Genomic DNA, 44,047 nt, shown 5'->3' with positions numbered 1-44,047 from the left:
GGCAGGTTGTTCACGAGTGAGTCGGTGACTGAGGGTCACCCGGACAAGATTTGTGACGCGATTAGCGACACGATTTTGGATGCGATGTTGGCGCAGGACCCGCGGTCGCGGGTTGCGGTGGAGTCGTTGGTGACGACTGGCCAGGTGCATGTGGCTGGTGAGGTGACCACGGCGGCGAACATCGATACGACGGCGTTGGTGCGTCAGGCTGTGTTGGATATCGGGTATGACTCGTCGGAGAAGGGCTTTGATGGCGCTTCGTGTGGGGTGAGTGTCTCGATTGGTGCGCAGTCGCCGGATATTGCGCAGGGTGTGGACACGGCGTATGAGTCGCGTCTGGAGAACGCTCTGGATGATTTGGACAAGCAGGGTGCTGGTGATCAGGGGTTGATGTTCGGGTATGCCTGCTCGGACACGCCGGAGTTGATGCCGTTGCCGATTGCGTTGGCGCACAGGTTGTCGTTGCGGCTCTCGCAGGTGCGCAAGAACGGCACGGTGCCGTATCTGCGTGCGGATGGTAAGACGCAGGTGACGATCGAGTACGACAAGGACAAGCCGGTTCGGTTGGACACGGTGGTGCTGTCGTCGCAGCATGCTGAGGGGATCGATCTGGACAAGCAGCTGGCTGCGGATGTGCAGAAGCATGTGATTGATCCGGAGATCGAGGATCTGGGTCTGCAGGCGGAGAATCCGAACATTTTGATCAATCCGACGGGCCGGTTCGTGGTCGGTGGTCCGATGGGTGATGCGGGTCTGACGGGTCGGAAGATCATTGTCGACACGTATGGCGGGATGGCGCGTCATGGTGGTGGCGCGTTCTCGGGTAAGGACCCGTCGAAGGTGGACCGGTCGGCTGCGTATGCGACGCGGTGGGTGGCCAAGAACGTGGTGGCTGCTGGGTTGGCTGATCGGGCCGAGGTGCAGGTCGCGTATGCGATCGGTAAGGCGGCTCCGGTGGGGTTGTTCGTGGAGACGTTCGGGACGGAGAAGATCGCGCCGGAGAAGATCCAGGCGGCGATCAATGAGGTGTTCGATCTGCGTCCGGCCGCGATCATCCGTGATCTGGATCTGCTGCGGCCGATCTACGCGCAGACCGCGGCGTATGGTCACTTCGGCCGTCCGGATGCGAACCTGCCGTGGGAGAACACCAACCGCGCGGCGGCGTTGAAGGACGCGGCCAAGGCCTGACGGTGAATCCGGCGCCGGAGGAGGCCGGCAGCAGCCAGTAGCCTCCTCCGGCGCCGTTTCCACGCGCGCCACGCAAGCTTTCATACACCCAAAAGGGAGTGGACCCCGTTATGCGCATCGCCGTCATCGGCTCGATCGCGACCGACCATCTGATGTCGTTCTCCGGGAAGATCAAGGACCAGCTGGTCGCCGACTCGCTCGAGAACGTCTCGCTGTCGTTCCTCGTCGAGCACCTCGACGTCCGTCGTGGCGGAGTCGCCGGGAACATCTCGCTCGGACTGGGTCGCCTGGGCCTGAACCCGGTCCTGGTCGGGGCCGTCGGGCAGGACTTCGGCGAGTACCGGTCCTTCCTGGAGCAGCACGGTGTCGACACCAAGTCCGTGCATGTCTCCGAGACCCAGCACACCTCGCGGTTCCTGTGCACAACCGACGAGGAGGAGAACCAGATCGCCTCGTTCTACGCGGGTGCGATGAGCGAGATGCGCGACGTCGACCTGAAGGCCGTCACCGATCGCGCCGGCGCCCTGGACATGGCCCTCATCGGCGCCAACGACCCCGAGGCGATGCTGCGGCACACCGAGCAGTGCCGCCAGCAGGGCATCCCGTTCGCCGCCGACATCTCGCAGCAGCTCGCCATCATGTCGGGTGACGACGTGCGCAAGCTCGTCGACGGTGCGACCTACCTGTTCACCAACGAGTACGAGGCCACGCTGCTGCTGAAGAACACCGGCTGGAGCGAGGCCGAGGTGCTCGACCGTGTGGGCAGCTGGGTCACCACGCTCGGCGGTGACGGCGTGCGCATCTCGGGCAAGAGCCACGAGACGATCGAGATCCCGTCGGTCCCCGACGTCAAGGTCGCCGAGCCGACGGGCGTCGGCGACGCGTTCCGAGCCGGGTTCCTGTGGGCGCTGAGCGTCAGCATGACGATGGAGCGCGCGGCCCAGGTGGGCTGTGTGTTCGCGAGCATCGTGCTCGAGGCCGTGGGGCCGCAGGAGTACGCGCTCGACCGTTCCGAGTTCTCGAACCGTGTTGCCAAGGCTTACGGCAACGACGCCGCGGCCGAGATCGAGTCCAAGCTGCGAGTCTGACCATGGCGAGCGCTCTTCTGTCGGCTCTCGAGGAGCCGGTGCCGGTCGTCGGCGTCGGCATGGGCCCTGCGCTGCAGGCCCATGACCGCACGCTCGACGACCTCGGCCGGCTCGAGGGCTGCGGCGAGATCCTGACCGAAACCCGTCCGGATGTCGTGAGCGCGATCCACCGTGGTCGGCCGGAAGCCGGCTCGGACGCGACCGGGGCCGACATGTTCGGCACCGACCTCGCGAAGCCGGGCGAATGCGACATCGTCGACCTGATCCGCGACCGTGCGTCGCCCCTCGGCGGCCATGGCCTCGTGCAGCTCACGGGGTCATGGCCGAGTACCGGCGCCGCCGGGTCCGGCAGGAGCTGACTCCGCCTCCGGCGCCGCGACGGCGAACGAGGACACCTGAGTGGGTGTGACGGTGCTTCGACATGATTGACCGCGCAACGATGAGCCTGGGAAACTCGAATCGAGTGGGCCGAGAGGCGCTGCAGCGGAGAGTTCTCCGCCACGCTCGGCCACTTTCCCTGGCAACGAAAGGGCGCCTCTGTCACAGGAGGCCCATCGCGAATGCCGGATTCCCAGCCCACGTGCGCGTCGTCGGCGCGCGTCGTCGTGTAGGTAGTGCCGGTAGGCGAGGGTCAGGATCAGAAAGGAAGTCATGAGTAACAAGTTGCAGCAGGTGAACGGTCTCGAGTTCGCCGTCGCCGACCTGAAGCTGGCGGAGGCCGGGCGGCACCAGATCCGGCTCGCGGAGCACGAGATGCCGGGCCTGATGGCGACGCGTCGCGAGTTCGCCGCGTCGAAGCCCCTGAAGGGCGCACGCATCGCGGGCTCGCTGCACATGACCGTGCAGACGGCTGTGCTGATCGAAACCCTGGTGGAGCTCGGCGCGGACGTGCGCTGGGTGTCCTGCAACATCTTCTCCACGCAGGACGAGGCCGCCGCGGCGGTCGTCGTGGGGCCGAAGGGCACGCCCGAGAAACCCGAGGGTGTCTCGGTGTTCGCCTGGAAGGGCGAGACGCTCGAGGAATACTGGTGGTGCACCGACCAGCTCTGGGACTTCGGCGACGGCAAGCTCGCCAACATGATCCTGGACGACGGCGGCGACGCCACCATGCTGGTGCAGAAGGGTGCCGAGTTCGAAGCCGCCGGCGCCGTGCCGCAGCCGACCGACGAGGACCCGGCCGAGTTCAAGGTCGTCCTCGAGACGCTGCGCAAGTCGCTGGCCGCCGACTCGGGCCGCTTCACCAAGCTGGCCAAGGAGATCAAGGGCGTCACCGAGGAGACGACGACCGGCGTTCACAAGCTCTACGAGCTCGTGAAGACGGGCGACCTGCCCTTCCCGGCGATCAACGTCAACGACTCGGTCACCAAGTCGAAGTTCGACAACAAGTACGGCTGCCGCCACTCGCTGCCGGACGGCATCATGCGGGCCACCGACGTCCTCATCGGCGGCAAGGTCGCCGTGGTCTGCGGCTACGGTGACGTCGGCAAGGGCTCGGCCGAGTCGCTGCGCGGCCAGGGCGCCCGGGTCATCGTCACCGAGATCGACCCGATCTGCGCGCTGCAGGCGGCGATGGACGGCTACCAGGTCACGACGCTGGACGAGGTCGTCGAGACGGCCGACATCTTCATCACCACGACCGGTAACTTCGACATCATCACCGCCGACCACATGGCGAAGATGAAGCACCAGGCGATCGTCGGCAACATCGGTCACTTCGACAACGAGATCGACATGGCCGGCCTCGAGGCCACCAAGGGCATCAAGAAGGTCGAGATCAAGCCGCAGGTGCACGAGTTCACCTTCGCCGACGGCCACTCGATCATCGTGCTGTCCGAGGGCCGCCTGCTGAACCTGGGCAACGCGACCGGCCACCCGAGCTTCGTGATGTCGAACAGCTTCACCAACCAGACGCTGGCGCAGATCGAGCTGTGGACGAAGCCGGGCGAGTACGGCAAGGACGTCTACCTGCTGCCGAAGCACCTGGACGAGAAGGTGGCGCGACTGCACCTCGACGCGCTGGGTGTGAAGCTGACGAAGATGACCAAGGAGCAGGCCGAGTACATCGGCGTCGACGTCGAGGGTCCGTACAAGCCGGAGCACTACCGGTACTGATCACTTCGCGGTGAGGGCGTGTCCGGCGGCCCCGTCAATCCGGGGCCGCCGGTGCTCCCGCGCGGGTCCGCCCGGTTCCGGCCGGGCGGACCCGCGGCCCGAAGCAGTCATCGTTCGTGCACTGGAGGACCCGAGAAGGCGGTTCGACATGAAAACCATTGCTCTCGAGCTGGTCCCGCCCGAGGTGGACGGCGGCCCGCAGGCCGCTGTCGAGGAAGGTCAGAAGGTCGCGCGCGTCGCCAAGGAGACCGGCCTTGACGGCGCCATCAAGCACCTGATGATCCCGGGCATGATCGAGGAGGAGTCCGACCGTCCCGTGGAGCTGAAGCCGCGGATGGACGTGCTGGACTTCTGGAACTCGGTCAGTGGTGAGCTGGACGACGTGCGGGGTCTGTGCACCCAGGTCACGGCGTTCCACGACAAGCCCCAGCTCACCGAGCGGCTGCACTCCCTGCGGGACGCGGGGATGGACGGCATCGTGTTCGTGGGCGTCCCGCGCACCATGGCCGACGGCGAGGGGTCCGGCATGGCGCCGACCGACGCGCTGGCCGAGTTCACCGACGTCGTGCCAAACCGCGGCGCCATCCTCATCCCGACGCGGGAAGGGGAGCAGGGCCGGTTCGGTTTCAAGTGCGACCGCGGCGCGACCTACGGCATGACGCAGCTGTTGTACTCCGACGCCATCGTCGGCTTCCTGCGCGACTTCGCGAAGCAGTCCGACCACCGTCCGGACATCCTGCTGTCGTTCGGTTTCGTGCCCAAGATCGAGACCAAGATCGGCCTGATCGACTGGCTGATCCAGGACCCGGGCAACGAGGTCGTGAAGAAGGAGCAGGAGTACGTCGCGCGGCTCGCGGAGATGCCGTTCGAGCAGAAGAAGCGTGAACTCGTGGACCTGTACAAGCGCGTCATCGACGGCGTGGGCGACCTCGGGTTCGATCTGAGCGTCCACCTGGAGGTGCCGCTCGGCGTGTCCAAGCCTGCCTTCGAGGTGTTCGCCGAGATGCTGGACTACTACTCGCCGCTGCGCTGATCGCCTGATCACCGTTCGTCGCCCTGCCGAGGCGGCGACCGTGAGACGGCAGCGCCGACCGCGCCGACAGGTTCGCGGCACTCACCGGTCCCCCGAAGATCCCGGGGGCTCGCCTGCGGAGACATCCGCCTGCGAGCCTCCGGGATTTTTTCTGCTCCGCTCCGCCGTCACGTCGGTTACCCGCAACGGCGTGGGTGCAACCGTGGCCGGGCCGTGGCCGCTGCGGGCCGGGTGCCCGCGAAGGGGCTGCCGGCGGGACGCCGTGAGGCGGTGCGAGTGCGGGCGGTGCCGCGGGGTTCCTGCGGTCCGCTGCTGCGGGAGCGTGGCGGCTTCGGTGCGGACGGCGGAGAGGCGGGCCATGAGCACCCGGATGCCGTTGTCGAAGGCATAGAGCATGGCCTGCGGGTGGTCGTCGTGCGGCCGGTCGTGGTGCGTGAGCGGTTGGGCGAGGCCCGTTCCGCTGAACGTCCAGTGCTCGTCGGCACCGGCCGGTCCGGTGAACTCGACGGTGACGGGTTTGCTGACGGCCGAGCGCGGCAGCGACGGGTCGGTGCCGGTCGGCACGAGCAGATCACCGCCGGGACAGGCATACGCCGCGAGCGGGACGGGATCACCGCCGTCGACGGAGATCGTCGCCGTAACGCGGCGGGCCCGATCACCGATCAAAGCAACACAATCATGGTGGGTCAGTCCGGCCTGCTCCATGCTCGCTCCCTTCCGCGCCTCGGAGTGCGCCGGTGCGGCTCCGAGACGAGTACGTCGCCGTCGGCATCGCATCCGACGCCGGCGCGGTCGTCATCACCTTCGGATGTCGTGTCACCGCACGGTTTCCGGCGGTGGGCGGGCGGAGAGTTCGGGTAGTGTCGATGGCGGTCGTGATCGTCGGCTCGTCGAGGTCGGCGATCAGCCGTGGACGGTCACTTTTCCCTTGGTACGCCGGACGAACCGATCCGTCCACACGGTGCCTCCCCATGGGTGAGGCGACGTGTGGCAGGTGGTGGATTCGGGTCCGGCGAACGTCGTCGGCGCGCAGTGGAGGTTGGCATGGGTGTTTCGCAGAACCGGTTCCGGATGACGTTCGCGGGCTACGACCGGGAGGCGGTCGATCGCCACCTGACCGCGTTCGAAGAGCAGAACCGTGCCATGGCAACGGATCGGGCGTTCCAGCAGCGGCGCGCCGAGGCGCTGGCCGCGGAACTGGCCGAGCTACGGGAGGCGCACACCGCGTTGCGGCACAAGTTCGACCGGGTCTGCCGTAGCCCGATCGAGAACGACGGGCTGTCCGAGCGGATGCTGCGGATGGTCGAACTGGCGCACGTCGAAGCCGCCGAGATCGTCCAGGATGCGCGCAGTCGTGCGGAGCGCACGCGCACCGCCGCGGACGAGGAGGCGCGGAGGCTCCGCCGCCGGTACGAACGCACGCTCACCGAGCTGGACGATCGCCGTACCCAGTTGGAGGCCGAGTTCGCCGAGCGGACCCGGCGAGCCGAGGCCGCGGCCGAGGAACGTGAGCGGGCGGCCGAGCAGCAGCGGCGGAGTCTGGACGAGGAATCCGCACGCAGGCGGCAGCGGGCGGAGCAGGAGCTCGGGAAGGCGCTCGCAGCGCGGCGGGCCGAGTCGGAACGTCAGGTGCGGCGTCGTGAGGAGGAGGCCTCCGACCGTGCGACCGCGACCCTGGCGCAGGCGCGTGAGCACGCCGCCGAGGTGATGGCGCGGGCGAACGCCCGGGTCGCCGAACTGGAGGCCACTGCGCGCACGCTGACCGCACGGCTGCGGGAGACGCGGGAGATCCTCAGTGCGGTCGGTGAGCTCACCGGCCCTGCGGAGGCGGAACCGGACCCCATGATCCCGGATGCCGTGGTGCCGGGCGGCGTGGCGCCGGATGCCGTTGCGCCGGATGCCGTGGCCGGGGAGTCCGTTTCGGTTGCGCAGGCGGTGCCCGCGCCCCGTGACGGTGCCGGACCGGTGCCGGGGCAGCCGGCCGGTGAGGCCACGACCCCGGGAGTCGCGGCGAGTGCCGTGGGTTCGGTGGGTGCCGGGGACTCGGTGAATGCCGGGACGTCCGCGAGTGCCGGAGGCTCGGAGTCCGGCGGCGAAGAGGTGCCGGAGGCGGCCCGCGCCGGCGATGCGGTGGACGTGACCGAAGCAGTCTGGGTGCGGTAGCTGCGCGTGGCGGGCGGGCGTCCGGCCGTGTGGTGGTGATCGTCCGTCCCGGTGGCGCCACGACCGTTCTATTGCACATGAACATCGGTTTCAGTAGCACTGTACGGGGTCGTCGTCGCCGGATGGCGGCGGCGGATCCGAATCCCGAGTGCGAGGAAGGCTGGAGGCCGATCCATGTCGCTGAATGTGCCCACCGAGCTGCTGGACCGTGCGGAGAGCGGCAGCATCGACGACGCCGCGTTCGTCGCGTGTGTGCGGGAGTCGCTGCCGTATGCATGGGAGATCATCACCGGTGTCGTCGCCGATCTGGAGACGGAGGGTGGGTCGTTCGCGGATCACGCGACGCCGCCGCCGAGTGAGGCCGAGCGTGGGCAGTTGCTGCGGGCGCTCGCGTCGGATTCGATCCGCGGCGGGTTGGAGCGGCACTTCGGTGTGAAGCTGGCGTTCCAGAACTGCCACCGTGTTGCCGCGTTCCGTCAGGGCGCCGTCGACGGTGCGGAGTACCGCGAGTTCGTGTCGGCTCGTGGCCAGCTGTTGAACCAGAGTCCGGAGTTGCGCGACTGCTGACGGGCGTCAGCCCGGGTTGGGGCGGCTCTCGCGGAGCACGGGCAGCACTTCGGCGCCGAGACGTTCGATGGTGGCCAGGGTGCTTGCGCGGGAGCCGCCGCCCTCGACCAGCATGAGCACCCGGTCGACGCCGGTGGTCGCGATCCCCGTGCGGAGGCGGTCGATGCAGTACGCGGGGTCGCCGATCGGATGCAGGTCGCAGAGCAGTTCGGCGTAGGCGACCGGGTCACGGGGCCGGCGCGGCCGGTCGTCGACCGGGATGTAGCCGGCGAGTCCCGGTGCGAGCCAGTGGGGGAGTGAGCTGCGCAGTTCGTCGACGGCCGAGGCGCGGTCGGCTGCGACGTGGGCGACGACGGTCGAGGTGTGCCCGGCCGGTGGGGCGCTTCCGGTTCGGGCGGCCGCGCGATCGTAGGCGGCGATCGTGCGGGTCTTCTCCTCGTCGGTTGCGTGCATGCCGAGGAGGATTGGCAGGCCGCGTGCGGCGGCGAGTGTTGCGGTCTCCTCGGAGGTGCAGGCGAGTGTGACCGGCGGGTGCGGCCGGGTCAGGACGGGAGGTGTGAGTGGTACTTCACGGAAGGGCAGGCTCGGGCCGTTGCCGTGGACGCGGTCGCCGGTGAGGCTTGCGAGGAGCAGGTCGAGACGTTCGGTGAAGTGGTGTTCGTAGGCGTCGATGCCGGTGCCGAAGACTTCGAGGTCGACCCATGGTCCGCCGCGGCCGACGCCGAGGGCGAAGCGGCCGCCGGAGAGCCGGTCGAGCATGCGGGTCTGTTCGGCCAGGGCGACGGGGTGTGCGGTGGACAGGACGCTCACGGCGGTGCCGACGGTGATCCGGCTGGTCGCTCCGAGGGCGTGGCCTGCGAAGGTGATGGCTGACGGGCAGGTGCCGTAGGACATGAAGTGGTGTTCGGCGATCCACGCCTCGTCGAAGCCGGCGTCTTCGGCGCATCGGACGGCGTCGGCGGCGGTTTGCAGTGCCGCGCCGGGGTCGTCGTCGCCGAACACGGCGCCGAGGAGAAATATCCCGAATTCCACGGGGTGTAACCCTACGTGAGTTGCATCGTCCGATGTGGACCGGTGGGTGACGCGTGTGCAGGTCGGCGGGTGTGTACCGGGCCTACCGGCAGGTCACCGAGGCGGGTGAGTTGGTACCGTCGGCTGCGTGGGGAAACTTCGATCGCGTATCACTTCGTGGGCCACTCGGCTGTATCTGGCCCGAGCGCAGCGCAAGGGCGGCCTCGACCTGCAGAGGGTGCTGCCCGAAGCGGCGTTGATGCCGTTGCGGCGGGACGGCCTCGACCCGGTGGGCGAGCTCGCCGAGGCGCGGACGACGGAGCCGGTGCGGAAGCTGCCGGTGCCGTTCGGGTTGAACGTGTGGCTGGTCAGCGGCTACGACGAGGCGAAGGCCGTGCTGGGGAACGGCAAGGCGTTCAGTAACGATTTCGGCACTTTGATGGCCGAGCTCGGCATGGATCCGGATGACAATCCGGGAGGTCTGGGGTTCGTCGATCCGCCGGTGCATACGCGGTTGCGTAAGTTGTTGACGCCGGAGTTCACGATGCGCCGGTTGTCGCGGTTGCAGCCGGGTATCGAGCGGATCGTCGGTGATCGGCTCGATGCGATGGAGAAGAAGGCAGCTGCGGGCGAGCCGGTGGATCTGGTCGAGGAGTTCGCGCTGCCGATCCCGTCGTTGGTGATCTGTGAGTTGCTCGGGGTGCCGTACGAGGATCGGGACGAGTTCCAGCATCTGGCGGTGGCGCGGTTCGACTTGTTCGCGGGGGCCGGCGCTGCGGTGGGTGCGATCTCGGAGTCGCTCGAGTATCTGTTGAAGGTCGTGCGCAAGGAGCGTGAGGACCCGGGTGACGGGCTCATCGGCATGATCATCCGCGAGCACGGCGACGAGATCGACGATCGGGAGCTCGCCGGGTTGGCCGACGGCGTGTTGACGGGTGGGTTCGAGACGACCGCCAGCATGTTGTCGTTGGGGGCGCTCGTGTTGTTGCGTGATCCGGAGCTGTTCGGCCGGGTGCGTGAGGACGACGAGGCGGTGCGCTTGTTCGTGGAGGAGGCGTTGCGGTACCTGTCGGTGGTGCAGGTGGCGTTCCCGCGATTCGCGCGCGACGACATCGAGGTCGGCGGGGTGACGATCGGCAAGGGCGACATGGTTGCCGTGTCGTTGTCGGGTGCCGACCGGGATGACGTGCTCGGTGCCGATTTGGAGACGTTCGACGGTCAGCGGTCACCGACGCAGCATGTGGCATTCGGTTACGGCGCGCACCGGTGCGTGGGTGCGGAGTTGGCGCGGTTGGAGCTGCGCGCGGCGTACTCGGCGTTGGTGCGCCGGTTCCCGGACATGACGTTGGCGGCGGATCCCGCCGATCTGGAGTTCCGGCAGACGTCGATCGTGTACGGCGTGGAGAAGCTGCCGGTGCACATCGGCTGACCGGCTTCGGCGGGGAGGCCGGTGGCCGCCCCGCCTGCCGGGTCGGTGCTGTCGTGTCAGCCGCCCGCCATCGCGCCGATGATCAACAGTGGTTCGGTGCCGCGGACGACCTGGTCCGGTAACGGGGTGTCGTGCGGTTCGTGTGACAGGTCTTCTTCGCAGGCGAAGAATCGCACGAACGCGCGGCGCTTGTCGGTGCCGTGGTGCCGGATGGTGCCTTTGAGTACCGGGTAATGGGTTTCGAGTACGTCGAGCACGGCGCTGAGCGTGACGGTGCCGGGCACGTCGAGTGTCAGTTCGCTGTCGCCGATGTGGGCGAGTTTGCGCAGGTGCGTGGGCAAATGCACGCGGATCGCGGTGGTGGTGGCCGGGTCGGTCATGGGAGGGTCTGCACTTCCACGGACAGGACGGACGGCAGGTCGCGCACGATGGGTGCCCAGGTGTCGCCGGCGTCGGGAGATGCGTACACCTGGCCGCCGGTGGTGCCGAAGTAGATACCGCAGTCGTCGAGGCGGTCGACGGCCATCGCGTCGCGGAGGACGTTGACGTAGCAGTGTTGCTGGGGGAGGCCGTTGGTGAGTGGTTCCCAGTCGCCGCCGCCGGTGCGGCTCCGGTAGACGCGTAGCTTGCCGTCGACGGGGAAGTGCTGTTCGTCGCTGGTGATGGGAACGACGTAGACGGTGTCGGGGTCGTGGGCGTGGACGTCGACGGGGAAGCCGAAGTCGGTGGGGAGTCCTTCGCCGATGTCGTACCAGCTGGCGCCGTCGTCGTCGCTGCGCATGACGTCCCAGTGCTTCTGCATGTAGAGGGTGTCGGGCCGCTGCGGGTGGCGGGCGAGATTGTGGACGCAGTGGCCGACCTCGGCCTCGGGTTGGGGGATCTGGCCGGATTGCAGTCCGCGGTTCGCGGGTTGCCAGGTCTTGCCGCCGTCGGCGGTGCGGAACACGCCTGCTGCGGAGATCGCGACGTGGAGGCGGTCGGCGTCGCGCGGGTCCTGGATGATGGTGTGGAGGCACATGCCTCCTGCGCCGGGTTGCCAGTCGGGGCCGGATTCGTGGCAGCGGAGGCCGCGCAGTTCGTGCCAGTGCTGTCCGCCGTCGACCGAGCGGAAGAGGGCCGCATCCTCGACGCCTGCGTACACGGTGTCCGGATCGGACAGTGACGGTTCGAGGTGCCACGCACGCGTGAACTCCCAGGGGCGTTGCGAGCCGTCGTACCACTGGTGGGTACCGACGTCGCCGTCGTAGGTGAATTCGTTGCCGACGGGGGACCAGGTCGTGCCGCCGTCGTCGCTGCGGTGGATCTGCTGGCCGAACCAGCCGAGTGATGCCGACGCGTAGATGCGGTCGGTGTTCTGTGGCGAGCCTGCCAGGTGGTACATCTCCCAGCCCCCGAAGAGCGGACCTTCGACGTGCCAGTCACGGCGTGTGCCGTCGGCGGTGAGGATGAAGGCGCCCTTACGGGTGCCTACGAGTACGCGTACGCCTGCCATGTTGAGTCCCCTTCTCAAAGTGCGGATGGGGGAACTGTAACCGGCGTCACTTGTCAAAAACAACCGTGCATCTGTGAAGCAAGATCATTGCCCGGGTTCAGGACACGCGTAGTGGTGGATGAGCACAGTGGTGGATCAGCACGGTGGTGGACGAAAAGCCGGTGGTTCCCACGTCGGCCGTCACCCGCGGTCCGGCGAGAATGCCCCAGGTCGCGGGTGGGTCGACGATGTCGCGGACGATACTCTTGAGGTCCGACAATTTCTGGGAAGCTGCCGTCGACCTCTGCGGGATAGCGATGCTCGGCCGCCCAGGTGTACGTCGAGCACGCTGCCGGCCCCGGGGACGGGCGGGGCTCGCTTGGTTGCGTGCCGAAGGCGGTCAGCGGCGCTCGGGTCGGGTGGCCCATCCGGCGCGTCACCCGGGCGGCACCGGGTACGGCATTCGATCTCGAGGAGCGGCGAACGCGCGGTGGTGCAGTTGCGCACGCGGACCGGTATCGCCGCTGCACCGAGGTCGGAGCCGGATGGATATAGTGCACCCTGCGCCGGTATCGGCGTGGGGGCCGGTAGCTCAGTTGGTTAGAGCAGAGGACTCATAATCCTTTGGCCGTCGGTTCAAGTCCGACCCGGCCCACCCTTGTGACCTGCACGTTCTCGACCCCGATCGCGAGGTCAAGATCGTTTGTCCATGGCTTTGTCCATGGCCGAGTTCTTGACCGGCGCCGGCGGGCGGCGGACTCTGGACGCATGGCTGGGGTTGAGAACGGCAGTGACCGGCGGGGTCGCGGCAACATCCGGCGCCGTGGCGGCTCGCTGCAGGTGCGCGTGTACGCGGGTGTCTATCCGGTGACCGGCAAGGAGATCTATTTGTCGGAGACTGTGCCGGGTACGGATAAGGCGGCGTACCGGCGTGCAGACAAGGTGATGACCAAGCTGTAGTCGCAGGTCGATAAGCAGCGGGTGCCGAGTACGAACGTCGCGTTCTCGTATGCCATCGACGAGTGGTTGCGCAGTAGTGACATCGAGCCGACGACGCGGCATGCGTACGTGGGCTACATCGAGCGCACGATCCGTCCCGCGCTCGGCGAGATGCCGGTGAACAAGCTGAGCGCACGGAACTTGGAGACGTTGCACGGGGAGTTGCGTCGGTGCTCGACGCAGCGCGCGTCGACCTTGCCCGGCGGTACGGGGAGGACCGGATCACTGCGCGGGCGTTCGACATCGTCCGCGGGCGTTCGACATCGTCGACTAGGACGCGGTTTCCGCAGCCGTCGACGCGATCGAAGCCGAAACCGGACCGATCGACGTCTTGGCGAACAACGCCGGCATTCAGCACCGCCAACCCCTCACCGACGTGCACCTCGCCGACTGGCAGCGCGTGATCGACACCAACCTCACTGGAGCATTCCTCGTGGGCCGTACCGTCGCGCGGCGGATGTTGCGCCGACGCGCGGGAAAGATCGTCAACATCTGCTCGGTTGCAGGCCGAACTTGCGCGCCCGACCATCGGCCCCTACACAGCAGCGAAGGGTGCGTTACGCAACCTGACGCGAGCCATGACCGCTGAGTGGGCCGGTGAAGGACTACAGGTCAACGGCATCGCCCCGGGGTACATCCACACCGAGATGACCCAGAAACTCGTTGACGATGCGGAGTTCAACTCCTGGATCCTCGGGCGGACTCCTGCCCGCCGATGGGGCACGGTCGCCGATCTCGTGGGCCCCGCCGTATGGCTGTCCTCGAGCGCCTCCGACTACGTCAACGGTCAGGTCATCTTCGTCGATGGCGGCTTGACCGCCGTCGTGTGAGAACGGGAAGTGCGAATGACAACCAACTCGACAACCGCCGTCGTGGCTCACGGGGCAGGTGACCTGAGGGTCGAGCGAGTCGACGTACGGCCGCCCGCGCCCGGAGAGGCTGTCGTCGCGGTTGCCTACGGTGGTATCTGCGGCTCCGACCTCCACTACTGGCAGCATGGAGCCGTCGGTGAGTCGGTCCTGCGGACGCCTATGGTGCTCGGGCACGAAGTCGTGGGCACCGTCGTACGGGAGGCAGCCGATGGACCGGACCTGCCGAAGGCTCGCAGGTAGCCGTACACCCGGCGACCTATGAGCACAGCGAAGTCCGATTCCCGGCGAACCGGCCCAACCTTTCCCCCGGCGTCCGCTACCTCGGTTCGGCAGCCCGGTTCCCGCATACCCAAGGTGCGTTCGCCCACGAGGTCGTGCTGGCCGCATCGATGCTCCGTGAGCTGCCGCCCGACCTCGACCTTCGCGCGGCCGCACTCGCCGAACCTGCCGGCGTCGCCTGGCATGCGGTTTCAAAAGCGGGAGATCTCAGCGGTCGACGTGTGCTCGTAATCGGCAGCGGCCCCATCGCCGCCCTCGTTGTCGCGGTAGCCAAGCGTGCCGGCGCTGCGGAGATCGTCGCGGTCGATCTCCACGACAAGCCCCTCGAGATCGCGACCGCCGTCGGCGCGACCCGGACGTTGCGGGCCACGGACTCCGAGGAGATCGCCGCTGTCGAAGCAGACGTGGCCATCGAATCGTCCGGCAACCATCGCGGACTCACATCGGCCGTCAACGGCTCCGCGCGCGGCGGAACGGTCGTCATGGTCGAGCTTGCTGCCCAGCGGGGATCAGCCTGTACCCATGTCGCTGGCAATTACCCGGGAGCTCCACCTTGTCGGCTCATTCCGATTCAACGATGAGATCGACGAGGTGATCACGGCCCTAGCTGACAGGTCGCTAGTCGTCGAGCCGGTCGTCACCCATGTTTTCCCTGTCGGCGAAGCGCTCGATGCCTTCGCTGTCGCTGGCGATGCATCGGTGTCGAGCAAGGTCCTCCTCTCGTTCCGGGACCAATGATGATGCGGCACACGGAATCCGCACCGCCGTTGGTGGTCGTCATGGGTGTGTGAGGCTCCGGGAAAGCGCCGTCGAAACCCGGCTGTCCGAACGACTCGGTGTTCGGTTCGTCGACGATGATGACCTTCACCCGCCAGGCAATGTGGCGAAGATGGCCAATGGGACACCACTCACGGACCGAGACCGTTGGCCGTGGCTGCGTGACGTTGGACGTGCGCTACAAGACAGCGCCGCGACCGGACTCGTCATCGCCTGCTCGGCGCTCCGCCGGAGCTATCGAAGAAGCCATCCGGCGGCAGGCTCCCGGCGCGGTGTTCGTCCACCTGAACGGAGACCGCGATGTTATCGGTGGCCGTATGGACGCCAGGAACTCGCACTTCATGCCATCGTCGCTGCTGACTAGCCAGCTCAGCACCCTCGAATGTCTCGGCGAGCACGAGCCAGGGCTCACCATCGATGTCGACGCGCCCCTCGACGTGGTCGTACACCGCGCGCTCCGAGCACTATCTGAAAGAAGTGTGTCCGCATGCGCACCAACACAGCAGAGGCCAACGTTGGCGTGATCGGACTGGCAGTGATGGGTCCAACCTCGCCCGCAATCTCGCCTCCCGCGACGGCAACACCGTCGCTATCTACAACCGTACTTGCACCCGCACCGAGGAACTGCTTGCCGAACACCCCGACGCCGGTTTCGTCGCCGGCAGAACACTGGACGAGTTCGTTGCATCCCTGACACAACCGCGCACTGCGATCATTATGGTCCAGGTCGGCACGGCCACCGACGCGGTAATCGATCAGCTCACCGAACGATTCGAGGCCGGCGACATCATCATCGACGGCGGTAATGCGAACTTTCACGACACCATCGCTCGTGAACAGCGCATCGCTCCCACCGGCATCCACTTCGTCGGCGCAGGCATCTCCGGCGGTGAAGAAGGCGCGCTGCGGGGCCCACCGATCATGCCCGGTGGATCAGCAGCCTCCTACGAAACAACCGGTCCCATCTTTGACTCGATTGCTGCCGTTGCAGACGGTGAGCCCTGCGTTACCCACGTGGGCACCGACGGGGCCGGCCATTTCGTAAAGATGATCCACAACGGTATCGAGTACGCCGACATGCAGTTGATCGCTGAGGCATGCGATCTCTTGCGCACTGTCAGTGGCCACAGTCCCACCACCATCGCCGACATCTTTACCAAATGGAATCGCGGACCTCTCGAATCCTATCTGATCGAGATCACAGCCGAAGTGTTACGCCAGGTCGATTCCGCAACCGGCAAGCCGTTCGTTGACATTGTGCTGGACCAGGCCGGCTCCAAAGGAACTGGGGTGTGGACCGTGCAGAATGCGCTCGATCTTGGCGTTCCCGTAGGAGGCATCGCGGCGGAAATCTTAGCCCCTGCCGTTTCCGGCAAGCCTGCGCAACGGGAAGCGGTGCAACGGGTCGCCACGGAGCGCCCTGCGGCGCGGAAGGTCGACGCCTCGTTCTCCGACGATGTCGCTAAGGCGCTATACGCGTCTAAAGTCGTTGCTTACGACCAGGGTTTCGACGTCATTACAGCCGGCGCGCGGAAGTACGGATGAAGCATCCACAAGGACCAAATCGCGAAAATCTGGCGTGGAGGATGCATAATCCGGGCTCAGTTCCTGAACCGCATAGCCGAGGCGTATGAAGAAAATCCGGATCTCACAACACTGTTGGAAGCTCCGTACTTCTCCCGTGCAGTCGCGGACGGCGAAGCGGCATGGCGTCGGCTTGTGGCGACTGCGACGCTTCCCGGCGTTCCGATTCCAGGTTTCGCCGCCGCGTTGAGCTACTATGACTCACTCTCGACCGGCCGCCTTTCCGCGGCACTGATACAAGGTCAGCGCGACTTCTTCGGTGTCCGCCCATACCTACAGGCGTGTTGACAAACCTGGTGTATTTCACACCCTCTGGTCGAGCGACCGCACAGAGCTAAACATCGCCACTGAGTAGGGAAGTGTGACTCTCGGCTGAGTCGTTCGGAACGCATTTGCCGGTGGAATGGCTCAGCCGAGGCGTGTGGCAAGTGCCGTCGCGGCTTGGCGTACCTCGATTGTGACCGCGTGTATGTCCTCGAACATGGCGCTCGTCGACGGCCCGGCGATCTGGACTGCGGTCGTGCAGACGCCGTCCGATCCGACGACGGGTGCCGCGATTGAGGTGGCGCCGACGACGCGTTCGTCCGTTGATTCCGCCCAACCCTGCGCACGAACGGTCGCAAGCTCTGCTAGAAACTCGGTCCTTGTCATGGATCGACCATCGGCGTGAGTGATGTCGCCGATGCGATCGAGTAGCTGTTCGACCTCGGCGTCGTCCATGTGAGCAGCCAGTACTTTGCCGGCGCCGAGATGCAGCGGCAGCCTCTGGCCGATGGGGAGAACATAGCGCAGGGGGTCCTTACCTTCGACCCGTGCGACGACTGCGCGCGAGTTCCCGGCGCGGACGAAGACTGAGGCGGTGAGTCCCGTGGCAGCAGCCAGTTGCTGGAGCACGAGGGGAGCAGCGACAGCGACCGGGTTGCTGGCAAGGTACGCATGCGCACCGAAGAGCATCGCGACTCCGGTGCGGTAGCCCGACCGGTCCTCTTCGACTCGTCCCCGAGTCTCAAGTACCCCGAGGATCCGTTGGGTCGTGGCCACATGGAGGCCAGCGCGACGCGCGATGTCGCTCAGCCGTAGTGGTGCACCTGCCGTCTCAAGCACCTCGAGGACATCGATCGCTCTCTCAAGCGAACGCATAGTGCTGGCCTGTTTGCTTTCCGTCATAGCGCTCCCATACGGCGGTACGCGGTCACTTGACATCGGTGGGCCCGTGAAGCAAAGTCCCTACCCGTTACATGAAAGAGCCTATCATACAGTGAGAAGGTGTCGATGAGCGAGACGGATGCAACGGACAGCATCGGTCATACGCAGGTGTCCGTCTCGGACGGTGAGCGGGGGCACCGGTTGCTGGCGACCTTCATGGCATGCGCTGTGATCGCGGTGGGTGTAGCGGCGTTCGTGGGGTCACGCGCTTACCAGTATTGGACCGCACTCGGACCGGGTCCCGGCTTCTTCCCCTCCTGGCTGGGTGGCCTGCTCGCGGTTTTTGGAGCGGTGTGGCTGGCCCAGCTGTGGCGGACGGGCCGTGACCGTGCTGGGGCCGCCCACTCCTCCTCTGGAGAAGGTGGGGCACCCAGTGCGCAGGCGTCCGAAGTGGAGGCGGCGCCGGCGTACTCGCTGCCGACGGTGGTTGCGATCGTGGTGAGCCTTTGCGTGGTGGCCGCGGTTTTGAACCCACTTGGTTATCAGCTGAGCATGCTGCTGTTCCTGCTCTTTCACCTGATCGTGCTCGGCCGCCGTGGGTTGCTGCTCTCAACGGTGATCGCACTTGGCGGGAGTTTCGGCGTTTTCGTGGTGTTCACGCGCATGTTGAGCGTGCCGCTGCCCACCGCCTCCATCCCGTTCCTGAGTGGCCTGGGGCTCTGACGCATGGAATCCTTCAGTTTCCTGATCGACGGCTTCGCCACTGCACTGTCGCCGCAGAACCTGCTGTTCGCTCTGGTCGGCTGCCTTCTGGGTACGATCCTCGGTCTATTGCCGGGAATCGGCTCGACGGCGGGAATGGCAATTCTGATTCCGCTGACTCTCTCGATGGATCCGGCCGGAGCGATCATCATGCTGGCGGCCATCTTCTACGGTGGTGCCTACGGCGGTACCATCACCAGCGTCCTGCTCAATATTCCGGGTGAGGGCGAATCCGCCATCACGTGTCTCGACGGCTACCAAATGACCCTGCGCGGCCGTGCCGGCGTCGCGTTGACGACCGCGGGTGTCGGCTCGTTCCTCGGCGGTACCGTCGCCACGATCGCGCTCGTGTTCGCAGCGCAGCCGCTGTCCGAACTCGGCTTGCAAATCGGACCACCAGAGTTCTTCTCCCTCATCCTCATTGGCCTCGCACTGCTGGTCGGCCTAGTCGGCCGGTCCGTCCTGATGGGTCTCATTTCGGCCTGTCTCGGCTTGCTGATCGCCATGGTCGGCATCGATCCGGTGATGGGGGAGCCGCGGTTCACGTTCGGACTTCCGCACTTCTTCGACGGGGTCAGTTACGTACCGGTACTGGTGGGATTGTTCGGGCTGGGCGAGCTCTTGGCCACGACAGGGGGGTCTGCGCCGCGCCCTGCAGCGCCACGGCTCCGGGACATGTTGCCCAGTCGTGTTGACGCCCGTCGCAGTGCTCCGGCGGTCGCGCGGGGCACTGCCATCGGGGGTGTGATCGGCCTGATCCCCGGGGTCAGTTCGGCGATCTCGTCACTGTTGGCCTACAGCACCGAACGAAAGCTGTCTCGTCACCGTTCGGAGCTCGGCACGGGTGCGGTCGAAGGCGTTGCCGCGCCGGAGACCGCGAACAACTCGCACAGCAACGCTTCCTTCATCCCGTTGTTCACACTCGGCATTCCCGCATCACCGGCCATAGCTGTTCTGATGGGTGCTTTCCTCCAGAACGGCCTGACCCCGGGGCCGACACTGTTCACCGAGGAACCGGACCTGGTCTGGGCGGTGATCGCGAGCCTGTTCATCGGCAACCTGCTGCTGCTCATCCTCAACGTGCCGCTGGTCGGTCTGTGGACACGAATTCTAGCGATCCCGTACTCAGTTCTTCGGGCCGTGATATTCGCGTTCGTGATCATCGGTTCCTTCGCCGTGGCCAACAGTGTCGCCGATATCTACGTGATGATCTTCTTCGGAATTCTAGGGTTCGTGTTCCGGCAAGTCGGGATTCCGCTCGCTCCGCTCGTCCTGACATTGATCCTCGGTCCGTTCCTCGAGGGCGCGCTGCGAGAGTCACTCCAAATTTCGCAGGGCAGTTTCGCAATTTTCATCGACCGGCCACTCTCCTTGGCGTTCCTCATTCTGGCCGGCGTGATCCTTCTCGGCTCCGTGCTCAGCTCGAGCTTCAAACGAAAGGCAGGTCTACCCGCCGACGCCGAGGTTTGACCCGGTGTCAGCCACTTCAGCGTCCCGCCGGACCGTCCGGCGCTCGCCCATCACGAAAGGTCATTGTCATGGCAACCATGCGACGCAGCATCGCCGCTGTCATCGCCGGAACCCTCCTGACCGCCGCCACCGCATGTGCCCAGACCGGCGGTGGGGGCAACGGAGGTGCCGCAGACGGAAACTACCCCAACAAGCCGATCGAACTGATTGTTGGCTTCAACGCTGGAGGGTCTACCGATACCGGTGCGCGCCTGATGGCGAAGGCACTCGAGAAGAAGTTGGACGCGACGATCACGGTTGTGAACAAGCCGGCTGCCAACTCACAGGTCGCCTACACGTACCTGTCACGGGCGAAGCCGGACGGCTACACGATGGCCGCGGTCACCTTCCCGTCCGCCATCATCACCGTCCTCGACGAATCACGTGGGGCGAACTACGAACGCGACAGCTTCGTACCGGCGGCGCTCCAGGTAGTTGATCCGACTGCGGTCGCAGTATCGCCCGACAGCGACTACGAGAAGCCTAAGGACCTCGTGAACGCGGCGAAGAAGAACCCGGGGACAATCCAGGCGACCACGACCGGTGTGGCCAGTAACGAGCACTTCGCTCTCGCGCAACTGGAGGAGGAGACAGGCGCGAAGATTTCGCCGGTCCACTTCGCAGACGGCGCCACCGACGCGACTGCTGCGTTCCTTGGCGGGAACGCCGACGTTCTGCTCGGCAACGTCAGCGACATGCAGCAGTTGGTTGATTCGGGCAAGGCCAAGGTGATTGGTGTGATGGAGTCCGAGCGGAGCCCGTTCCTGCCCGAAGTGCCGACTTTCACCGAGTCCGGTTACGACGTGGAGATGTCGTCCAGCCGCGGGTACGCCTTCCCTGCCGGAACACCCGACGAGGTTGTCGACAAGGTCTCGACGGCGATGGGGCAGATCATCAAGGAGCCCGAGTTCCAGCAGAAGATGAAGGATGCGGGCCTTGCGCCCAAGTACATGAACGCCGACGAGTACGCGTCCTATTGGGACGAGACGAGTGCCCAGTTCGAGTCTCTGCTCCCGCTTGTAAAGGAAGAAAAGTGATGACCGAACGGACCATTCACGAGCAGGAGCTGCTTCCCGGTGGCCGACGGCCGCACCAACGTCCTGCCAGGCCGGCGGACCACGTCCTGGCCCGTTTCCGGCAGCTACCGACCGCGAACATCGGTGACGCCATGGAGCGGCTCGGTGTGCTGGCGCCCGCGATCGGTCCGGTCTGGCCCGGAGCGCACATTGTGGGCACGGCCTTCACGGTGTGGACCCGACCCGGTGACAACCTCGGAATCCACGCCGCGTTGGACTCGGTCGAATCCGGCGACGTGATCGTCGTGAGCGGAGGCGGCGACGAGTCGCGCGCACTCATCGGAGAGTTGGTCGGTGGCAAAGCCCGCACCCGAGGGGTTGCCGGGTTCCTCCTGGACGGCGCGGTCCGGGACGCCGAAGGCCTCGAGAAGTATGGGATGCCGGTGTTCGCACGGTCCCGGACGCCCGCTGGCCCCTACAAGGACGGGCCGTTCGCGCTCTCGGTCGACGTGGCCGTTGCCGGCGTGGTCGTCAAGCCGGGCGACATCGTCGTCGGTGACGACGACGGTGTCGCTGTCGTCCCCCTGGAATCGGCCTCGCTCATAGCCGACCGTGCCGAGGCCAAACGTGACATCGAGGACGCCAAACGGCGCAGTATCGAAGCGTCGTTCACCGAGCCCGCACCGGCAGGGGAGCTCGCATGACGGTCGTGGCCGGATACGTGCCCGGAGAAGTCGGCCGACGAGTGATCGCGGGCGCTGCCCGCGAGGCCGAGGTTCGCAACGTTCCGCTGGTGGTCGTCAACTCGGCGACCGGCGGTGCGTACGCCGATCGCGGACTGGCTCCACTCACCGAACTCGACGCGCTCCGGCAAGACCTCCAGGCTCGTGGCCTGCAGGTCGAGACCCGACAGGCCACCGAAGCCCTCTCGGCGGCCGACACCCTCATCGGGGCCGCAGAAGAAACCGGCGCGGAACTGGTCGTCATCGGACTGCGTCGGCGCTCGAGAACCGGCAAGTTCCTGCTCGGCAGCACAGCCCAGACCGTGCTGCTCGGCAGCGCCTGCGACGTCCTCGGTATCCGCATCTCTACCGACGAATGATCCCGACACCAACTCCAGCACGAAAGGTGGCGCATGCCCCCCAGCACAACACCGTCCTCGTCGGCTTCCCGCACCGTGGCCGTCGGTCTTCTCGGTCTCGGAGAAGTGGGTCGGATCTACGGCGCCGCCCTTGTCGCCGCCGGCCACCGGGTCACCGCCTTCGATCCGTACGCCCAGACCCTGCCGGAGGGCGTCGAGTTGAGGGAATCGGCGGAAGCGGCGGTCGCTGACGTCGACGTCGTCCTCACCCTGACCGCCGCGTCGGTGAGCCGTTCAGTCGCCGAAACCGTCGTCGGCACGCTCCGGGCCGGTGCGGTCTACGCCGACTGCACCTCGTCGAGCCCTGGTGACAAGCGTGCGTTGGCAGAGGTGTTCAAGGATCGTGACGACCTCAGACCGGCGGACGTCGCGATCCTCGGCCCGGTGGTCCAGCTCGGTACGGAGACACCCTTGATGTCAGCCGGCCCGGGAGCCGAGTCGGTCGCGGCCGTCATGACGACCGTCGGCAGCCCGGTGGAGATCGTCGACGGCGCACTCGGGGACGCCATGGCGCACAAATTCCTCCGCAGCGTCTTCATGAAGGGCCTCGCCTCGGTCGTCATCGAGGCGGTCGTCGCCGGGCGCAAGGCCGGCCTGGAGGAATGGGTCCGAGGGCAGATCGCCGGTGTCCTCGCCGGCGACGGCCAGGCGGTCATCGACCGGTTCCTGACCGGAACCGGCAAACACGCGGAGCGCCGCATGTACGAGATGCGCGCCACGAGTACCTACCTGGCCGGGCTGGGGGCGCCGTCGGAGATGACCGACGCCACCGCGACGGCGCTCGAGCGGATGACCACCGAGCACCACGTGCATAGTGGTGCGCAGCAAGACTGACCTACAACGGGACAAGGGCGCGGCTGACCGATCCTGCCCGGTCGTCGTCATCGGGAACGTGCGTGGGCTCAGGTCCTTGCTGGTCCTCAGACTGCTTCAGCGCCGCTATGGGTCCTGCTTGACCTGATCCGAAAGGACCTCGGCTAGTTCCAGCGTTCCGCTCTTCTGTGGGTACTGTCCGGTTCGATCGCCTACATCGGCTTCGCGCTGCTGACAGGCGCTGTCAGTGTGGTTTAGCCTGTTCGACTTCCCGCTGGTCGGTGTTCCCGTCGGAACCAGTGTGATGTGGACGCCGTGAGTTCGATCTGCAACATGGCGAATCGCGACTACATGCGGACGTGTGCAACGAGACGGGTCGGCGGGATTGGGCTTCACGATCACCGGTATCTCACGCGCACGCGTACGGGGCAGTGCTCCGCTGCCGGAGGGACTGCACCGGCGGAACACTGCCCCGTACCTCTCGGGCGTGGTGATGAATAAATCGCCGTCATCCGGTTCTTTCTGACCCCGCCCCGAAGTCGCCGTCGGCTGATGGTGCACCACCATCGTCCGGTGCACCATCAGGACCACCGTTCTGGTCGCCGCCCGGTCCACCGGGGCCACTGCCCTCTTGCTGCTCGACGCTGCCGGCGTAGTCGTGCTGCGGGTCACGGTAGATGGTGTGGATGTGACCCCACACCGAGGTCGTGTACCTGTCCACGTCCGCTCCTGCCGAACCCTGCTGGTCCGAGAATTCGATATAGACGTCGGGACCGGAGGTCTGGAAGTAGATGCCGTCGCCGGAGCTCAAGTCGTAGCTGGTGGCACCGGACCAGTTGATGTAGGTCTCGTCCAACGATTCCTCGATCTTGGCGAGTGCGTCGTTTGTGGTCTCCCGGTCGGAAGGGCCGACCCAGTTCGCGGCCACGTCGAGCAGCAGCTGCTTCTGCTCGTCGCTCAGGTCTGCACCGTAAGTCCGGTCCCGGTCGAGTAGTCACACGTTCCGCCCGGGGCACACTGCAGGTTGCTGACGTGCTCACTCTGATACAAGGCTTCACGCTGTTCGTCGGTGAGACTGTCGTAGAAGGCGAATGCCGTCTCGTACATTCCGGCGAGAGGCTGCACCTCCTGACCGTCCTCGTTGGTGTACACCGCAGGGATGAGGCGGCCACGCTCGTGGAGAAGGCGTTCGACCTCGACGAGGCCTGGGGCACATTGGTGTGGCTGGTGATGACGACCGGTATGCGTCGCGGGGAGGTCTGCGCACTCCGGTGGTCCCGAGTCGAGCTCGATGAAGGTGTCGTGGATGTGCGGAGCAGCTACACGACAGTGCGCGGGATCGGCAAGGAGAAGGACACGAAGACCCATCAGATCCGCCGGATCGCGCTCGATACCGAAACGGTCGGGTTGTTGCGGGAACGCAAGAAGCGTTGCCAGGAGCTGTTCGGGAAGCTCGAGGCTGCGTGGGACGAGGAGTCGTTTGTCTTCACCGGCGCGCGAGGTGGCCTGGCAGAGCCGTCTCCGCCGGATGCGGTGTCGAATCGCTGCAAGAAGATGTCGACCGGTCTGGGCATCAAGACACACCTGCACGCGCTACGGCATTACTCGGCCACCGAGCTGCTGACCGCGGACGTGGACTTGCGCACGGTGGCCGGCCGCCTCGGGCACGGCGGAGGCGGAGCGACCACGCTCCGGGTCTATGCGGCGTGGGTTGCGGCGGCCGACCGCAAGGCTGCGGAGATCCTCGGCGCCCGCATGCCGAAGCGACTACCGAAGGGGCCGAATAGCTGACACCGGTAAGCCGCACTCGTGGTGTAGCGGCGCCGCTGGTGCTGAAGTTCGGTGGGCCGCTACACCACGGGGTCGGCACCCCAGCGTTAGTCGCTGGTGTCCCAACCCTTCAAATAGGACAGGATGAACCCGAGCAGGCCGGCGACGCCGGCCAGGACGAATGTCGGAGTACCTGCCCATTCGACGGCGGCTTCGATGAGTGGTCCATTACCGGCGACTAGCCCGAGGACCTGGGTGGCCACCACGACCACGCCGCCGATCAGGAACAGCGCCAAGCACACGCGAAACGTGCTGTCCAAAGTCCGGGTGATCATCAGAGTCTCCTTCGTGTCAGACCGGCAGCACGCCGACGGCTATCAGTGAACCGATGGCGAGAATCGGCAGGACATACCACAGAACAAGCGGGATGAAGGTGCGTGCGGGGTTGACGCGTGCGATGCCGCTGGCGATGTAGATCGGGGCTGCCCCGGGCGGCGATGCGCCTTCGGTCGAGGCGAAGACGAGGATTGCGACCGCGGCAGGAACCGGCGATACGCCTGCGGACAGTAGCGTGGTGAATGCGACCGGGCCCACTGCTGCGATGGTCGCAGTGCCGGTCAGCGGTGCGGCGACGCCGACCACGATCAAGCCGATCATGAACGCTACTAGGAACGGTGGCATGTCGAGGCCGTCCAACAGTGAAGCGAGCTGTTCGCCGAGGCCGAGTTCGCCGAGTGACTCGGCGGCCGCGAAAGCGAAGAAGAGTGTCGCGCCGATGACCGCGTAACGTGGCCCGACTTCGCCGAACAGCTGCCACCAACCTGCAGCGCGGCGGGGCAGCGCTTTGCGGCCGAGGATGAGGCCGATGATCGTGACGAGTACCGGGATCCACGTGATGATGGAGATCTCGTCCGCGGGTCCCTCGCCGATCCACGTGACGATCGCGTCGCCGGTGGTTCCGGAGGTCAGCAGGACGGGGATGACGATGCCCACGAATACCAGCAGGCTCGACCAGCCCGCTGCGAAAGTCCGCCTGAAGGGCTCGATGAGTTCCGGATCGACGGCACCGATCTTGTGCCGGCGGACGATAAAGAAGACGAGGAGCAGTCGATAGACGAGCGTCCATGCGCCGCCCAGGAACAGTGCCAGGAACAGCTGGTCGGCTGTCACATAGCTTGCGACGGCTGCGGACCCGGTGAGGATGAAGAGTGATGAGCTGGGTGGGATGGCGATGCCGAGTCCGGCGTTGCCTGCGACGACAGTGGCGGAGAGCTTCGGGCTGAAGTTTGACTTCTCCATCCAGGGGATCGTGACCGCGCCTACGGCGGCGGCATTGCCTGAGCCCGACCCGGAGACCGCGCCGAACAACCCGGACGCCACCGTCGATACGTAACCTGCGCCACCGCGACGTCTACCCAGCAGGGAGTTGAGCATCGCGATGAGTTGATCGACGACGCCGGTCTTACTGAGCACGAAACCCATGAAAACGAAGGTCAATGCCGCGAAGACGATCTCCTCAGTGGCGGCGCCTTCGATACCGGCCCACAGGGTATCGAAGAATGAGCTGCCGCCGAAAGCGGCGACTGCGGCGAAGCCGAGGATCATGGCCTCGCCGATGTTGCGTTTGAATATGCCGTTCCACACGATGATGATCGCGATGTAGGCGATCAGCGCCCAGACGCCGAGCATGAGGAATCCACTTCGTTGTAGGAAAAGGGGGAACGGGATAACGGCTCAGCTGAGCCGTTCCACGAGTTGGAGGGTGCGGCGGGCGGACTCGATGATCGGTGCGTCGATGAACCGGCCGTCGGGGAGCGCGAGCGCTCCTGTTTCGTCTGCCTCCCCACTCGCTGCGGCGGTGACGACTTCGCGGGCCTTGCGCACTTCGTCTTCGGTCGGCGCGAAGGCTTCCTTGATGGTGGGGAGTTGTTTGGGGTGTAGCGCGCTGCGTCCGAACATGCCGAGCGCTTTGCCGCGCACGCAGGACTCCGCAAGCCCGGAAAGGTCATTGAGGTCGGTGTAGACCGCCATAGCGGGTGCTGGAAGGCCGGCGCTGGCCGCTGCGACGACGATGCGGCTACGAATCCACGAGTGGGCCTCTTCACCCTCCAAGGACAGTTCGGCCGCCAGGTCGGCTTCCCCGAGTGCGAGGCCGATGACCGCGGGATGCCGGGCGATTGCCGTGGCGTTCTCCACACCCTCCGCAGATTCGAGCAGGCAGTGCATCGGCGGTGCGGACCCCACGTCGTCGATGGCGAGCAGCTCGAGTGCGACGTCGACATCGTCGGGGGTGCTGACCTTGGGAAGCCGAAGGCCGACGCGACCCTGCCGTAGCGCAGGGTGTCGGCCCAAGGCACTGAGATCGCGAGTGCCGTGTTCTCCGCGGGGATGGTTGACGCGTATCTGAACGTCAGGCTCGTTGGGGAGTTCGTCGAGTAGTGCGAGGGCATTCGTTCGGGCGGCGTCTTTTCGCCCGGCTAGGACTGCGTCTTCCAGGTCGACAAGAACTGCGTCGGCGCCGCTGTTCAGCGCCTTGGGCAGCAGTTCGGGTCGGCTGGCGGGTGCGTAGAGCGCGGTGACCGTTACGGACGTCGACATCAGGCCACGACCCCTCGTTCGCGGAGCGCTGCGATGTCCCCTGTCGAAACTCCAGCTTCGGTAAGGATTTCGTGCGTGTGCTCACCCAGACGAGGACCTGCCCAGCGGATCTCGCCTGGTGTGTCGGACAGACGCGCCAGTACGTTTTGCATGGCGACGGTTCCCAACTCCGGATCCGGGACGTCGAGGACGGTGCCGAGTGTCTGGAACTGTGGATCGGCAACGACATCCGATACGTCGTACACCGGGGCGATGGCAGCCTCCGCTTCATTGAACGCCGCGATAACGTCCTCGGCGTCGCGCTCGGCGATCCAACCGCCGACTGCCTCGTCGAGTTCGTCGGCGTGTTGGGCACGTGTGCGTCCGGACGCGAACCACGGTTCGTCGACGAGCTCGGGTCTGCCGACAAGGCGGACGACGCGTTCGGCGATGGACTGCGCACTGGTCGAGATGGCAAGCCAGCGCCCGTCGCGTGTGCGGTAGATGTTGCGCGGGGAGTTGTTTGTGGACCGGTTGCCGGTGCGTTCCGGGATCACGCCGAGTGCTCGGTAGGCCGTGATCTGAGGCCCGAGCACGGTCAGAATCGGTTCGATGATCGCCAGGTCCACGACCTGGCCTTCGCCGGTTTGCTGCCTGCTTTGGAGGGCGACCATGATTGTGTACGCCCCGGCCAGCGCGGCGATCCCGTCGGCGAGTGCGAGCGGCGGCAGTGTTGGAGGGCCGTCGGGCTCGCCGGTCATCGACGCGAATCCGCTCATCGCCTCGGCCAGCGTGCCGAAACCTGGTTCGTTCGACATGGGGCCGAACTGGCCGAATCCTGTGACGCGTGCGATCACAAGTCGAGGATTGACTTCGTGTAGTTGCTCGGGGGAGAGGTTCCAGCGCTCGAGTGTCCCCGGACGAAAGTTCTCGATCAGCACGTCCGCGTCCGCGAGGATCGTCTTGAGGAGGTCCTGACCTTCAGGAATGGACAGGTCTATCGCTGTCGTGCGCTTGTTGCGTGAGAGGACTTTCCACCATAGGCCGACGCCGTCTTTGGCTTGACCGTGGCCACGCGAAGGATCGCCTCGCTGAGGGTGCTCGATCTTGATCACGTCAGCGCCGAAGTCGCCGAGGAGCATGGCAGCGGTCGGCCCTGCGAAGAGTGTCGAGATGTCCACGACCTTGATTCCTGAGAGAGCGTTCACGGGATGCATCTTATAAAATGCATTACTTTGGTCAAGGGCTCATCGACATGACCCGACGTGACACTCGGCTACTCTGAGGAGGTATTCGCCTCTGTCTCGAAGGGAGCTCGCGTGGTCGCACCCAGGTCAACACGGCCGCGTCCACCGGGTAGCAAAGCCGACTACGTGCACCAGGTGTTGCGCGAGGAGATCATGAGCGGCGAGCTGTCGGCCGGTACCGCAGTTCCGCAGGACGAGATCGCTCGCAGGCTCGGGGTCTCGATCACCCCTGTCCGTGAGGCGCTGCGCAGGCTGGAGAGCGAAGGCTTGATCTCGTACCGCTCCCACCGCGGGGCAACCGTGTCCGAGCTGAGCAGCGATGCGGCTCGTGAGCTGTACCTCCTTCGCGGCGCGATCGAAGGACTCTGCGCTCGGTTGGCGGCCGAACGGATCACCGATACCGAGTTGGCGGCACTGTTCGAGCTGCACGAACAGATGTTGCGCGAGCACGAGGCAGGGCACATCGACGACCTTGCCGAGCACAGCAGGCGATTCCACGACCTCATCGCACGCGCAGGCGGGCCCGCACTGTTGGCTGAGCATCTGGATGCGCTCTGGCGCAATCATCCGGTGCCGTCGACGACATCGCTGTGGCACGAACCGGGGAACGCGAAACAGTTCCTTGACCAGCACGGAGCTTTGCTGGAGGCGCTCGCGGCGCACGACGCTGTCAGTGCTGAGCGGGCGATGGTGGAGCACCTCGACGAGGCTGGCGCCGCACGCAATGCCCAGCGGGGTGACAGCTGAAGCCGGTGGTGGCCGACCTATCGGTCCCGGTCGCGCTGGACCCGCAGCCTGTGTGGCTGAGGACTGACGTTCTCGTAAGAGCGCTGGACAGGTTGGATCCGAAGTTCATCCGCGCGGAAACTTCCCTGCGCGTTGACCTCGCGAGCGCGTTGCGTCGACAGAATGATGCCGATGGCGCAGAAGTGCATGCCCACCGAGTTCGATCTCTCGCAGGTGAGATTGGATCGGTCCGCCAGCAGAAGCCGTTGTCACGTGAGGTTTCGACCGGGTGAGCTCCGCCTTAGGAGGGAAATGATCTGTCGTGCCTAGGGCATCTAGCTGCGGTTCCGTTCTCGCACGGCCCACTGGAGCCGCTGTTGCCAGCAGTTCGCACCACGATCCGCACCACGAGTGGGCGCCTGCTGTTGATGGGTGTTCATGCGGGTGTCGGTTCGAATCTCCACCAGGTGATCGAACCGCACGCCAAGCGCTTCCGCGGTGGCGGTACGCACGGGGGCGCGACTGGGATGCGGCTTGTGCGACTGTGACTGGTCGGAGACATCCCCGAGTACGCGGGAGCGATACGGGGAGCCTCATGTGTGGGCCGTCGATGCCGGGAACGTCCCCTCCCGAGCAGCCCAGCCACGAGCGGAACTGTCGCGTCGGGGTCCGCGGGCTGATGCTCGCGCAGCGTCTCGGATCCGCCGATAGAGTTGGTGCCATCCCACAGGAAGGCTGGTATGTGCGAATGGCGGCCCGAGACACTGCGCCACGTGAGGATGGCACCGGCGAGAACGCGGCGGGCCCTCCGGGGACCCAGGCGATCAGCCGAGCGCTGGCGGTGCTGAAGCTGCTCGCCGAGTCCGAGGGAGAGTTGCCGCTGTCACGGATCGCCGCGGAGCTCGAGCTCTCCTCCGGAACGGCGAACCGGGTGGTGCGGGCGCTTGGCGCGGGCGGGCTGGTCGCCCACAACCTCCGCACCGACGGCTACTACCTCGGCACCGGCACGGTCCTGCTCGGGCAGGCCGCGCAGCGTGGGTTCGGTCTCGACCACGCGCTGCCCATCCTCGAACAGGTCAACACCGAGACCGAGGAGTCGGTGAACCTCGCCGTCAGGGAGGGTCGCGAGTCGGTCGTGATGCTGCGCGTGCAGTCCACCCTTCCGCTGCGGTTCGAACAGCACACCGGCGCACGCTTCCCGCTTTACACCACGGCCTCCGGCAAGGCCATCCTCGCGCACTCCCCCGACGCCGAGGACTACCTGGCGTCGCTGCCCGCACGACTGCCACGGCTCACCGAGCACACGTTGGACAGTCCCGAACGTCTCGCCGAGCAGCTGCAGCGCATCCGCCGTCGTGGCTACAGCATCGACGAGGAGGAGAACGTCGCGGGCGTTCGCTGCGTCGGCGCGCCGGTACTGGACTCCGACGGCAGGGCGCACGCCGCGCTGGTGATCCAGGTGCCGACGGTGCGCCTGCCCCGAACCCGGCTGCGCGACCTCGGAGCACGCGCTGTCGCGGCGGCGAAGGAGATCGCGAAGTTCGTCCCCGTCAATCGCCACCTCTCTCGCTGAGCCCCAGCGCCCTGGCCGTCAGCGTGGCGAGGTGCACCGGCTCTCGGCTGGTCAGCTGCCGGATCTGGGTCCGGCAGCTGAACCCGTCGGCGAGTACCTCCGTCTCGGCGTCCGCGGCGCGCACCGCGGGCAGCAGCTCGTGCTCGCCGCACGCGACCGAGACTTCGTAGTGGCCTCGTTCGAACCCGAAGTTCCCCGCGAGACCGCAGCACCCGCCGTCGAGGACCTCGACCTCGTCGGCCACCGCGCCGAGCAGGCCCCGGTCCGCGTCGAAGCCCAGATCTGCATGCTGGTGGCAATGTACCTGCGTGAGCACGCGCGCCGCGACGCCATCCCGCCCGCGCGCGGCCAGGCGCTTCGCCGCCGGTTCGCCGACGTGCTCGGCGAAGGTCCTGACGCACGCGGCGAGCTGCGGCACGCGCGGGTCGTCGGGCAGCAGCTCCGCCGCGTCGGCGCGCAACATCGCGGTGCAGCTGGGTTCAAGCCCGATCACCGGGACGCCGCGCGCCAGCCACGGTTCGAGCGCGTCCAGCGTGCGCAGGAGCTTCTTGCGTGCGGTGTCGAGCTGTCCGGTGCTGTACCACGTCAGTCCACAGCAGACTGAACGCGCGGGCAGGTGCACCTCGTAGCCGAGCTCCTCGAGCACGGCGACCGCGGCCCGCCCGACGTCCGGGTCGAAGTGGTTCGTGAACGTGTCCGGCCACAGCACCACCTCGGCGCCCCCGGTGGTGTTTGTGCCCCGCGACCTCCACCACGAGCACAAGCTCCTCGGCGCCAGCGCCGGGATGTCGCGCTCGGCCGCGACCCCGCCGAGGCGCTTGAGCAGCGGAGCCAGCCGCGAGCCGGCGACCGCGTTGACCAGTCGCGGGGCGAGTGCGCCGACGCGCAGCCAGCGGGGAAGCGCGCCCATGCCGTAGTGCGAGACGGGCCTCGGCCGCTTGTCGTAGTGTCTGTTGAGGAACTCGGCCTTGTAGGCGGCCATGTCGACGCCGACCGGGCAGTCGGTCTTGCATCCCTTGCAGCCTAGGCACAGGTCGAGCGCTTCCTTCACCTCGGGCGAGCGCCAGCCGTCGGTCACCACATCGCCGGCCAGCATCTCGAACAGCAGCCGCGCACGTCCACGGGTGGAGTGCTGTTCCTCGCCGGTCGCTCGGTAGCTCGGGCACATCACCCCTCCCGCCGAGGCGAGGCACTTGCCGACGCCGACGCAGCGACGGGTCGCCGCCCCGAGGTCGCCGTCGTCGGCCTGCAGCGCCAGCCGCGCGCGCGTAGGCAGCACCGGCGGCGCGACGACGGGACGCAGGTCCGCGTCCAGCGGAGCCGGGTCAACCACCCGGTTCGGGTTCATCCTGTTCTCGGGGTCGAAGACGGCCTTGAACTCGCCGAAGGAGCGGATCACGTCGGGAGGGAACATCTTCGGCAGCAGCTCCGCCCGTGCCTGGCCGTCGCCGTGCTCGCCGGACAGCGAGCCGCCGTGGGCCACCACCAGGTCCGCGGCCTCGGAGAGGAAGCTCCGGTACCGCTGCCGGGCGTCGTCGGCGGTGAGCGGGAAGTCGATCCGCACGTGCAGGCAGCCGTCGCCGAAGTGACCGTAGATCGCGCCGCGCCTGCCGTGCTGCTCGAGCAGCTTCTCGAACTCGCGCAGGTACGGGCCGAGCCGGTGCGGCGGCACCGCGGCGTCCTCCCAGCCGGACCAGGCCTCCGAGCCGTCGGCGAGTCGGGTCGCGAGGCCCGCGCCCTCCTCCCGGATCCGCCACAGCGCACGGCGCTGCGCCGGGTCGGTGACGACGAGCGCGGTGGCGCCGACGCTCGGTGCCACCGCGGCCACCTGGCGTGCCCGCTCGTTCGCCTGCGCCTCGGTGTCGCCGCCGGTCTCGAGGTAGAGCCACGCGCTCCCGTCAGGCAGCCCCGCCTCGGTGGCCGCAGCTCGGCGGCGTTCCCGCAGCGCCGCCAGCACCTGGCCGTCGATGCCTTCCATCGTCAGCACCGGCAGCCCGAGCAGTTCCGGGACGGCCTCGGCGGCGGCGATATTGTCGGCGAAGCCGAGCACCGCCATCGACCGGACGCGCGGCGCCGCGACGAGCTCGACCGTGGCGCTCAGCAGCGTTGCGCAGGTGCCCTCGCTGCCGACCAGCGCCCGCGCCAGGTTCCAGCCGTTCTCCGGCAGCAGGGCGTCGAGGTTGTAGCCCGACACTCGCCGTGTCAGGTCGGGGAAGCTCGCACGGATCAGGTCGGCGTCCCTGCGGAGCAGCCCGTCGAGGTCGCGGTACAGCGCGCCCACGCGGTCCTCGCGCGCGCGCAGCCTCCGGAGCTCGTCGTCGGTGGTCGGTCCGACGTCGAGCACGGTGCCGTCGGCGAGCGCGATCTCCAGCGAACGCACGTTGTCAGAGGTCTTGCCCCACGCCACCGAGTGCGAGCCGCACGCGTTGTTGCCGATCATGCCGCCGAGCGTGCACCGGCTGTGCGTGGACGGGTCGGGGCCGAAGGTCAGGCCGTGGGGCGCGGCGGCGGCCTGGAGCTCGTCGAGCACCAGCCCGGGACGGACCCTGGCGGTCGCGCCCTCAGGGTCGAGGTCGAGCAGCTGGTCGAGATGCCGCGTGAAGTCGAGGACAACGGCGGTGTTCGCCGCTTGCCCTCCGATGCTGGTTCCGGCTCCGCGCGGCAGGACGGGTACACCCCGCTGCGCGCACACCTCGAGCGCGGCGAGGACGTCGGCGTCCGAGCGCGGTGCCACCACCGCGAGCGGGACATGGCGGTAGTTCGAGGCGTCGGTCGAGTACAACGCCCTCGTCGCGGTGTCGGCGCGCACCTCGCCGTCGACCACATCGGACAACGCGCGTGCCAGCTCGCTGACTTCGTTGGGGGAGGCTGTCATTCCGCTCCTGTCGGTTCGATTCGCGGCGCCGGCTCACGATTCGCACTTTACGAATGCCTCTCGGACACCTAGCGTGGTCTGCCACATAGTGGTTGCCTCTCCCACATAGTGTCAACGGCGAGGCGTCCCGAGTGACAATCAACGATGATCGGAGACCGTCGATGGAGCCGGATCTGCACCGCAACGAAAGCGTGTTCACCTGGGCGGCACCGCCACTGAAGTTCGGGGCCGGAGCACTGGACGAGATCGGCGCGGAGGCCGCCGCGACGGGAGCCAGCTCGTGTCTGGTGCTCACGGACCGCCAGGTACGCGAGACCGGGATTCCCGACAGGGTCGCCCATGGCCTCACTGCCGCCGGGGTCAAGGCAGAGGTCTTCGACCGCGTCGGCGTCGAGCCGACCGACGAGAGCATCGCGGAGGCCGTCGCGTTCGCGCGGGAGCAGAAATGGGACTGCTTCGTCGCCATCGGCGGCGGCTCGGCGATGGACACCGCGAAGGCCGTCAACCTGTTGACCACGCACCCCGGCGAGCTGCTGGACTTCGTCACTCCGCCGATCGGCGGCGGCAAGGCGCCTTGGCTGCCGCTGAAGCCGCTGATCGCCGTGCCCACCACGGCAGGAACCGGTTCGGAATCCACGACCATCTGCGTCATCGACTTCCTCGGGCTGCACCTCAAGGCCGGTGTCAGCCACGCGAAGTTGCGGCCGACACTGGCCGTGGTCGACCCGCGCACGTTGCTGACGTTGCCGCCCGAGGTGACCGCAGCGAGCGGTATGGATGTCCTCTCCCACGCGCTCGAGAGCTACACAGCGGTGCGTTTCGACACCAAGGCTGCGCCCGAGGACCCGATGCGCCGGCCCGCGTTCTGCGGCGCGAACCCGATCAGCGACGTCTGGTGCGAGATGGCGCTGCGCCTGGTCGGCCAGCACCTGCGCACGGCGGTGTGCAACGGCCGTGACCTCGAGGCGCGGACCCAGATGGCACTCGCCTCCACCTACGCGGGCACCGGCTTCGGCAACGCGGGCACCCACCTGCCGCACGCCAACGCCTACCCGGTGGCGGGCGCTGTGAAGGACTACCAGGCAAAGAATTACCCGGAGATGCCCATGGTCCCGCACGGGCAGGCCGTCGCGGCGACGGCGCCCGCCGTGTTCCGGTGGAGCTATCCCGCGGACCCGGAGCGGCACCTCCGCGCGGCGGAGCTGCTGTCGGGACGGACGTTCACGAAGACCGACGGGGCCGAGGCGCTCGCGGGCGTGCTCACCGATCTGATGGCCGACATCGGCATGCCGAGCGGGTTGCGCAGCTTCGGGTACTGCGAGGACGACCTCGACACCCTGACGGACGGGACACTGAAGCAGACCCGTCAGCTGGCGGTGGTGCCCCGGCCGCTCGACCGGGACGCCGTCGCGCAAATCTTCCGGCAATCCCTGTGACCGGCGGGCACGAGGGAGGATCGACATGACCGGCAAGACAAGGCACACGAGCTCGGACCAGGTGAGCAGGCGCGAGCTGCGGACGGTCGTGGCGTCGAGCGTCATCGGCACCACGGTGGAGTGGTACGACTTCTTCCTGTACGGCACCGCGGCGGGGATCATCTTCAACGCGCAGTACTTCCCGAGCGAGGACCCGCTGGTGGGAACGCTGCTGTCGTTCGCGACCTTCGCGCTCGGCTTCGTCGCACGCCCGGTCGGCGGGCTGATCTTCGGCCACATCGGTGATCGCGTCGGCCGCAAGCGAACGCTTGTGGCGACCATGCTCATCATGGGTGTGGCCACGTGCGCTATCGGCCTCGTGCCGAACTACGCCTCGATCGGCATCGCCGCCCCGATCATCCTGGTTATACTACGGCTGGCGCAGGGCATCGCGATCGGCGGCGAGTGGGGCGGTGCGGTCCTGATGACCGTGGAGTACGCCCCACGGGGCAAACGCGGGTTCTACGGGAGCTTCCCGCAGATCGGGCTCGCGCTCGGGCTGACTCTGGGAACCGGCGTCTTCGCCGGGCTTGGCGCGGCGATGTCCAACGAGGCGTTCCTCTCGTGGGGGTGGCGGATCGCGTTCGGACTATCCGCGCTGCTGGTGTTCGTCGGGATGTTCATCCGGCTTCGGGTCATCGAGACCCCGGCCTTCCGGAACATGGAGGAGCAGAAGGCGAAGGCCAGCGTGCCGCTCGTGGAGCTAGCGAAGGACCGGCTCTCGCGCAGGCACGTGCTGCTCGGCATGGGCAGCAGGCTCACCGAGGGCGTCGCCTTCAACGCCTGGGCGGTGTTCTCCATCTCCTACGGAACTGGCACGATCGGCATGCCCCGGCAACCGTTGCTGCTCGGAGTGATGGCGGCAGCCATGGTCATGCTGGTGTTTATCCCGCTGTTCGGCCGGATGTCGGACCGTTTCGACCGCCGACGCGTGTTCGCTCTCGGCGCAGTGATCACCGGGATCGCCTCGTTCCCGGCGCTCGCGCTGATGGACACCGGCCAGCCCTGGATCGTCGGGGTCGGCATCGTCGTCGTGCTCGGCATCTGCTACCCGATGATGTACGGACCGCAGGCAGCATTCTACTCGGAGCTGTTCCCCACGTCTGTGCGCTGCACCGGGATCTCGTTCGTCTATCAGTTCTCCGGAGTCTTCGCCTCGGGCCTGACGCCGCTCATCCTGTCGTCGCTCGTCGGTCTCTCCGGTAGCGGATACGGCCTGGTGCTCGGCTACATGCTCGTCATGACCGTGGTGAGCGCCGTGTGCACCATGGCCATCCGGCGGAGCTCGCTCTACACCCAGGACGTGGACAGCCGTGAGCCGGCCGACACGGCTCAGGCGGCGAGCGCCTGAGAGACCAGCCGCACGCTGAGGCGAGGCGGGGCTTCGACCTCGTCCCGCCTCAGCGTGCGGCGAGCGACTGCACTGCGCTGATCACCGACATCACCTCGATATCGGTGGCCGAACAGCCGCGCGAGAGGTCGTTCAGCGGCAGCCGCAGCCCCTGCAGGATCGGGCCGAGGGCGGTCGCGCCGCCGAACCGCTCGGCGATCTTGTACCCGATGTTGCCCGCGTCCAGGTTGGGAAAGACCAGTACGTTCGCGTTGCCCGCCACGGCCGAGTCCGGTGCCTTCGCGGCACCGACTGCCGCCACGACCGCCGCGTCGAGCTGCAGCTCGCCGTCGATCAGTAGGCCGCTGTCGCGCTCGCGGACCCGTTCCGTGGCGGCGCGCACCTTGTCCACTGTGGAGTGACTCGCGCTGCCCTGTGTGGAGAAGGACAGCATCGCGACACGCGGCTGCTCGCCGGTGAGCGCTCGGAACGAGCCCGCCGTCGCGACCGCGATGTCGGCCAGCTGTGCGGTATCGGGGTCGGGCAGCACCGCACAGTCGGCGAACGCGACGACCTGGTCGTCGTCGAAGAGCATCAGGAACAGGCTGCTGACGCCCTCGACGCCGGGCTGCGAGCCGACCACCCTGATCCCGGCGCGCAGCACGTTCGCGGTCGGGCACGTCGCGCCCGCGACGCAAGCGTCCAGCACGCCCGCGCGCAGCGCGGCCGCGGCGAGGAAGAGCGGATCCCGTTCCACCGTGGGCAGCTCGGCCTCCCTGCGGCCGGTGAACCCCGCGCGCATGGCCGCGGCGACGTCGCCGTCGTCGACGAGCGCCCGTGCGTCCAGCACCAGTTCACCCGGCAACGGGAGTCCGGCGGCGCCGGCCGCGGAGCGGATCGCGGCGGGATCGCCGACCAGCCGGGGACACACCAGTCCGGCGTCGTGCAGCCGCAGCGCGGCGGCGATCGCGCGCGGGTCGGTGCCGTCCGGCAGCGCGACTCGCACATCCCGGCCGCGAATGCGTTCCCGCCAGCGGGCGAGCAGCTGCCCGCGCGCAGCGTCTGACTCGCGTTCCGCTACCGCGTTCATCCGTCACCATTCCATATAATAGAATACAGTTCCAATTATGGAACCTAAGGTAGCGGGTGCACCATGTCAACGAGCGGGTAAGCTGATTCCAACATGTGACAGGGAGGAGGGGGTTGTGAACGCGAACCCGGGGGGCGGCCATGTCACGGGCGCCCAGACGGTGTCGAGGGCGTTCGCCGTGCTGCGCCTGTTCCGCGATCACCACGGCGATCTCGGCGTGGGCGCGGTGTCGAAGGAGCTGGGGCTCAACCTCAGCACGACGCACCGAATCGTGCGCGCCCTCGTAGCGGAGGGCTACCTGGCACAGAACGAGGAGAACGAGCGCTACTACCTCGGCACGGCAGCGCTGCTGCTGGGGCAGGCCGCGCACCACGACTTCGGCCTCGATGTTGTGTACCCGGTCCTGCAGGAGCTGGCCCGGTCCACCGGCGAGTCGGTCAACCTCGGCGTGCTCGCCGCAGATACCGCCGTGGTCGTCGAACGTATCGAGTCGGCGCAGCCGCTGCGTTTCACCCAGCCGCCCGGCACCCGCGTGCTGCTACACGCCTCATCGATGGGCAAGGTGCTGCTGGCCTTCAACCGCGAGATCGAAACGGCCACGCTCAAGGGCGTCGCCAGGCTGACCCGCATCACCGAGAAGACGCATGCAACGGTACCGGCCCTGCGCGCAGAGCTCGACGAGATCCGCGCCCGCGGCTGGAGCACCGACGACGAGGAATCCACCATCGGGGTGCGCTGTGCGGCCGCGCCGATCTGCGACGGCTCGGGCGTCGCGCGAGCGGCCATCGCCGTGCAGGCACCCGCCGTGCGTGTGCCGGACGGCCGGTTCGGCGAGCTCGGCCCCTTGGTCGTCACGGCCGCCAAGGAGATCTCGACGCTGCTACCGCCCGGTCACAGCTTCTGAGTCGCGCGGTCACGCCGGCTCGCCGCGCCGCGGCGACGACACGGGGTTCGACGGGTCGGTCCGCGGCGCCGTGATCCCGCCGATGACCAACAGTGTCGCCGGGACCGGAACGAGCCGATCCAGTCGTCGTTCAGTCGACAGTGGACGTGGCGATCGCCCGGAGGATGAGGCGAGCGCAGGTGGACAAGCTCGACTCGCTCAACGCCGTCGGGCCGAGCACCATTGCCGTGGAGACGTCTCATCGATCGAGTGGCACAGGTGGGCACGTCGGCGTTCGTGCCGACGTGCCCATCGCTGTCAGAGTCAGGCTGGCACGCTTGCTTCGACGTCGGAGAGCATGCCGTCGATCCCGGCCAGCAGTTCGGCGATGACGTCGTCGTTGGAGATCAGCGGTGGGGAGACCATGAGCATCGTGGCACCGCGGTCGTCCCCTCGCAAAATCACTCCGGTGCGCTCGAAGGCCTTGGGGAGGACTTCCCGAAGCACGTGCGTGGACTGCTCATCGGTGAGGTCACGGCCCGTGTTGCTGTTGGCGGTCAGTTCGATCGCGTAGAAGAAGCCGGTCCCGCGAACATCCTTGACACAGCGGTGCGCGCGCTGGAGATCCTCGAGTCCGGCGCGCAGCTGCGGACCGTGATGTTCGACGTTGGACAGGACGGATTCCTCGCGCATGGCGTTGATCGTGGCGCCGGCGACGGCCGTGGCCACCGGATGGCCGCCCCACGTGGCGCCGTGCGTGAACCCGGCCCGGTTACCGTGGTCGAACAGCTGCTCGATCACCGGCTCGCGGACGATGACGCCACCGAGAGGCGCATAGCCGGCGGTGGACCCTTTCGCGAAGGTGATCAGGTCCGGCGTGACTCCGTAGCGGGCGCTGCCGAACCACGAGCCGAGGCGTCCGAAGGAGCAGATGACCTCGTCGGAGACCAGCAGGATGCCGTGTTCGTCGCAGATGCGGCGCAGCTCGGGCCAGTAGCCGTCGGGCGGAACGAGTGCGCCACGCCCGTTCTGGACGGGTTCGGCGAAGATCGCGGCGATGGTCTCGGCGCCCTCCTCCGCGATGACACGCTCGATGCTGCGCACGCATTCGAGCTCGGCGGCCGGGCCGCAGTCACCGGTGACCCCCAGTGTGTTGGGCACGTGCCGGACACCCTCCAGCAGCGGCTCGAACGGGGCTCGGATCTTCGGAATGCCAGTGACCGACAGTGCGCCCATGGTGGTCCCGTGGTAGGCCATGTCCCGGCTGATGATCTTGGTCCGACGGGGTTGCCCGTTGCTGGCGTGATACTGGCGGGCGAGCTTCAGGGCGCTTTCGACGGCCTCGGATCCGGAGTTGACGAAGAACGTCGTGGTGAGATCGCCGGGAGCGAGCTCGGCGATGAGCGAAGCGGCTTCCACGGCGGGTGGGTGCGCCGAACCCCAGTTGGTCGAGTAGGGCAGTAGGTCCATTTGCTTGCTGGCCGCCGAGACAATGTCGCCCCGGCTGTGCCCGAGGTTGGCGCAGAACAGCCCTGACAGCCCGTCAAGGAAGCGCCGCCCCTCGCTGTCGAACAGGTGGCAGCCCTCGCCTCGTACGAACACGGGCATTTCTGCGGCACGCCACTGTGGCCCACGTGTGAAGTGCGGCCCTAGATGACGACGGGCCTTGTCTCTGAGCTCTGCGGTGTCCACGCTTCCTCCTTCATTAGCTGCGGACGGTCACGGCGCGTCGGGTGCCCTGGTGATCGGACGACCGCTGCCGTCACCCCGACCATGCCCAGCGCGAACCACGCAGGGCAGAGCCAGAAGCGGCCCGTTCGGAGGGTCCAGCAAGCGCCGTGACTGGACCCGTCGACGCGGGACGTTCTGGTGCTTCTCGCGGTTCCAGCTCGGTTGTCAGCCTGATAGCACCCCGGCGCGGCGGGGCGGCTGTTCCGGCAGGGCAGCTGAAGACAGGGCAAAGGGAGTGGCAGATGAAGATCGGTGTTCCTCGTGAGCTGAAGAACCACGAATACCGGGTGGCCGCAACACCGGCCGGTGTCTACGAGCTGACCTCGTATGGTCACGAGGTCGTCGTCGAACGCGGTGCGGGGGCCGGTTCCTCGATCTCCGACGACGACTACGCGGCGGCCGGGGCGAAGGTGCTGGAGTCGGCCGACGATGTGTGGGCGCAGGCCGAACTGGTCCTGAAGGTGAAGGAGCCGATCGCCGAGGAGTACGACAGGATGCGGCGAGGGCAGGTGCTGTTCACCTACTTGCATCTGGCCGCCAGTGAGCGGTGCACGCAAGCGTTGCTCGACTCCGGCGTCACCGGTGTCGCCTACGAGACTGTGCAACGGCCGGACGGGTCGCTGCCCTTGTTGTTCCCGATGAGCGAGGTGGCCGGGCGACTGGCGCCGTTCGTCGGGGCGCAGTGCCAGATGCGTGTCAACGGTGGGCGCGGAACTCTGCTGGGCGGCGTTTCGGGCGTGAGTCCTGCACGCGTTGCCGTGCTCGGCGCGGGGGTCGCCGGGATGAACGCGGTCGCTGTCGCCGCGGGGGCGTGGGCCGACGTGGAACTGCTGGACAAGAACGTCGACAAGCTGCGCGCCGCCGATCGGATGTATCAGGGCAGGATTCGCACCACGACCTCGAACAGCTACGAGATTCAGCGAGCTGTGACGGAGGCGGACCTGGTGATCGGTGCTGTCCTCGTGCCGGGCGCCAAGGCACCGAAGCTGGTCACCAACGAACTGGTGTCACGGATGAAGTCGGGCAGCGTGCTGGTGGACATCTCGGTCGACCAAGGCGGCTGCATGGAGGACTCGCGGCCGACTACCCACGACGAGCCGACCTTCCAGGTGCACGACTCGGTGTTCTACTGCGTGGCCAACATGCCCGGTTCGGTGCCCAACACCTCGACGCACGCACTGACCAATGTCACGCTCCCGTACGTCGTGGAGATCGCGAACCGGGGCCTGAGCGAAGCGGTGCGTGCCAGGCCGGAACTTTCCGGCGGGATCAACACGGTCGACGGTCATGTGACCAACGAGAGCGTAGCCGAGGCATTCGGAATGGGTTGCATTCCCGCCGAGCAGCTGCTGACCTGAGTGCCGCGCGGCACGGAGCGGTGGTCGCGGTACCGCGCCGCCCGGTCTGTGCTATCCGCTCGGTGCCGCGCCAGGGAACGCAGGGAGGGATCAAGATGCCGCGAACGCTGATCGAGATCGACAAGACGTCCGAAGAGCCGTTGTACCAGCAAGTGCGTCGAGCGATCGAACACGGCATCGCGGTGGGAACCTTCGATCCCGTGCATCGTCTTCCGAGCTCCCGGGAGCTGTCCGAGCAGCTGCACGTCTCGCGCAATACGATCAATCTGGCCTACCAGGAACTGATTGCCGAGGGGTTCGTGGACAGCCAGGAACGCCGGGGGTTGTTCGTGAACGCGGAGATGCGGCGGCACTGCACCGCTCAGGAGCACGACACCGTGCCGCGCATCGACTGGTCGAGCCGGATCCGGCGGCCACCGGACTCGGAGGTGCCGCACATCCGCAAACGGGCCGACTGGCACGAGTATCCGTACCCGTTCCTGGCCGGGCAGGTCGACGTCAGTTCGTTCCCGTCCCGATCCTGGTCACGATGCCTGCGTGACGCGCTGTTTCACCCGCACGTCTATCACAGCCTGCAGGACAGCGTGGACTCCGACGACCCGCTGCTGGTCGAGATGATCCGCCGTCACTTGCTGCCGATGCGGGGCATTGAGGCGTCGCCCGAGGAAATTCTGGTCACCGTCGGCTCGCAGCAAGGGCTGGATCTGCTCAGCAGGGTCCTGCTGGGCCCGGGCCAGACGGTGACCATCGAGGATCCCGGCTACCTCGATGCGAGGCACATCTTCCTGCGCAGCGGGGCGACCGTACGCGGGGCCGCTGTGGACGGATCCGGGTTGCGGCCGCCGAAGTCGCTACGGGACACCGACCTGCTGTACGTGACACCGAGTCACCATCATCCGACCAACGTGACGTTGGGCATCGGTCGCCGCCACGAGTTGCTTCAACGCGCGGCGGAGAGCGGGACGGTGGTCGTCGAGGACGACTACGACAGCGAGTTCCGTTACCAGGGACGTCCAACCCCGGCGCTGAAGGCGCTGGACAGCAGTGGCGATGCGGTGTATTTGGGCACCTTCTCGAAGTTCCTGTCACCAGGGTTGCGACTGGGGTACTTGGTCGGGCCCACACCGCTGGTTCGGGAACTGCGCGAGGTTCGCCGGTATATGTGTCGGCATCCGTCGGGACACTTGCAACGGGCCCTGGCGTTACTCATCGACTCGGGCGAGTACCTGCGGTCGCTGCGCCGCTACCGATCGCGGCTCATGCACAAGTGGGAAGCGGTGTGCGCGGGCGTCGCCGAGCACCTGCCGTGGCAGCAGCCCGCATTTCCGCCGGGTGGTGTGAGCCTGTGGATGACGGGGCCCGCGGAGCTGGACTGCCGACGGTTGGTCGATTGTGCCGAGAAGCACGGTATTCTCGTCGAGCCCGGTGACATCTTCTTCATGGAACCCGAGCGCGGCCGCAACCATTTCCGGATCGGGTTCGCCGCCATCTCGCGGCGGTGCATCGACGAGGGCCTACGGCTTCTCGGTGATGTCCTGGACAAGGAGCTTGCGACGGCACAGCATCCCGGAGCCGAGTAGCTGGACCCCGTCGGTCGGTTTCGTCTGGACCTACCGAGCGGCCGCGATCCACGGTTGTATCGGCGTGAGCGCGTTGCAGCCCGGTCCGCGACATGACCCTTCGCGCTCCAGCAGAGCTACGGCGGTCGAAGAACAGTATGCGGACCTTGTGGAGGCGACGTGAGCCAAGGAATCGAGCTGGTGGTGCTGGACATGGCCGGGACCACGGTGCACGACGGCGGTCTGGTCGAGCAGGCATTCGACGGGGCTCTCGAAGACGCCGGGATGCGGACCGGTACCAGTGAACACCAACGTGCCCGGCGGTACGTCTGGGAGACGATGGGGCAGTCCAAAATCGAAGTTTTCGATGCGCTGTTCCCTGGTGAACCGGATCGTGCCCGCCGCGCCAACGCGGTCTTCGAGTGCTGTTACGACGATCTGGTGGCGCACGGTTGCGAACCGATCTCCGGTGCGGAGAAGGCCATGTCCTCGTTGCGTGACGACGGCGTACGCGTCTGCTTGACGACCGGGTTCGCGCGCGGCACGCGCGATCGGCTCCTGGAGCGGTTGGGATGGCGCGATCTGGCGGACCTCGTGGTGGGACCCGAGGAGGCCGGTCGTGGGCGCCCATATCCGGACATGATCCACACCGCTGCGCGGAACTTCGGGGTCGTCGATCCGCGGAGAGTGGCCGTAGCCGGTGACACCGGCTACGACGTGCTCGCCGGAACCAGGTCAGGCGCGAGCGTGATAGCCGGGGTGCTGACCGGGGCGCACGACGCACGGACGCTGACGGAGCACGGCGCTACGCACGTTCTCGAGTCCGTCGCCGACCTTCCCGCTATCGTCCGGGCCTAGTGTCTACCGATCGCCGCTTCGTTGCGTTTTCGCCC

Annotated in this window: 43 protein-coding genes, 1 tRNA gene and 2 pseudogenes; 31 read left to right on the top strand and 15 right to left on the bottom strand. The window is 67.0% G+C overall.

Annotated elements, in window-relative coordinates:
- The 5 genes from metK to LY12_RS21985 form a co-directional block, all read left to right on the top strand.
- On the top strand, window positions 1-1,188 hold a 1,188-nt coding region (gene metK / locus LY12_RS22005), incomplete at its 5' end, for a methionine adenosyltransferase (RefSeq protein ID WP_253859324.1).
- 110 nt (window positions 1,189-1,298) lie between these two features.
- Window positions 1,299-2,276 carry a carbohydrate kinase family protein gene (locus tag LY12_RS22000; RefSeq protein ID WP_253859323.1) on the top strand — a complete coding sequence of 326 codons (978 nt, stop codon included), beginning with the start codon at window positions 1,299-1,301 and terminating at the stop codon, window positions 2,274-2,276.
- A gap of 38 nt (window positions 2,277-2,314) precedes the next feature.
- Window positions 2,315-2,635, top strand: coding sequence for a hypothetical protein (locus tag LY12_RS21995; protein WP_253859321.1), 321 nt, complete (start codon window positions 2,315-2,317; stop codon window positions 2,633-2,635).
- 292 nt (window positions 2,636-2,927) lie between these two features.
- Window positions 2,928-4,388, top strand: a complete 1,461-nt coding sequence (gene ahcY / locus LY12_RS21990; RefSeq protein WP_253859319.1) for an adenosylhomocysteinase — start codon at window positions 2,928-2,930, stop codon at window positions 4,386-4,388.
- 148 nt (window positions 4,389-4,536) lie between these two features.
- Entirely contained in the window at window positions 4,537-5,421 is an 885-nt protein-coding gene (locus LY12_RS21985; protein ID WP_253859317.1) for a mycobacterial-type methylenetetrahydrofolate reductase, read from the top strand.
- A gap of 81 nt (window positions 5,422-5,502) precedes the next feature.
- Here LY12_RS21985 and LY12_RS21980 read toward each other — a convergent pair whose 3' ends face one another.
- Window positions 5,503-6,126: a hypothetical protein gene (locus LY12_RS21980; RefSeq protein WP_253859315.1), complete on the bottom strand. Its 624-nt coding sequence runs from the start codon at window positions 6,124-6,126 to the stop codon at window positions 5,503-5,505.
- A 339-nt stretch (window positions 6,127-6,465) separates the two neighbouring features.
- Here LY12_RS21980 and LY12_RS21975 point away from each other — a divergent pair, with 339 nt between their 5' ends.
- Both LY12_RS21975 and LY12_RS21970 read left to right on the top strand, forming a co-directional pair.
- On the top strand, window positions 6,466-7,584 hold the full coding sequence (locus LY12_RS21975; RefSeq protein WP_253859313.1) for a metallopeptidase: 1,119 nt from the start codon (window positions 6,466-6,468) through the stop codon (window positions 7,582-7,584).
- A gap of 174 nt (window positions 7,585-7,758) precedes the next feature.
- The gene (locus LY12_RS21970; protein WP_253859312.1) at window positions 7,759-8,151 is read left to right on the top strand and encodes an SCO5389 family protein; all 393 of its coding nucleotides are present in this window, start codon (window positions 7,759-7,761) and stop codon (window positions 8,149-8,151) included.
- 6 nt (window positions 8,152-8,157) lie between these two features.
- Here the strand turns inward: LY12_RS21970 and LY12_RS21965 are convergent, their stop codons facing one another.
- A complete protein-coding gene (locus LY12_RS21965; RefSeq protein WP_253859308.1) occupies window positions 8,158-9,183 on the bottom strand; it encodes an LLM class flavin-dependent oxidoreductase in 1,026 nt (341 codons plus the stop codon).
- A 127-nt stretch (window positions 9,184-9,310) separates the two neighbouring features.
- On the opposite strand from LY12_RS21965, the gene LY12_RS21960 reads away from it, so the two are divergent.
- Window positions 9,311-10,591, top strand: coding sequence for a cytochrome P450 (locus LY12_RS21960; protein WP_253859307.1), 1,281 nt, complete (start codon window positions 9,311-9,313; stop codon window positions 10,589-10,591).
- Between the two features lie 56 nt (window positions 10,592-10,647).
- Here LY12_RS21960 and LY12_RS21955 read toward each other — a convergent pair whose 3' ends face one another.
- Together LY12_RS21955 and LY12_RS21950 are read right to left on the bottom strand one after the other, a co-directional pair.
- Window positions 10,648-10,971 (bottom strand): MoaD/ThiS family protein, encoded by a 324-nt coding sequence (locus LY12_RS21955; protein ID WP_253859303.1) that lies wholly within the window; start codon window positions 10,969-10,971, stop codon window positions 10,648-10,650.
- On the bottom strand, window positions 10,968-12,083 hold the full coding sequence (locus LY12_RS21950; RefSeq protein ID WP_253859301.1) for a WD40/YVTN/BNR-like repeat-containing protein: 1,116 nt from the start codon (window positions 12,081-12,083) through the stop codon (window positions 10,968-10,970). The genes LY12_RS21955 and LY12_RS21950 overlap by 4 nt, the downstream gene beginning before the upstream one ends.
- Window positions 12,084-12,643: 560 nt before the next feature.
- Between LY12_RS21950 and LY12_RS21945 the strand changes: the two genes are divergently transcribed.
- The 7 genes and pseudogenes from LY12_RS21945 to LY12_RS21920 all read left to right on the top strand — a co-directional run bounded on the left by LY12_RS21945 (window position 12,644) and on the right by LY12_RS21920 (window position 14,793).
- Window positions 12,644-12,717 (top strand) — tRNA-Ile (locus LY12_RS21945).
- A 113-nt stretch (window positions 12,718-12,830) separates the two neighbouring features.
- Window positions 12,831-13,022 (top strand): hypothetical protein, encoded by a 192-nt coding sequence (locus LY12_RS21940; protein ID WP_253859300.1) that lies wholly within the window; start codon window positions 12,831-12,833, stop codon window positions 13,020-13,022.
- A 21-nt stretch (window positions 13,023-13,043) separates the two neighbouring features.
- A pseudogene (locus LY12_RS25975) lies at window positions 13,044-13,199 on the top strand (tyrosine-type recombinase/integrase); the annotation flags it as partial.
- Between the two features lie 193 nt (window positions 13,200-13,392).
- Window positions 13,393-13,650, top strand: coding sequence for an SDR family NAD(P)-dependent oxidoreductase (locus tag LY12_RS21930; RefSeq protein WP_253859298.1), 258 nt, complete (start codon window positions 13,393-13,395; stop codon window positions 13,648-13,650).
- Window positions 13,562-13,891 (top strand): SDR family oxidoreductase, encoded by a 330-nt coding sequence (locus LY12_RS21925; RefSeq protein ID WP_253859297.1) that lies wholly within the window; start codon window positions 13,562-13,564, stop codon window positions 13,889-13,891. The genes LY12_RS21930 and LY12_RS21925 overlap by 89 nt, the downstream gene beginning before the upstream one ends.
- Window positions 13,892-13,906: 15 nt before the next feature.
- On the top strand, window positions 13,907-14,173 hold the full coding sequence (locus LY12_RS26305) for an alcohol dehydrogenase catalytic domain-containing protein (protein WP_372493598.1): 267 nt from the start codon (window positions 13,907-13,909) through the stop codon (window positions 14,171-14,173).
- A gap of 134 nt (window positions 14,174-14,307) precedes the next feature.
- A complete protein-coding gene (locus LY12_RS21920) occupies window positions 14,308-14,793 on the top strand; it encodes a zinc-binding dehydrogenase (RefSeq protein ID WP_253859296.1) in 486 nt (161 codons plus the stop codon).
- A 402-nt stretch (window positions 14,794-15,195) separates the two neighbouring features.
- On the opposite strand, the gene LY12_RS21915 is transcribed toward LY12_RS21920, so the two are convergent.
- Entirely contained in the window at window positions 15,196-15,438 is a 243-nt protein-coding gene (locus LY12_RS21915) for a hypothetical protein (RefSeq protein WP_253859295.1), read from the bottom strand.
- Between the two features lie 38 nt (window positions 15,439-15,476).
- On the opposite strand from LY12_RS21915, the pseudogene gnd reads away from it, so the two are divergent.
- Window positions 15,477-16,928: pseudogene (gene gnd, locus LY12_RS21910) on the top strand (NADP-dependent phosphogluconate dehydrogenase).
- A 53-nt stretch (window positions 16,929-16,981) separates the two neighbouring features.
- On the opposite strand, the gene LY12_RS21905 reads toward gnd, so the two are convergent.
- A complete protein-coding gene (locus tag LY12_RS21905; protein ID WP_253859294.1) occupies window positions 16,982-17,740 on the bottom strand; it encodes an IclR family transcriptional regulator in 759 nt (252 codons plus the stop codon).
- A 105-nt stretch (window positions 17,741-17,845) separates the two neighbouring features.
- On the opposite strand from LY12_RS21905, the gene LY12_RS21900 reads away from it, so the two are divergent.
- The 6 genes from LY12_RS21900 (at window position 17,846) to LY12_RS21875 (ending at window position 22,981) form a co-directional block, all read left to right on the top strand.
- The gene (locus LY12_RS21900; protein WP_253859293.1) at window positions 17,846-18,442 is read left to right on the top strand and encodes a tripartite tricarboxylate transporter TctB family protein; all 597 of its coding nucleotides are present in this window, start codon (window positions 17,846-17,848) and stop codon (window positions 18,440-18,442) included.
- 3 nt (window positions 18,443-18,445) lie between these two features.
- The gene (locus LY12_RS21895; protein WP_253859291.1) at window positions 18,446-19,951 is read left to right on the top strand and encodes a tripartite tricarboxylate transporter permease; all 1,506 of its coding nucleotides are present in this window, start codon (window positions 18,446-18,448) and stop codon (window positions 19,949-19,951) included.
- A gap of 68 nt (window positions 19,952-20,019) precedes the next feature.
- Complete coding sequence (locus tag LY12_RS21890; protein ID WP_253859290.1) at window positions 20,020-21,027, top strand: tripartite tricarboxylate transporter substrate binding protein; 1,008 nt, start codon at window positions 20,020-20,022, stop codon at window positions 21,025-21,027.
- Window positions 21,027-21,710, top strand: coding sequence for an RraA family protein (locus LY12_RS21885; protein WP_253859289.1), 684 nt, complete (start codon window positions 21,027-21,029; stop codon window positions 21,708-21,710). The genes LY12_RS21890 and LY12_RS21885 overlap by 1 nt, the downstream gene beginning before the upstream one ends.
- Window positions 21,707-22,108 carry a universal stress protein gene (locus LY12_RS21880; protein ID WP_253859288.1) on the top strand — a complete coding sequence of 134 codons (402 nt, stop codon included), beginning with the start codon at window positions 21,707-21,709 and terminating at the stop codon, window positions 22,106-22,108. Before LY12_RS21885 ends, LY12_RS21880 begins: the two co-directional genes overlap by 4 nt.
- Window positions 22,109-22,141: 33 nt before the next feature.
- A complete protein-coding gene (locus tag LY12_RS21875; protein ID WP_253859286.1) occupies window positions 22,142-22,981 on the top strand; it encodes an NAD(P)-dependent oxidoreductase in 840 nt (279 codons plus the stop codon).
- Window positions 22,982-23,468: 487 nt separating this feature from the next.
- On the opposite strand, the gene LY12_RS21870 is transcribed toward LY12_RS21875, so the two are convergent.
- Window positions 23,469-23,888, bottom strand: a complete 420-nt coding sequence (locus tag LY12_RS21870) for a DUF3500 domain-containing protein (RefSeq protein ID WP_253859285.1) — start codon at window positions 23,886-23,888, stop codon at window positions 23,469-23,471.
- 29 nt (window positions 23,889-23,917) lie between these two features.
- Window positions 23,918-24,112 carry a hypothetical protein gene (locus tag LY12_RS21865; protein WP_253859284.1) on the bottom strand — a complete coding sequence of 65 codons (195 nt, stop codon included), beginning with the start codon at window positions 24,110-24,112 and terminating at the stop codon, window positions 23,918-23,920.
- A gap of 24 nt (window positions 24,113-24,136) precedes the next feature.
- On the opposite strand from LY12_RS21865, the gene LY12_RS21860 reads away from it, so the two are divergent.
- Complete coding sequence (locus tag LY12_RS21860) at window positions 24,137-24,751, top strand: site-specific integrase (RefSeq protein WP_253859283.1); 615 nt, start codon at window positions 24,137-24,139, stop codon at window positions 24,749-24,751.
- An 86-nt stretch (window positions 24,752-24,837) separates the two neighbouring features.
- On the opposite strand, the gene LY12_RS21855 is transcribed toward LY12_RS21860, so the two are convergent.
- From LY12_RS21855 to LY12_RS21840, 4 genes are read right to left on the bottom strand one after another with little or no spacing between them, the layout of a single operon-like run.
- Window positions 24,838-25,065 carry a hypothetical protein gene (locus LY12_RS21855; protein WP_253859281.1) on the bottom strand — a complete coding sequence of 76 codons (228 nt, stop codon included), beginning with the start codon at window positions 25,063-25,065 and terminating at the stop codon, window positions 24,838-24,840.
- 16 nt (window positions 25,066-25,081) lie between these two features.
- Entirely contained in the window at window positions 25,082-26,419 is a 1,338-nt protein-coding gene (locus LY12_RS21850; protein ID WP_253859280.1) for a TRAP transporter large permease subunit, read from the bottom strand.
- Between the two features lie 45 nt (window positions 26,420-26,464).
- Entirely contained in the window at window positions 26,465-27,328 is an 864-nt protein-coding gene (locus tag LY12_RS21845) for an HpcH/HpaI aldolase/citrate lyase family protein (RefSeq protein ID WP_253859279.1), read from the bottom strand.
- Entirely contained in the window at window positions 27,328-28,524 is a 1,197-nt protein-coding gene (locus tag LY12_RS21840; RefSeq protein ID WP_253859277.1) for a CaiB/BaiF CoA transferase family protein, read from the bottom strand. Before LY12_RS21840 ends, LY12_RS21845 begins: the two co-directional genes overlap by 1 nt.
- A 48-nt stretch (window positions 28,525-28,572) precedes the next feature.
- Here LY12_RS21840 and LY12_RS21835 point away from each other — a divergent pair, with 48 nt between their 5' ends.
- A complete protein-coding gene (locus LY12_RS21835; protein WP_308292155.1) occupies window positions 28,573-29,301 on the top strand; it encodes a GntR family transcriptional regulator in 729 nt (242 codons plus the stop codon).
- A gap of 727 nt (window positions 29,302-30,028) precedes the next feature.
- The gene (locus LY12_RS21830; RefSeq protein ID WP_253859275.1) at window positions 30,029-30,853 is read left to right on the top strand and encodes an IclR family transcriptional regulator; all 825 of its coding nucleotides are present in this window, start codon (window positions 30,029-30,031) and stop codon (window positions 30,851-30,853) included.
- On the opposite strand, the gene LY12_RS21825 is transcribed toward LY12_RS21830, so the two are convergent.
- Complete coding sequence (locus tag LY12_RS21825; RefSeq protein ID WP_253859273.1) at window positions 30,831-33,728, bottom strand: FAD-binding and (Fe-S)-binding domain-containing protein; 2,898 nt, start codon at window positions 33,726-33,728, stop codon at window positions 30,831-30,833. The genes LY12_RS21830 and LY12_RS21825 overlap by 23 nt on opposite strands.
- Window positions 33,729-33,889: 161 nt before the next feature.
- Here LY12_RS21825 and LY12_RS21820 point away from each other — a divergent pair, with 161 nt between their 5' ends.
- On the top strand, window positions 33,890-35,164 hold the full coding sequence (locus LY12_RS21820; RefSeq protein ID WP_253859356.1) for a hydroxyacid-oxoacid transhydrogenase: 1,275 nt from the start codon (window positions 33,890-33,892) through the stop codon (window positions 35,162-35,164).
- A gap of 25 nt (window positions 35,165-35,189) precedes the next feature.
- Entirely contained in the window at window positions 35,190-36,554 is a 1,365-nt protein-coding gene (locus tag LY12_RS21815) for an MFS transporter (RefSeq protein WP_253859272.1), read from the top strand.
- 49 nt (window positions 36,555-36,603) lie between these two features.
- Here LY12_RS21815 and LY12_RS21810 read toward each other — a convergent pair whose 3' ends face one another.
- Window positions 36,604-37,623 (bottom strand): phosphotransacetylase, encoded by a 1,020-nt coding sequence (locus LY12_RS21810; protein WP_253859271.1) that lies wholly within the window; start codon window positions 37,621-37,623, stop codon window positions 36,604-36,606.
- Between the two features lie 115 nt (window positions 37,624-37,738).
- On the opposite strand from LY12_RS21810, the gene LY12_RS21805 reads away from it, so the two are divergent.
- Window positions 37,739-38,527 carry an IclR family transcriptional regulator gene (locus LY12_RS21805; protein ID WP_253859270.1) on the top strand — a complete coding sequence of 263 codons (789 nt, stop codon included), beginning with the start codon at window positions 37,739-37,741 and terminating at the stop codon, window positions 38,525-38,527.
- A 303-nt stretch (window positions 38,528-38,830) separates the two neighbouring features.
- Here the strand turns inward: LY12_RS21805 and LY12_RS21800 are convergent, their stop codons facing one another.
- Window positions 38,831-40,198 (bottom strand): aspartate aminotransferase family protein, encoded by a 1,368-nt coding sequence (locus LY12_RS21800; RefSeq protein WP_253859269.1) that lies wholly within the window; start codon window positions 40,196-40,198, stop codon window positions 38,831-38,833.
- Window positions 40,199-40,479: 281 nt separating this feature from the next.
- On the opposite strand from LY12_RS21800, the gene ald reads away from it, so the two are divergent.
- The 3 genes from ald to LY12_RS21785 all read left to right on the top strand — a co-directional run bounded on the left by ald (window position 40,480) and on the right by LY12_RS21785 (window position 44,012).
- The gene (ald, locus tag LY12_RS21795) at window positions 40,480-41,595 is read left to right on the top strand and encodes an alanine dehydrogenase (RefSeq protein WP_253859268.1); all 1,116 of its coding nucleotides are present in this window, start codon (window positions 40,480-40,482) and stop codon (window positions 41,593-41,595) included.
- A 95-nt stretch (window positions 41,596-41,690) separates the two neighbouring features.
- Window positions 41,691-43,175, top strand: a complete 1,485-nt coding sequence (pdxR, locus tag LY12_RS21790; RefSeq protein ID WP_253859267.1) for a MocR-like pyridoxine biosynthesis transcription factor PdxR — start codon at window positions 41,691-41,693, stop codon at window positions 43,173-43,175.
- Between the two features lie 159 nt (window positions 43,176-43,334).
- Window positions 43,335-44,012, top strand: coding sequence for a phosphonatase-like hydrolase (locus tag LY12_RS21785; RefSeq protein WP_253859266.1), 678 nt, complete (start codon window positions 43,335-43,337; stop codon window positions 44,010-44,012).
- Window positions 44,013-44,047 lie beyond the last annotated feature (35 nt).

Origin of the sequence: Prauserella alba (genome assembly GCF_024171735.1) — a bacterium.
GTDB lineage: Bacteria > Actinomycetota > Actinomycetes > Mycobacteriales > Pseudonocardiaceae > Prauserella > Prauserella alba.
Note: the sequence above shows the minus strand (reverse complement) of the source record. Positions and strands in the feature narration are given on the sequence as shown.

What these genes read in the sequence shown, in the direction of transcription:
- LY12_RS21895 (WP_253859291.1), top strand. Translation starts at nt 18,446, where the DNA reads ATGGAATCCTTCAGTTTCCTGATCGACGGCTTCGCCACTGCACTGTCG.
- ald (WP_253859268.1), top strand. Translation starts at nt 40,480, where the DNA reads ATGAAGATCGGTGTTCCTCGTGAGCTGAAGAACCACGAATACCGGGTG.
- ahcY (WP_253859319.1), top strand. Translation starts at nt 2,928, where the DNA reads ATGAGTAACAAGTTGCAGCAGGTGAACGGTCTCGAGTTCGCCGTCGCC.
- LY12_RS21950 (WP_253859301.1), bottom strand. Translation starts at nt 12,083, where the DNA reads ATGGCAGGCGTACGCGTACTCGTAGGCACCCGTAAGGGCGCCTTCATC.
- LY12_RS21955 (WP_253859303.1), bottom strand. Translation starts at nt 10,971, where the DNA reads ATGACCGACCCGGCCACCACCACCGCGATCCGCGTGCATTTGCCCACG.
- LY12_RS21880 (WP_253859288.1), top strand. Translation starts at nt 21,707, where the DNA reads ATGACGGTCGTGGCCGGATACGTGCCCGGAGAAGTCGGCCGACGAGTG.
- LY12_RS26305 (WP_372493598.1), top strand. Translation starts at nt 13,907, where the DNA reads ATGACAACCAACTCGACAACCGCCGTCGTGGCTCACGGGGCAGGTGAC.
- LY12_RS21890 (WP_253859290.1), top strand. Translation starts at nt 20,020, where the DNA reads ATGGCAACCATGCGACGCAGCATCGCCGCTGTCATCGCCGGAACCCTC.
- LY12_RS22000 (WP_253859323.1), top strand. Translation starts at nt 1,299, where the DNA reads ATGCGCATCGCCGTCATCGGCTCGATCGCGACCGACCATCTGATGTCG.
- LY12_RS21830 (WP_253859275.1), top strand. Translation starts at nt 30,029, where the DNA reads ATGGCGGCCCGAGACACTGCGCCACGTGAGGATGGCACCGGCGAGAAC.
- LY12_RS21855 (WP_253859281.1), bottom strand. Translation starts at nt 25,065, where the DNA reads ATGATCACCCGGACTTTGGACAGCACGTTTCGCGTGTGCTTGGCGCTG.
- LY12_RS21825 (WP_253859273.1), bottom strand. Translation starts at nt 33,728, where the DNA reads ATGACAGCCTCCCCCAACGAAGTCAGCGAGCTGGCACGCGCGTTGTCC.
- LY12_RS21885 (WP_253859289.1), top strand. Translation starts at nt 21,027, where the DNA reads ATGACCGAACGGACCATTCACGAGCAGGAGCTGCTTCCCGGTGGCCGA.
- LY12_RS21905 (WP_253859294.1), bottom strand. Translation starts at nt 17,740, where the DNA reads ATGACGGAAAGCAAACAGGCCAGCACTATGCGTTCGCTTGAGAGAGCG.
- LY12_RS21980 (WP_253859315.1), bottom strand. Translation starts at nt 6,126, where the DNA reads ATGGAGCAGGCCGGACTGACCCACCATGATTGTGTTGCTTTGATCGGT.
- LY12_RS21940 (WP_253859300.1), top strand. Translation starts at nt 12,831, where the DNA reads ATGGCTGGGGTTGAGAACGGCAGTGACCGGCGGGGTCGCGGCAACATC.
- LY12_RS21810 (WP_253859271.1), bottom strand. Translation starts at nt 37,623, where the DNA reads ATGAACGCGGTAGCGGAACGCGAGTCAGACGCTGCGCGCGGGCAGCTG.
- LY12_RS21875 (WP_253859286.1), top strand. Translation starts at nt 22,142, where the DNA reads ATGCCCCCCAGCACAACACCGTCCTCGTCGGCTTCCCGCACCGTGGCC.
- LY12_RS21975 (WP_253859313.1), top strand. Translation starts at nt 6,466, where the DNA reads ATGGGTGTTTCGCAGAACCGGTTCCGGATGACGTTCGCGGGCTACGAC.
- LY12_RS21985 (WP_253859317.1), top strand. Translation starts at nt 4,537, where the DNA reads ATGAAAACCATTGCTCTCGAGCTGGTCCCGCCCGAGGTGGACGGCGGC.
- LY12_RS21815 (WP_253859272.1), top strand. Translation starts at nt 35,190, where the DNA reads ATGACCGGCAAGACAAGGCACACGAGCTCGGACCAGGTGAGCAGGCGC.
- LY12_RS21970 (WP_253859312.1), top strand. Translation starts at nt 7,759, where the DNA reads ATGTCGCTGAATGTGCCCACCGAGCTGCTGGACCGTGCGGAGAGCGGC.
- LY12_RS21850 (WP_253859280.1), bottom strand. Translation starts at nt 26,419, where the DNA reads ATGCTCGGCGTCTGGGCGCTGATCGCCTACATCGCGATCATCATCGTG.
- LY12_RS21820 (WP_253859356.1), top strand. Translation starts at nt 33,890, where the DNA reads ATGGAGCCGGATCTGCACCGCAACGAAAGCGTGTTCACCTGGGCGGCA.
- LY12_RS21840 (WP_253859277.1), bottom strand. Translation starts at nt 28,524, where the DNA reads ATGCATCCCGTGAACGCTCTCTCAGGAATCAAGGTCGTGGACATCTCG.
- LY12_RS21845 (WP_253859279.1), bottom strand. Translation starts at nt 27,328, where the DNA reads ATGTCGACGTCCGTAACGGTCACCGCGCTCTACGCACCCGCCAGCCGA.
- LY12_RS21900 (WP_253859293.1), top strand. Translation starts at nt 17,846, where the DNA reads ATGAGCGAGACGGATGCAACGGACAGCATCGGTCATACGCAGGTGTCC.
- pdxR (WP_253859267.1), top strand. Translation starts at nt 41,691, where the DNA reads ATGCCGCGAACGCTGATCGAGATCGACAAGACGTCCGAAGAGCCGTTG.